Annotated in this window: 53 protein-coding genes, 1 tRNA gene and 5 pseudogenes (2 of these 59 cut by a window edge); 26 read left to right on the top strand and 33 right to left on the bottom strand. The window is 65.1% G+C overall.

What is annotated here, in order from left to right; all coding sequences use genetic code 11:
• The 4 genes and pseudogenes from thrC to ACETMP_RS19855 form a co-directional block, all read left to right on the top strand.
• Positions 1-1,269: pseudogene (gene thrC, locus ACETMP_RS19870) on the top strand (threonine synthase) (it extends 151 nt beyond the left edge of the window).
• Positions 1,266-2,555: a pitrilysin family protein gene (locus tag ACETMP_RS19865; RefSeq protein WP_028134054.1), complete on the top strand. Its 1,290-nt coding sequence runs from the start codon at positions 1,266-1,268 to the stop codon at positions 2,553-2,555. The pseudogene thrC and the gene ACETMP_RS19865 overlap by 4 nt, the downstream one beginning before the upstream one ends.
• 37 nt (positions 2,556-2,592) lie before the next feature.
• Entirely contained in the window at positions 2,593-3,180 is a 588-nt protein-coding gene (locus ACETMP_RS19860) for a GNAT family N-acetyltransferase (RefSeq protein WP_375157508.1), read from the top strand.
• Between the two features lie 122 nt (positions 3,181-3,302).
• Positions 3,303-3,952, top strand: a pseudogene (locus tag ACETMP_RS19855) (hypothetical protein).
• 202 nt (positions 3,953-4,154) lie between these two features.
• Here the strand turns inward: ACETMP_RS19855 and ACETMP_RS19850 are convergent.
• From ACETMP_RS19850 to ACETMP_RS19825, 6 genes are all read right to left on the bottom strand, one after another.
• Positions 4,155-4,640: an ATP F0F1 synthase subunit B gene (locus ACETMP_RS19850; protein ID WP_375157507.1), complete on the bottom strand. Its 486-nt coding sequence runs from the start codon at positions 4,638-4,640 to the stop codon at positions 4,155-4,157.
• A 5-nt stretch (positions 4,641-4,645) separates the two neighbouring features.
• The gene (locus ACETMP_RS19845; RefSeq protein WP_028134057.1) at positions 4,646-5,209 is read right to left on the bottom strand and encodes a F0F1 ATP synthase subunit B; all 564 of its coding nucleotides are present in this window, start codon (positions 5,207-5,209) and stop codon (positions 4,646-4,648) included.
• 65 nt (positions 5,210-5,274) lie between these two features.
• Positions 5,275-5,505, bottom strand: a complete 231-nt coding sequence (locus ACETMP_RS19840; protein WP_007599451.1) for a F0F1 ATP synthase subunit C — start codon at positions 5,503-5,505, stop codon at positions 5,275-5,277.
• Between the two features lie 53 nt (positions 5,506-5,558).
• Complete coding sequence (locus ACETMP_RS19835) at positions 5,559-6,308, bottom strand: F0F1 ATP synthase subunit A (protein WP_028134058.1); 750 nt, start codon at positions 6,306-6,308, stop codon at positions 5,559-5,561.
• Between the two features lie 109 nt (positions 6,309-6,417).
• Complete coding sequence (locus tag ACETMP_RS19830) at positions 6,418-6,792, bottom strand: AtpZ/AtpI family protein (protein ID WP_028134059.1); 375 nt, start codon at positions 6,790-6,792, stop codon at positions 6,418-6,420.
• 135 nt (positions 6,793-6,927) lie between these two features.
• Positions 6,928-7,077, bottom strand: coding sequence for a hypothetical protein (locus ACETMP_RS19825; RefSeq protein WP_375157506.1), 150 nt, complete (start codon positions 7,075-7,077; stop codon positions 6,928-6,930).
• Positions 7,078-7,151: 74 nt separating this feature from the next.
• Here ACETMP_RS19825 and ACETMP_RS19820 point away from each other — a divergent pair, with 74 nt between their 5' ends.
• Both ACETMP_RS19820 and ACETMP_RS19815 read left to right on the top strand, forming a co-directional pair.
• Positions 7,152-7,715 carry a hypothetical protein gene (locus ACETMP_RS19820; RefSeq protein WP_375157505.1) on the top strand — a complete coding sequence of 188 codons (564 nt, stop codon included), beginning with the start codon at positions 7,152-7,154 and terminating at the stop codon, positions 7,713-7,715.
• Between the two features lie 160 nt (positions 7,716-7,875).
• Positions 7,876-8,349, top strand: a complete 474-nt coding sequence (locus ACETMP_RS19815; protein WP_375157504.1) for a secondary thiamine-phosphate synthase enzyme YjbQ — start codon at positions 7,876-7,878, stop codon at positions 8,347-8,349.
• A 117-nt stretch (positions 8,350-8,466) separates the two neighbouring features.
• Here the strand turns inward: ACETMP_RS19815 and ACETMP_RS19810 are convergent, their stop codons facing one another.
• Positions 8,467-10,092: an MFS transporter gene (locus ACETMP_RS19810; protein WP_375157503.1), complete on the bottom strand. Its 1,626-nt coding sequence runs from the start codon at positions 10,090-10,092 to the stop codon at positions 8,467-8,469.
• 341 nt (positions 10,093-10,433) lie between these two features.
• Here ACETMP_RS19810 and ACETMP_RS19805 point away from each other — a divergent pair, with 341 nt between their 5' ends.
• The 5 genes from ACETMP_RS19805 to ACETMP_RS19785 all read left to right on the top strand — a co-directional run bounded on the left by ACETMP_RS19805 (position 10,434) and on the right by ACETMP_RS19785 (position 14,450).
• Entirely contained in the window at positions 10,434-11,105 is a 672-nt protein-coding gene (locus ACETMP_RS19805) for a response regulator transcription factor (protein ID WP_257179477.1), read from the top strand.
• A gap of 192 nt (positions 11,106-11,297) precedes the next feature.
• Entirely contained in the window at positions 11,298-11,507 is a 210-nt protein-coding gene (locus ACETMP_RS19800; RefSeq protein ID WP_375157502.1) for a hypothetical protein, read from the top strand.
• A gap of 18 nt (positions 11,508-11,525) precedes the next feature.
• On the top strand, positions 11,526-11,762 hold the full coding sequence (locus ACETMP_RS19795; RefSeq protein ID WP_375157501.1) for a hypothetical protein: 237 nt from the start codon (positions 11,526-11,528) through the stop codon (positions 11,760-11,762).
• 544 nt (positions 11,763-12,306) lie between these two features.
• Entirely contained in the window at positions 12,307-12,846 is a 540-nt protein-coding gene (locus ACETMP_RS19790) for a TRAP transporter small permease subunit (RefSeq protein ID WP_375157500.1), read from the top strand.
• Positions 12,843-14,450 carry a TRAP transporter large permease subunit gene (locus ACETMP_RS19785; protein WP_375157499.1) on the top strand — a complete coding sequence of 536 codons (1,608 nt, stop codon included), beginning with the start codon at positions 12,843-12,845 and terminating at the stop codon, positions 14,448-14,450. Before ACETMP_RS19790 ends, ACETMP_RS19785 begins: the two co-directional genes overlap by 4 nt.
• Positions 14,451-15,378: 928 nt before the next feature.
• Here ACETMP_RS19785 and ACETMP_RS19780 read toward each other — a convergent pair.
• Both ACETMP_RS19780 and hemA read right to left on the bottom strand, forming a co-directional pair.
• Positions 15,379-18,887: pseudogene (locus ACETMP_RS19780) on the bottom strand (NahK/ErcS family hybrid sensor histidine kinase/response regulator).
• Positions 18,888-19,230: 343 nt separating this feature from the next.
• Positions 19,231-20,460 (bottom strand): 5-aminolevulinate synthase, encoded by a 1,230-nt coding sequence (gene hemA, locus ACETMP_RS19775; protein WP_375157498.1) that lies wholly within the window; start codon positions 20,458-20,460, stop codon positions 19,231-19,233.
• Positions 20,461-20,800: 340 nt separating this feature from the next.
• On the opposite strand from hemA, the gene aroQ reads away from it, so the two are divergent.
• Positions 20,801-21,232, top strand: a complete 432-nt coding sequence (aroQ, locus tag ACETMP_RS19770) for a type II 3-dehydroquinate dehydratase (RefSeq protein ID WP_375157497.1) — start codon at positions 20,801-20,803, stop codon at positions 21,230-21,232.
• Positions 21,233-21,293: 61 nt separating this feature from the next.
• Here the strand turns inward: aroQ and ACETMP_RS19765 are convergent, their stop codons facing one another.
• From ACETMP_RS19765 to ACETMP_RS19750, 4 genes are all read right to left on the bottom strand, one after another.
• Positions 21,294-22,355: an MBL fold metallo-hydrolase gene (locus ACETMP_RS19765; protein ID WP_375157496.1), complete on the bottom strand. Its 1,062-nt coding sequence runs from the start codon at positions 22,353-22,355 to the stop codon at positions 21,294-21,296.
• A 217-nt stretch (positions 22,356-22,572) separates the two neighbouring features.
• Positions 22,573-24,726: a methyl-accepting chemotaxis protein gene (locus ACETMP_RS19760; RefSeq protein ID WP_375157495.1), complete on the bottom strand. Its 2,154-nt coding sequence runs from the start codon at positions 24,724-24,726 to the stop codon at positions 22,573-22,575.
• Positions 24,727-24,890: 164 nt separating this feature from the next.
• Positions 24,891-25,616, bottom strand: coding sequence for an outer membrane protein (locus ACETMP_RS19755; protein ID WP_375157494.1), 726 nt, complete (start codon positions 25,614-25,616; stop codon positions 24,891-24,893).
• Between the two features lie 225 nt (positions 25,617-25,841).
• Positions 25,842-26,162, bottom strand: a complete 321-nt coding sequence (locus tag ACETMP_RS19750; protein WP_375157493.1) for a hypothetical protein — start codon at positions 26,160-26,162, stop codon at positions 25,842-25,844.
• Between the two features lie 183 nt (positions 26,163-26,345).
• Between ACETMP_RS19750 and ACETMP_RS19745 the strand changes: the two genes are divergently transcribed.
• Positions 26,346-26,627: a hypothetical protein gene (locus ACETMP_RS19745; RefSeq protein WP_375157492.1), complete on the top strand. Its 282-nt coding sequence runs from the start codon at positions 26,346-26,348 to the stop codon at positions 26,625-26,627.
• Between the two features lie 35 nt (positions 26,628-26,662).
• On the opposite strand, the gene ACETMP_RS19740 is transcribed toward ACETMP_RS19745, so the two are convergent.
• From ACETMP_RS19740 to ACETMP_RS19710, 7 genes and pseudogenes are all read right to left on the bottom strand, one after another.
• Complete coding sequence (locus tag ACETMP_RS19740) at positions 26,663-26,872, bottom strand: hypothetical protein (RefSeq protein ID WP_375157491.1); 210 nt, start codon at positions 26,870-26,872, stop codon at positions 26,663-26,665.
• Positions 26,869-27,042 carry a hypothetical protein gene (locus ACETMP_RS19735; RefSeq protein WP_375157490.1) on the bottom strand — a complete coding sequence of 58 codons (174 nt, stop codon included), beginning with the start codon at positions 27,040-27,042 and terminating at the stop codon, positions 26,869-26,871. Before ACETMP_RS19735 ends, ACETMP_RS19740 begins: the two co-directional genes overlap by 4 nt.
• A gap of 367 nt (positions 27,043-27,409) precedes the next feature.
• Positions 27,410-29,032: an ABC transporter ATP-binding protein gene (locus ACETMP_RS19730; RefSeq protein ID WP_375157489.1), complete on the bottom strand. Its 1,623-nt coding sequence runs from the start codon at positions 29,030-29,032 to the stop codon at positions 27,410-27,412.
• A complete protein-coding gene (locus tag ACETMP_RS19725; RefSeq protein WP_375157488.1) occupies positions 29,032-29,871 on the bottom strand; it encodes an ABC transporter permease in 840 nt (279 codons plus the stop codon). The genes ACETMP_RS19730 and ACETMP_RS19725 overlap by 1 nt, the downstream gene beginning before the upstream one ends.
• Entirely contained in the window at positions 29,868-30,839 is a 972-nt protein-coding gene (locus ACETMP_RS19720; protein WP_375157487.1) for an ABC transporter permease, read from the bottom strand. The genes ACETMP_RS19725 and ACETMP_RS19720 overlap by 4 nt, the downstream gene beginning before the upstream one ends.
• A 241-nt stretch (positions 30,840-31,080) precedes the next feature.
• Positions 31,081-32,630, bottom strand: a pseudogene (locus tag ACETMP_RS19715) (ABC transporter substrate-binding protein).
• A 282-nt stretch (positions 32,631-32,912) separates the two neighbouring features.
• Positions 32,913-33,224, bottom strand: a complete 312-nt coding sequence (locus ACETMP_RS19710; RefSeq protein ID WP_375157486.1) for a hypothetical protein — start codon at positions 33,222-33,224, stop codon at positions 32,913-32,915.
• A gap of 175 nt (positions 33,225-33,399) precedes the next feature.
• On the opposite strand from ACETMP_RS19710, the gene irr reads away from it, so the two are divergent.
• A complete protein-coding gene (irr, locus tag ACETMP_RS19705) occupies positions 33,400-33,885 on the top strand; it encodes a Fur family transcriptional regulator Irr (RefSeq protein WP_375157485.1) in 486 nt (161 codons plus the stop codon).
• 136 nt (positions 33,886-34,021) lie between these two features.
• Here irr and ACETMP_RS19700 read toward each other — a convergent pair whose 3' ends face one another.
• Positions 34,022-35,566, bottom strand: a complete 1,545-nt coding sequence (locus ACETMP_RS19700) for a winged helix-turn-helix domain-containing protein (RefSeq protein ID WP_375157484.1) — start codon at positions 35,564-35,566, stop codon at positions 34,022-34,024.
• A gap of 133 nt (positions 35,567-35,699) precedes the next feature.
• Here ACETMP_RS19700 and mddA point away from each other — a divergent pair, with 133 nt between their 5' ends.
• Both mddA and ACETMP_RS19690 read left to right on the top strand, forming a co-directional pair.
• Positions 35,700-36,488 carry a methanethiol S-methyltransferase gene (gene mddA / locus ACETMP_RS19695; protein WP_375157483.1) on the top strand — a complete coding sequence of 263 codons (789 nt, stop codon included), beginning with the start codon at positions 35,700-35,702 and terminating at the stop codon, positions 36,486-36,488.
• Positions 36,489-36,694: 206 nt separating this feature from the next.
• Positions 36,695-37,117 (top strand): GFA family protein, encoded by a 423-nt coding sequence (locus ACETMP_RS19690; RefSeq protein WP_375157482.1) that lies wholly within the window; start codon positions 36,695-36,697, stop codon positions 37,115-37,117.
• A gap of 69 nt (positions 37,118-37,186) precedes the next feature.
• Here the strand turns inward: ACETMP_RS19690 and ACETMP_RS19685 are convergent, their stop codons facing one another.
• Positions 37,187-37,411: a hypothetical protein gene (locus tag ACETMP_RS19685; RefSeq protein WP_257197718.1), complete on the bottom strand. Its 225-nt coding sequence runs from the start codon at positions 37,409-37,411 to the stop codon at positions 37,187-37,189.
• 235 nt (positions 37,412-37,646) lie between these two features.
• Here ACETMP_RS19685 and ACETMP_RS19680 point away from each other — a divergent pair, with 235 nt between their 5' ends.
• A complete protein-coding gene (locus ACETMP_RS19680; protein WP_375157481.1) occupies positions 37,647-37,937 on the top strand; it encodes a hypothetical protein in 291 nt (96 codons plus the stop codon).
• Between the two features lie 131 nt (positions 37,938-38,068).
• Here ACETMP_RS19680 and ACETMP_RS19675 read toward each other — a convergent pair whose 3' ends face one another.
• The 4 genes from ACETMP_RS19675 to ACETMP_RS19660 all read right to left on the bottom strand — a co-directional run bounded on the left by ACETMP_RS19675 (position 38,069) and on the right by ACETMP_RS19660 (position 42,229).
• Entirely contained in the window at positions 38,069-40,018 is a 1,950-nt protein-coding gene (locus ACETMP_RS19675) for a sensor histidine kinase (protein ID WP_375157480.1), read from the bottom strand.
• Complete coding sequence (locus ACETMP_RS19670) at positions 40,015-40,698, bottom strand: response regulator (protein ID WP_375157479.1); 684 nt, start codon at positions 40,696-40,698, stop codon at positions 40,015-40,017. The genes ACETMP_RS19675 and ACETMP_RS19670 overlap by 4 nt, the downstream gene beginning before the upstream one ends.
• A gap of 189 nt (positions 40,699-40,887) precedes the next feature.
• On the bottom strand, positions 40,888-41,121 hold the full coding sequence (locus ACETMP_RS19665; RefSeq protein WP_375157478.1) for a hypothetical protein: 234 nt from the start codon (positions 41,119-41,121) through the stop codon (positions 40,888-40,890).
• A gap of 241 nt (positions 41,122-41,362) precedes the next feature.
• Positions 41,363-42,229 carry an alpha/beta fold hydrolase gene (locus ACETMP_RS19660; protein WP_375157477.1) on the bottom strand — a complete coding sequence of 289 codons (867 nt, stop codon included), beginning with the start codon at positions 42,227-42,229 and terminating at the stop codon, positions 41,363-41,365.
• 124 nt (positions 42,230-42,353) lie between these two features.
• Here ACETMP_RS19660 and ACETMP_RS19655 point away from each other — a divergent pair, with 124 nt between their 5' ends.
• Positions 42,354-42,737, top strand: a complete 384-nt coding sequence (locus ACETMP_RS19655; protein WP_375157476.1) for a VOC family protein — start codon at positions 42,354-42,356, stop codon at positions 42,735-42,737.
• Between the two features lie 10 nt (positions 42,738-42,747).
• A complete protein-coding gene (locus ACETMP_RS19650) occupies positions 42,748-43,641 on the top strand; it encodes an arginase family protein (RefSeq protein WP_375157475.1) in 894 nt (297 codons plus the stop codon).
• A gap of 398 nt (positions 43,642-44,039) precedes the next feature.
• On the opposite strand, the gene ACETMP_RS19645 is transcribed toward ACETMP_RS19650, so the two are convergent.
• Positions 44,040-44,124 (bottom strand) — tRNA-Leu (locus tag ACETMP_RS19645).
• 156 nt (positions 44,125-44,280) lie between these two features.
• Here ACETMP_RS19645 and ACETMP_RS19640 point away from each other — a divergent pair.
• Positions 44,281-44,823, top strand: coding sequence for a disulfide bond formation protein B (locus ACETMP_RS19640; protein ID WP_375157474.1), 543 nt, complete (start codon positions 44,281-44,283; stop codon positions 44,821-44,823).
• A 118-nt stretch (positions 44,824-44,941) separates the two neighbouring features.
• Here ACETMP_RS19640 and ACETMP_RS19635 read toward each other — a convergent pair.
• Together ACETMP_RS19635 and ACETMP_RS19630 are read right to left on the bottom strand one after the other, a co-directional pair.
• A pseudogene (locus ACETMP_RS19635) lies at positions 44,942-46,028 on the bottom strand (AbrB family transcriptional regulator).
• A gap of 95 nt (positions 46,029-46,123) precedes the next feature.
• Positions 46,124-46,453, bottom strand: coding sequence for a PsiF family protein (locus ACETMP_RS19630; RefSeq protein ID WP_375157473.1), 330 nt, complete (start codon positions 46,451-46,453; stop codon positions 46,124-46,126).
• A gap of 202 nt (positions 46,454-46,655) precedes the next feature.
• Here ACETMP_RS19630 and ACETMP_RS19625 point away from each other — a divergent pair, with 202 nt between their 5' ends.
• The gene (locus tag ACETMP_RS19625; protein ID WP_375157472.1) at positions 46,656-47,138 is read left to right on the top strand and encodes a hypothetical protein; all 483 of its coding nucleotides are present in this window, start codon (positions 46,656-46,658) and stop codon (positions 47,136-47,138) included.
• Between the two features lie 63 nt (positions 47,139-47,201).
• Here ACETMP_RS19625 and ACETMP_RS19620 read toward each other — a convergent pair whose 3' ends face one another.
• The gene (locus ACETMP_RS19620) at positions 47,202-47,750 is read right to left on the bottom strand and encodes a TetR/AcrR family transcriptional regulator (protein WP_375157471.1); all 549 of its coding nucleotides are present in this window, start codon (positions 47,748-47,750) and stop codon (positions 47,202-47,204) included.
• Between the two features lie 190 nt (positions 47,751-47,940).
• Here ACETMP_RS19620 and ACETMP_RS19615 point away from each other — a divergent pair, with 190 nt between their 5' ends.
• Positions 47,941-48,414 carry a PaaI family thioesterase gene (locus tag ACETMP_RS19615; RefSeq protein ID WP_375157470.1) on the top strand — a complete coding sequence of 158 codons (474 nt, stop codon included), beginning with the start codon at positions 47,941-47,943 and terminating at the stop codon, positions 48,412-48,414.
• A 73-nt stretch (positions 48,415-48,487) separates the two neighbouring features.
• On the top strand, positions 48,488-49,147 hold the full coding sequence (locus tag ACETMP_RS19610) for a DsbA family protein (protein WP_028134097.1): 660 nt from the start codon (positions 48,488-48,490) through the stop codon (positions 49,145-49,147).
• Between the two features lie 74 nt (positions 49,148-49,221).
• Here ACETMP_RS19610 and ACETMP_RS19605 read toward each other — a convergent pair whose 3' ends face one another.
• The 3 genes from ACETMP_RS19605 to ACETMP_RS19595 form a co-directional block, all read right to left on the bottom strand.
• Complete coding sequence (locus ACETMP_RS19605) at positions 49,222-49,410, bottom strand: hypothetical protein (RefSeq protein ID WP_375157469.1); 189 nt, start codon at positions 49,408-49,410, stop codon at positions 49,222-49,224.
• 100 nt (positions 49,411-49,510) lie between these two features.
• On the bottom strand, positions 49,511-50,581 hold the full coding sequence (locus tag ACETMP_RS19600) for a phospholipase (protein WP_375157468.1): 1,071 nt from the start codon (positions 50,579-50,581) through the stop codon (positions 49,511-49,513).
• A 22-nt stretch (positions 50,582-50,603) separates the two neighbouring features.
• Positions 50,604-51,575, bottom strand: a complete 972-nt coding sequence (locus ACETMP_RS19595) for a S1C family serine protease (protein WP_375157467.1) — start codon at positions 51,573-51,575, stop codon at positions 50,604-50,606.
• Positions 51,576-51,861: 286 nt separating this feature from the next.
• Here ACETMP_RS19595 and ACETMP_RS19590 point away from each other — a divergent pair, with 286 nt between their 5' ends.
• The 3 genes from ACETMP_RS19590 to ACETMP_RS19580 form a co-directional block, all read left to right on the top strand.
• Positions 51,862-53,280: a M20 family metallopeptidase gene (locus ACETMP_RS19590; protein ID WP_375157466.1), complete on the top strand. Its 1,419-nt coding sequence runs from the start codon at positions 51,862-51,864 to the stop codon at positions 53,278-53,280.
• 261 nt (positions 53,281-53,541) lie between these two features.
• Positions 53,542-55,332 carry a peptide ABC transporter substrate-binding protein gene (locus ACETMP_RS19585; RefSeq protein WP_375157465.1) on the top strand — a complete coding sequence of 597 codons (1,791 nt, stop codon included), beginning with the start codon at positions 53,542-53,544 and terminating at the stop codon, positions 55,330-55,332.
• A 29-nt stretch (positions 55,333-55,361) separates the two neighbouring features.
• A protein-coding gene (locus ACETMP_RS19580; protein ID WP_028134105.1) for an ABC transporter permease crosses the window boundary here: on the top strand, positions 55,362-55,687 show its 5' portion. Its footprint extends 634 nt past the window's final position; 326 of the gene's 960 nt are visible here — the first part of the coding sequence; the start codon lies at positions 55,362-55,364; its stop codon lies beyond the right edge, outside the window.

Here is a 55,687-nt window from a genome sequence, read left to right as displayed (position 1 = left end):
CCTATTGGGAGGTCGCGGTCGATGTGATTCGTCCCTTCTGCCGGTGGCGAGATCACCGACGCCGAGCTCGGCCGCATGGCGAACGAGGCCTATGCGACCTTCCGCCACCCGGCGGTCGTGCCGCTGCGCCAGATGTCGCCGCACCAGTTCGTGCTGGAGCTGTTCCACGGTCCGACGCTCGCCTTCAAGGACGTCGCGATGCAGCTCATCTCGCGGCTGATGGACCATGTGCTGGCCAAGCGCGGCCAGCGCACCACCATCGTGGTCGCGACGTCAGGCGATACCGGCGGCGCCGCTGTGGAGGCTTTCGCCGGCCTCGAGAACGTGGACCTGATCGTGCTGTTTCCGCACGGCCGCATCTCCGAGGTGCAGCGGCGGATGATGACGACGACGGGCGCGGCCAACGTCCATGCGCTCGCCATCGAGGGCAATTTCGACGATTGCCAGGCGCTCGTGAAGGGGATGTTCAACAACCATCGCTTCCGCGATGCGACCTCGCTCTCGGGCGTCAATTCCATCAACTGGGCGCGCATCGTCGCCCAGGTGGTCTATTATTTCACCTCGGCCGTTGCCGTCGGTGCGCCAGCGCGCGCGGTGGATTTCGTGGTGCCGACGGGCAATTTCGGCGACATCTTTGCCGGCTACGTCGCCAAGCGCATGGGATTGCCGGTGCGGACCCTGCGCATTGCCGCCAACGTCAACGACATCCTGGCGCGCACGCTGAAGACGGGGATCTACGAAGTGCGCGAGGTGCACGCGACGGCGTCGCCGTCGATGGATATCCAGATCTCGTCGAATTTCGAGCGGCTGCTGTTCGAGGCCGGGCGGCGCGATGCGGCGGGCGTGCGTCGCCTGATGGATTCGCTGAAGCAGTCCGGGCGTTTCGTGCTGCCCGATGCGACGCTGGCCGCCATCCGCGAGGAGTTCGACGCCGGGCGCGCCGACGAGACCGAGACCGCGGCTGCGATCCGCGCCGGTTGGCGCGAGGCAGGCGAGCTGGTCGATCCCCACACGGCGGTGGCGCTCGCTGTCGCCGACCGCGACACCACGGATACGCGGGTGCCGAGCATCGTGCTCTCCACCGCCCATCCGGCCAAATTCCCCGACGCCGTCGAAGCGGCCTGCGGCCAGCGGCCGCAACTGCCGGCCTGGCTCGACGGTTTGATGACCAAATCCGAACACATGAAGGTGATGAAGAACGATCAGGCCGAGGTCGAGCAGTTCGTGCTGTCGGTCAGCCGCGCTGCAAAGCAGGGAGTTGCCGGATGAGCGTCGAGATTTCCAAGCTTGCCTCCGGCCTGACCGTCGTCACCGACAAGATGCCCCAGCTCGAGACCGCCGCGCTCGGCGTCTGGGCCGGCGTCGGCGGCCGTGACGAGAAGCCGAACGAGCATGGCATTTCCCATCTGCTCGAACACATGGCGTTCAAGGGCACCACGAAGCGTTCCTCGCGCGAGATCGTCGAGGAGATCGAGGCGGTCGGCGGCGACCTCAACGCCGGCACCTCGACCGAGACCACGTCCTATTACGCGCGGGTGCTGAAGGCCGACGTGCCGCTCGCGCTCGACGTGCTCGCCGACATCCTCGCCAATCCGGCCTTCGAGCCCGACGAGCTGGAGCGCGAGAAGAACGTCATCGTGCAGGAAATCGGCGCCGCGCAGGATACGCCCGACGACGTCGTGTTCGAGCATCTGAACGAGCTCTGCTATCCCGACCAGCCGATGGGCCGCTCGCTGCTCGGCACGGCCAAGACGCTGCGCAGCTTCAACCGCGACATGCTGCGCGGTTACCTCTCGACGCACTATCGCGGGCCCGACATGGTGGTGGCGGCGGCCGGCGCGGTCGATCACGATCAGGTGGTCGCCGAGGCCGAGAAGCGCTTTGCCAGTTTCGAGGCGGCGCCGGGCCCGAAGCCGCAAACCGCTCAGTTCGGCAAGGGCGGCGCCAAGGTGGTGCATCGCGAGCTGGAGCAGGCGCATCTGACGCTGGCGCTGGAAGGCGTGCCGCAGAACGATCCGGCGCTGTTCTCGCTCCAGGTCTTCACCAACGTCCTCGGCGGCGGAATGTCCTCGCGCCTGTTCCAGGAGGTGCGCGAGAAGCGCGGCCTCTGCTACTCCATCTATTCGTTCCACGCGCCCTATACCGATACCGGGTTCTTCGGCCTCTACACCGGCACCGATCCGGCCGATGCGCCGGAGATGATGGAGGTCGTGGTCGACATCATGAATGATTCGGTGGAGACGCTGACCGAGGCCGAGATCGCGCGGGCCAAGGCGCAGATGAAGGCGGGTCTGCTGATGGCGCTGGAGAGCTGCTCCTCCCGCGCCGAGCAGCTCGCCCGGCACGTCCTCGCCTATGGCCGGCCGCAGACGGTCGAGGAACTGGTCGGGCGAATCGACGCCGTCAGCGTCGAATCGACCCGGGACGCGGCGCGTGCGCTGTTGTCACGGAGCCGGCCTGCCGTTGTCGCATTGGGCAGTGGCAGGGGTCTGGACACGGCGGTGGCTTTTGCGGAAGGATTGACCCGGGCGCGCGCCAAGGCTCGGCTGCACTAGGAGCCGCCCAAGGGCGCCCGCCCACGGAAGCATCACCATGGCCCTCTTTCGCCTGCCGTCCAGTGGACCCGCCGCCCTCGCACCGCGCGGTAACGGGCTGTTGTTGCGTGCGCCGCAGATGTCGGACTTCCTGCAATGGGCTCATCTGCGCGAGTCCAGCCGCGACTACCTGACGCCGTGGGAGCCGATCTGGCCCTCGGACGATCTCACCCGCTCGGGCTTCCGCCGCCGTCTGCGCCGCTATGCGGAGGACATCGCCGCGGACCGTTCCTATCCCTTTCTGATCTTCCGCGAGCTCGACGGCGCCATGGTCGGCGGCATCACGCTGGCCAATGTCCGCCGCGGCATCGTGCAGGCCGGCACCATCGGCTATTGGGTCGGGCAGCCTCATGCCCATCGCGGCTACATGACGGCCGCGCTGCGGGTGCTGCTGCCGACATTGTTCGGCGAGCTCAATCTGCACCGGGTCGAGGCCGCCTGCATCCCCACCAATGCACCGTCGATCCGGGTGCTGGAGAAGTGCGGCTTCTCCCGTGAGGGCTTGGCGCGCCGCTATCTCTGCATCAACGGGGTCTGGCAGGATCATTTGCTGTTCGGCCTCCTGCACGAGGATTTCCGCGGCTGAACTGCCCGATTCATGCGGCCAAGTCCCCCTTTTTGCTGCCTTGGGTTCGCCGATTTTGGCGATATAACCGCATGCCCCGGACGGCGATCGGCCGGACAATTGTCATTGGAGTATAGGCGTTGATGGTGCAGCAGCTTCGGTCATCGCGGAATGCGTTGCGGCTGGGAGGGGAATCGCGCTGGCGTTGTCGGTTGTGCTCGCCTCTGTCCCGCCGGTGAAGGCCCAGTCTCTGACCGACCGCTTCAAGAGCCTGTTCGGGGGCAAGTCCGACGAGCCGGCCGAGCCCAAGCCGCCGCCTGCGCCCGGCCAGCCGGCCGAAGACGAGCTCGATTGCCCGCAGGTCACGGTGCGTGCGGGAGCCTCGACCTATGCGGTCGGCACCGCCGGCAAGCCGGCCGTCGGCAACGATATTCGCTTCCAGGCCTCGATCACCAAGATGGCGCGCGAATGTGCCCGCAGCAGCGCCGGCATCACGGCCCGGATTGGCATCCAAGGCCGCGTGATCGCCGGTCCCGCCGGTGCGCCTGCCTCCGTCGAGGTGCCCCTGCGCTTCGCCGTCGTGCAGGGCGGCGTCGGCGAGAAGGTGATCGCCTCGAAGGCCTACCGGACCACGGTCGACATGACTCCAGGGGGCAGTGTGCCCTTTACCTTCGTTATCGAGGACATGACCTATCCGGTGCCAGCACCCGCGGTCGCCGATAACTACATTTTCTATGTCGGCTTCGACCCGCAGGCGCTCGCGCCCGAGCCGAAGGGGCGGAAGAAGAAATAGGGCGCAATCTCGTGCTCCGGACGCAGCGCAGCGCTTCTTCAGCGGTGCGCTGCAGAGCCGGGGCCCATGCCGCGGCATACTGGGTCCCGGCTCAGCGTCGCGTCATTTCATGCCGCGCCGCGTCCGGGACACGAGAGTCTTTCGACAAACAAAAAAGCCGGCGCTCATCGCGCCGGCTTTCTGATTGGTGAAGGCAAGACCCTCAGTTCAGCTTCTGCCTGACTTCGCTGATGCCCTTGGCCAGCAGATCGTCGGCGACCTGGCCCTTGACCGACTGCGACAGGATCGTCGAGGCGGCCTGGACGGCGGCTTCGGCGGCTGCGGCGCGGACATCGGCCAGCGCCTGGGCCTCGGCGAGCGCGATCTTGCTCTCCGCAGTCTTGGTCCGGCGGGCGACGAAGTCTTCCACCTTCGCCTTGGCATCAGTCGCGATGCGCTCGGCTTCGCTTCTGGCGTTGGCGATGATCTCGGCGGCCTCGCGCTCGGCCGAGGCGGTGCGCGCCTTGTAGTCGGCAAGCACCTTGGCGGCTTCCTGCTTGAGGCGCTGGGCGTCGTCGAGCTCGGCCTTGATGCGGGCGGCACGATGATCGAGCGCGGTCATCGCCGTCTTGAAGACCCCGAGATAGCCGAACACGACCATCAGGATCACGAAGGCGACGGCGACCCAAAATTCAGGTTCGAAGACCATCTCGACTAACCTTTCAGGGACGCATCGACCGCGGCATTGACCGAGGCGGCGTCGGGAACGACGCCGGTCAGCTGCTGCACGATCTGGCCGGCCGCATCGGCCGCGATGCCGCGGACGTTGCTCATGGCGGTGGCGCGGGTCGAGGCGATGGTCTTCTCCGCCTCGGCGAGCTTGGCCGCCAATTGCTGTTCCAGCGCCTTGCGCTCGGCCTCGGCCTGCGCATTCGCCTTGTCGCGGGATTCGTTGCCGATCGCCTGCGCCCGCGCGCGCGCCGCAGCGAGCTCGCTTTCGTAGGCCTTCAGCGCCGCCTCGGACTGATCCTTCAGCTTCTGCGCCTCGGCGAGGTCACCCTCGATCTTGTTCTGACGCGCCTCGATCGCACCGCCGATGCGCGGCAGAGCGAGCTTGGACACGATCACGTAAAGCAGGACGAAGAAGATCGCGAGCGACACCAGCTGTGAAGCGAAGCTGCTGCTCTCGAACGGCGGAAAGCCGCCACCGTGGTGACCACCGTCAGCCTCGGTATGAGCGCCCGCCGGACCTTTTGCGCCGCCATGACTCTCAGCCATGGAGTTCTCCTGTTGCTGTCACACGCGCCGTCCCAGGGACTGGAACGGCGCGAAAAACGTCGTCCTCAGAGCGGAACGAACAGCAGCAACAGCGCGATCAGCAGCGAGAAGATGCCGAGCGCTTCGGTCACGGCGAAGCCGAAGATCAGGTTGCCGAACTGGCCCTGAGCGGCCGACGGGTTGCGGACGGCTGCGGCGAGGTAGTTGCCGAAGATCACGCCCACGCCGACGCCCGCACCGCCCATGCCGATGCACGCGATGCCCGCGCCGATAAGTTTTGCTGCTGCCGGATCCATTTTAGACTCCTTGGAAGAAAGATTGGGTGGTGGGTGGAAATTCCCCGGACCGTTCAGTGTCCCGGATGAATGGCGTCGTTGAGGTAGATGCAGGTCAGGATCGCGAACACGTAGGCCTGCAGGAACGCGACCAGCAGCTCCAGCGACGTCAGCGCGACCGTGAGCGCGAGCGGCAGCACGCCGCCGACCCAGCCGAGCGCGCCCAGCGAGAAGCCGAGCATGGCGACGAAGCCCGCGAAGACCTTCAGCGCGATGTGGCCGGCCAGCATGTTGGCGAAGAGACGGACGCTGTGGGAGACCGGCCGCAGGAAGAACGACAGGATCTCGATGAACATGACCAGCGGCAGGATGTAGATGGGGACGCCGTGGGGAACGAAAATCTTGAAGAACTTCAGGCCGTTCTTGTAGAGGCCGTAGATCAGGACGGTGAAGAAGACCAGCAGCGCGAGCGCCGCGGTGACGATCAGATGGCTCGACACCGTGAAGGTGTAGGGGATGATGCCGACCAGGTTCGAGACGCAGATGAACATGAACAGCGAGAAGATCAGCGGGAAGAACTTCATGCCTTCCGCGCCGGCCGTCGAGCGGATGGTCGAGGCGACGAATTCGTAGGAGATCTCGGCGATCGACTGCAGGCGCCCGGGAACCAGCTGGGTTCCGCTGGCGAGCATCAGGATCGAGATGATGGCCACCGCCACCAGCATATAGAGCGACGAATTGGTGAAGGCGATCGTGTGATTGCCGATATGGCCCAGCGTGAAGAGAGGCTCGATGTTGAACTGGTGGATCGGATCGATTTTCATCAGCGCGGCATCTCTTGGTCTGCCGGGCTATGCCGGCGGGTCTCGGTCTGCCGGCCGGGCCGGCCCGTGCCGGCAAGACCGGCACGATCACTCTGCTGGTGCGGATCGGCTAAGATCCACCGCGCCTGTTCTGACCCGCGCCTGCCGTTCTCACCACATTCACCACGCCGGCGACGAAGCCCAGCAACAGGAACACGATAAACCCGAAAGGCGAGGTCGACAGCAAGCGGTCGAAGCCCCAGCCAATCCCCCCTCCGACAGCGACACCGGCGATCAACTCCGAGGATAGTCGGAAACCAAGCGCCATCGCCGAGGCTCTGGCCGCTCCGTCTCCACCGTCACCTGCGGGTTGCTCGGTCTTGATCCGGCGGTCGCGAAATTCGGACAACCTGTGATCAAGACTTCCGAGCCGTTCGGAAAGCGCAGCTTCCTCGGACGATCTATCGCGATCTCCATTCCCGCCGTGTCCCGTGCCCTGTGTCATGCAACAAAGACCCGAAACGCTGCGGCTGAATGGAAATTACGCCCGCCACCCTCAAAAGCCGCGCGGACCATACTGATGGCCTATAATCAAGTCAAGCCAAGTCACGATTGCGTCGCTTTCGGTTATGTGACTGATTTATTTGGCAATATTGGCACGAACGGCAGCGCTGCACACAGCGTGACGCCGCACCGCAGCAGCGCGCCGCATGATCGGCGGCTGCGGCCGCCCTTTCGCCGCGCTGTCGGGATCGAAGACGCTGCCGCGATCGTTGATGTCGGTGTGCATTTTGGGCGGCGGATCGCTTTGCCGGGGTGTAGAATCTATTGGATTGCCACGTGCGCGTCGTGGCGGAGAGCGCGATGAGACCCGTGACGTCATCCACAACATCCTTCCCAGCATCCTGGCTTGCGGCGGCGGCGTTCGCCGCGGCGATGGCGATCGGCGGCGGCCTGATGGCTGCGCCATCCGCACCCGACGGCGAAAACGGTCGCTACAGCATGACGCCCATCCCCGAGGGCGTGCTGCGGCTCGACACCCGCACCGGCACGGTCTCGACCTGCACCAAGAACGACGCCGGCTGGGCCTGCTATGCGGTGCCCGACGAACGGACCGCGCTCGACGCCGAGATCGGCAGGCTCCAGGCCGAGGTCGAGAAGCTGAAGGGGCAGCTCGCGGCGGGGCCGACGGTGTCGGGCAAGGTCGACGAGGCGCTGCCGAAATCCGACCCGCTGAAGAAAGCCGAGCCCAGGAGCGCCGAGCCCAAGAACGTCGAGCCTCGGAGCGCCGAGGGCGAGCGCAAGATCGAGATCCCGCTGCCGAGCGACCAGGACATCGATCGCGTGATGTCGTTCCTTGAAAAGGCCTGGCGGCGGCTGATCGACATCGCCAACCGCGTGCAGAGGGACGTGTCGGGAAAGATCTGAAGCGCGACGAGCTGCGGTAGGGTGGGCAAAGCGAAGCGTGCCCACCATTTTTGACGATCGGGAAAGATCGTGGGCACGGCGCAACTGCGCCTTTGCCCAACCCTACGGGGGCTTTCCGGGTTGAGAGACCCACAGTGCTTTGCGAGTTGAGAGGCGCTTCATGACATCGGCCAGATCAATCACCCGCTCGGCGCCATCGTCGGTGCAGGCTACCACGGTCGCGTCGTCGCTGCTGACGGTGCAGACATCGGGCCACGGCTTCACCGATCTCACCAGCGAAACTGCAAGATTCATCGACGAGGTTCGCGCCCGCGACGGTGCCTTGACGCTGTTCATCCGCCATACCTCGGCCTCACTGACGATCCAGGAGAACGCTGACCCTTCCGTGCTCGTTGACCTCGCCACGGCGCTGTCCCGGCTCGCGCCGGAGAATGCCGGCTGGACCCACGACACCGAAGGACCGGACGACATGCCGGCCCACGTCAAGACGATGTTGACCGGGACCTCGCTTCAGGTCCCGGTTCTGGACGGCAGGCTCGCACTCGGGACCTGGCAGGCGATCTATCTGATCGAGCATCGCAAGCGCCCGCACCGGCGCGAGGTGGTGCTGCAATTCGTCGGCAGCAATCAGTAGAGCGTTTCCGAGCCAGGCGGGCGCCGGCGCGCGTCCAGAAACGAAGCAAAAGCTGACATAAAACAAAACCGGCCGCGGGAGACCGCGGCCGGTTGGTGCTGGTTGGGATCGGTTCGATCAGGTGCCCTTGATGTCGACGTCCTTGGTCTCGGGCAGGAAGAAGAAGCCGATCACGACGGTAATCGAGGCGAAGATGATCGGGTACCAGAGGCCGGCATAGATGTCGCCGGTCGAGGCCACGATGGCAAAGGCGGTCGCCGGCAACAGGCCGCCGAACCAGCCGTTACCAATATGGTAGGGCAGCGACATCGAGGTGTAGCGGATGCGGGTCGGGAACAGTTCGACCAGCATCGCCGCGATCGGGCCGTACACCATGGTGACGAACAGCACCAGGATGAAGAGCAGGCCGACGATCGCGGCCACCTGCGGACGGAAGATGTCGAACGGATGTGCCATCTTCACGATACCGGCGTCACCGGCCTTCGGATAGCCGGCAGCCTGCACGGCGGCCAGGACAGCCGGGTTGCTATCCTTGGCGTTCGTGTAGGCAATGTCCTTGCCGTTGACCACCACCTTCACGCCCGAGCCGGCCGCGCCCGGCGTGTTCGTGTACTTGACCGACGACTGCGACAGGAACGCACGTGCGGTGTCGCAAGGTGCGGTGAAGACGCGGGTGCCGACCGGGTTGAACAGGTCGCCGCAGAGTGCGGGATCGGCCACCACCTCGACCTTGGTCTGCTCGATGGCCTTTTCCAGCGCCGGGTTGGCGTTGGTGGTGATCATCTTGAAGATCGGGAAGAAGGTCAGTGCCGCGATCAGGCAGCCGCCGAGGATGATCGGCTTGCGGCCGATCTTGTCGGAGAGCGCGCCGAACACGATGAAGAAGCCGGTGCCCAGCAGCAGCGACCAGGCGATCAGCAGGTTGGCGGTGTAGCCGTCGACCTTCAGGATCGATTGCAGGAAGAACAGCGCGTAGAACTGACCGGTGTACCAGACCACGCCCTGGCCCATCACGCCGCCGAGCAGCGCGAGCAGCACGAGCTTGCCGTTCTGCCAGTTGCCGAAGGCTTCGGTCAGCGGCGCCTTCGAGCCCTTGCCCTCTTCCTTCATCTTCTGGAAGATCGGGGATTCGTTGAGGCGGAGCCGGATCCAGACCGAGATGCCGAGCAGCAGCACCGAGACCAGGAAGGGAATGCGCCAGCCCCAGGCGGCGAATTCAGGTTCGCCGAGGGCGCTGCGGGTGAACAGAATCACCAGCAGCGACAGGAACAGGCCGAGCGTCGCTGTGGTCTGAATGAAGGAGGTGTAGTAGCCGCGCTTGCCGTTCGGAGCATGCTCCGCGACATAGGTCGCCGCGCCGCCATACTCACCGCCGAGCGCCAGGCCCTGGGCGAGGCGCAGCACGATCAGGATGATCGGAGCCGCGATGCCGATGGTGGCAGCGTTGGGCAGCAGGCCGACGATGAAGGTCGACAGGCCCATGATCAGGATGGTGACGAGGAAGGTGTATTTGCGGCCGACGATGTCGCCGACGCGGCCGAACACGATCGCGCCGAACGGACGGACCAGGAAGCCGGCTGCGAACGCAAGCAGTGCGAAGATGTCGCGGGTTGCCGGCGGATAGGCCGAGAAGAACTGCGCGCCGATGATGCCGGCCAGCGAACCGTAGAGGTAAAAATCATACCATTCGAAAACGGTACCGAGCGAGGAAGCGAGAATGACGAAGCGTTCGTCCTTCGTCATCCCTCCTGCGCCTGTTTGAGATACAGCCATTGTCGACATGTTGAGTCGCTCCCCGAAACGTGTTTCCTCGCGCCCCCGGATGTCCGGACATGCCGGATCAATCCAGGACTTGCCCATAAGGTAACATCGGCGTGAAACCCGCCCCAATACGACTTTCGGCCTTGCGCACTGACGCGCAGCTGATGCGCGGTATCGGGCGCCGGTGCGCGATCTTCGGGAGGCTCCGGGATTAACCCCTTTGCGGCAAAGGGATAATGCGCACTTGCATGCCACGGCCGCTCAGGGAAGAATTGCCGCACCCGGGATCGGTCCGCCGGCCTGCGAACGACAGCAAGAGAACGATGAACGCTCCATCGACCCATCTCGTCATCGCCGATGACCATCCCCTGTTCCGCGATGCGCTGCGACAGGCGGTGGCCGGCGTCCTGACCTCGGCCCAAATCGACGAGGCCGGGTCGTTCGAGGATCTGACCAAGCTCCTGGAACAGTCCTCGGACGTCGATCTGATCCTGCTCGACCTCTCGATGCCCGGGATCTCCGGCTTTTCCGGTCTGATCTATCTGCGCGCGCAATATCCTGCGATCCCGGTCGTGATCGTCTCGGCCTCCGACGACAGCGCCACGATCCGCCGCTCGCTCGATTTCGGTGCGTCCGGGTTCATTCCAAAGCGCTTCGGCGTCGAGACGTTGCGCGACGCCATCCTCAAGGTGATGGAAGGCGACGTCTGGGTTCCCGCCGACACCGACCTGTCCGCGGCTGGCGACCCAGACATGACGCGCCTGCGCGACCGCCTGGTGACGCTGACGCCGCAGCAGGTCCGGGTCCTCATGATGCTGTCGGAGGGTCTCCTCAACAAGCAGATCGCCTACGAGCTCGGGGTCTCCGAGGCCACCATCAAGGCGCATGTCTCGGCCATCCTGCAAAAGCTCGGCGTCGAGAGCCGCACCCAGGCCGTGATCGCGGCCGCCAAGATCGCCGGCGGCCAGTGGAGGCAGGGCACGCCGACGGGCTAGCGCTTACGAGCTAACTGGCGGATGTCCGGGCTTGAGGCAGAGCGGAGTCATTCTGTGCGATGAGAGCTTCGGCGGTTTGACCCGTTGCGGACATTTCGATCGACGGATTAGCTGGACCGCTGAGCCGCCGTTTGGAAATAGACGGCCGGGGACTGATTTGGCTAAGTTGGCGTCAAGCTCCGGAGGATGAAGATGCCGTATTTCACATCCAACCAAACTCAATCCGATCGCACTTCTAAGGTGCTTGCAGATGCCTTCTGTGCGCTTCTACTGGGGACCTTTTCCGTCGTGTTTTTTGGTGTGGTTGGCGGCCTTGTCGCTTTCGTTCTGCTGGAAGCTTGCTTGCTCGCCCTCGATTGGGTGATGCCCAACGACGACGATGCGGCCGGCGTTGTTCGCTAGGGGACCAAGGGCCAACGAATGAGCAAGCCCGTAAAATCTGAAAGCGAGCTGATTGCTATGGCGAAGGCCGAATTGAAGGTTCACGCCGACTGTCCCGATGGAATGACGATTTCCATCCTCCGCGACGGGAAATCCTGGGAGTTTCGAGCCAGCGCTGATCAGGCGACCTCTGATCGGCCGGGCTACCCGGAATGCGTCGCCATGCTCGTCCAGATCGGCGATCACCTCTGCAAGCAGTACGACGTCGAGGGTTAGGCGCGCCTCGACAGCCGACACCGGTCAGAAGATGCGGTCGATCACCATCGTCAGACCAGCTGAGAAGGCCATGTGATCACCAGGGGGACTCCTGTCTCAAAGAATGGCAGCTCCATCCAACGATGTGACTGCCCGTTGCGAGGCAGGAAAACCCAGAGGAGAGCGATCGACAAGACGACTAGGAATGCGCCGATCACGAAATCCTCCTCCGGAGCAGTGATATCTCGCTGGAGGTTGTCCTCCGCCGGTTGCGTCGCCGGTAAGTCCCGAAGGTCAACCCAATTAAGCCCAGTGATGCCAACTTAGACATTGCTGCGGCAAATTGTCCATTTTCCTGTTGACCGGGAATTGGCCGACGGTAAAGGTGGCCCTGCTTCACGCGGCGGGTGAGACCTGAACATGTCTTGCCGAAAACCGACAACAAGAACGGGCGGAAGCATCAGGAGGGGTGGACTAGCTCCCGCGCAGGACCCGAAGGCTGCTGATCCAGCGGCCTGTCCTACTCGTTTGGGCTGAGCACCCAGCGAGCGGGGACGAGACATCGATGCGCCCATTGTTGGCGGTGAGTACGGCTATCGACTGGCTGAACGAAAAGGTCGGCAACGTCTGCAACATTCTGGTGCTCGCGGCCTGCGTCGTGAGTGCTGTCAATGCGATGATCCGGTATGCGTTCAGCTACAGCTCGAACAGCTGGCTCGAAACGCAGTGGTACATGTTCGCCGTCATCGTGATGTTCGGCTCCTCCTATACTTTCAAGCGCAATGAGCATGTCCGCGTCGAGATCCTTTATCTCATGCTCTCCGAACGCGGCCAGCTGTGGCTAGACCTGATCGGGACGTTGGTCTTCCTCGTCCCGGCCTGCCTGCTCCTCAGCTACCTGTCGTGGGCCATGTTCTACAACTCGTTCATCATCGGCGAAATGTCGAACAATGCTGGTGGTCTTCTCCGCTGGCCGATCAAGTTTGTCCTGACGGCCGGCTTCTTCATGGTGGCTCTGCAAGGCGTCTCGGAGGTGATCAAACGCATTGCTGCCTTGCGCGGTGAAGTCACCATCGATGCGAAATACGAGCGGCCGACCCAATGATCACGATCAAGATGATGCCGCCGCTGATGTTCGGCGGACTTGTGTTGGCGATGCTGATCGGCTTTCCGGTCGCCTTCACGCTGGCCGCCCTCGGGCTTTCGTTCGGATTTCTCGCGATCCATTTGGGGTTTTTCGGGTTCAGCTTCCTCCAAGCGATCCCGGAGCGCATCTACGGCAGCGTTCTGGCCAACGAGCTGCTCCTGGCGATCCCATTCTTCACGTTCATGGGAGCGATCCTCGAACGATGCGGCCTCGCAGAGGACATGCTGGATTCGATGGGGCAGCTGTTCGGGCCCGTTCGCGGCGGTCTCGGCTATTCCGTGATCATTGTCGGCTTCATCCTTGGGGCCATCACAGGCACCGTGGCGGCGCAGGTGATCGCGATGGCGCTGATCTCGATGCCGGTCATGATCCGCTACGGCTACAACGTGCGCTACATCACCGGCGTGCTCGCAGCCTCCGGCACCATAACCCAGCTGGTGCCCCCTTCGCTGGTTCTGATCGTGCTCGCGGACCAGCTCGGCAAGTCGGTGGGCGACATGTATCTCGGCGCTTGGGGGCCATCGATCCTCCAGATCGCGCTGTTCGCGGGCTATACCTTCGTTCTGAGCATCGTTAAGCCGAGCCATGTCCCGGCGGTGCCCAAGGAAGCGAGGACGCTCAAGGGCTGGGCGCTCTGGCGCAAATGCCTTCTGGGCATCATTCCGTCCGCCGTTCTGATCTTCGTGGTGCTCGGCACGATGATGCTGGGTCTCGCGACGCCGACCGAAGCGGGCGCGATGGGCGCCGTCGGCGCGATCGTCCTGGCCGTGATCCATCACAAGGATTTTAGTTCGGCCGGACACAAGATTTTGCTCATCGGCGTTGCCGCGGCGGGAGTCGGCACCATCATCGGCATCTACTTCACGCCGAACCTGGCGTTCAAGATCGCCTTCGCGATCTCCTACCTAGCGGTCGCCTGGGTCTGCCTCGAAGCGGTCAGGATTCCGGACCTGCGCGACCTGGTCAAGCAGGGCTACGAGACCACCATGCGCATCACCTGCATGGTCACATTCATCTTGATCGGATCGACGTGCTTCTCGATCGTCTTTCTCGGCTGCAATGGTGGCGTCTGGCTGGAGCACATGCTGACGTCGCTCCCGGGAGGCGTCTGGGGCTTCCTGATCTTCATGAACCTGTTCATCTTCTTCATTGCCTTCTTCCTCGACTTCTTCGAGATCGCTTTCATCATCATCCCGATGATCGCGCCAATCGCACAGAAGCTGCTCATGCCCGTCGTCGGGGCTGACGCCGCCTTGATCTGGTTCGGCGTCATGCTCTGCGTCAACATGCAGACCTCGTTCCTGCACCCTCCGTTCGGCTTCGCTCTGTTCTATCTACGTGGCGTGGCACCGAAGGAGGTCAAGAGCTCGGACATCTATTGGGGCGCAATGCCCTGGATCGGCCTGCAGGCGATCATGGTTGCGGTCGTCATCGCATTCCCGATCACTGTCACCGGGCTGCTGGACGCTCCGACCAAGGCGGATCTGGATAAGATCAAGATCGAGATTCCGGACATCGAGCTGCCGCCGCCGGTGTTCGATCTCGGGCAGCCCAAGAACTAAGGGACGTCCGCCGAGGCACTTCCGCTTTTCGCGCGGCTGCTGGAGATGACACCATGTGCCGCGTTCCTCGAGACATGATTCGCGGGGACATGCCCGAGGCACCCAAGGGATGGGGCCGTCGTCGCGCAAAACAGCAACGTCTGGGTCAATCGACCAGTGGCCAAGATTCTGCTTTACAGAATTTCTGATTTGTCGTAGATGTGACCCATCCTGGTCCGGCGAAAGGGGCGGTCGTACGTCGTCACGAGCCGCGGATCGGGCTGCGGTGGACGCATTGGCGCCGTCGCGGATGTGAGACGCAGGGCGGGGTGATGGATTGAGCCGAGCCCCGTGAGCGCTTCGCAAGCCGCGTTGTACGAACGGCGCTGTGTGCGTACGGCAAAACCGTGTGGTCCTGGCCGTCGTTGCTACGGTCAAGCCTTGTGGAGGCGACATGGCGCCAACCGGCGGCGATGCCGGCGACTTCCGCAAGGCGAGGGAGGCCAGAAGGAAAGTTCGGCTCCCGGGAGAGCGCGGCATAAGCCGTCCGACCATCGCGCAGGGAAGGCCGTGTGTTCGGCACCACCTGTATGCTGCTGTGCGGTTCTTCCTGCGTGCGCATTTCGCGCAGCGGACCGCGGGTGCCAGCCGGCACCCGGCCTTCCCTGCACCCTTTTCTCCGGAAGGGCGTGACGAGAAGCGCAAGACTCGGGCGAAACGCGCCGCGAGAAGGCGAGCGCGTGTCCTAACATATGAACCAAGTATTGCAGCGATCGCTACTCTCCGACCGTCACCCTGAGGCACTCTTCATGGGCGCAGCGCGCCCATGAAGAGCCTCGCAGGGCGACGGCCCCGTCGCATCCAGGCCTTACATCCTTCGAGGCTTTTCCCGCGCTTGCAGCGCAGAAAAAGCACCTCAGGATGACGGAGTTAACGGCGTGTTGCGCCTCTACTCCGCCGCCACCATCTGCTGCGTGCGCCACTGGCCGAGCAGGGCGCGGAGCGAGGCCGGCTTGACCGGCTTGTTGAGCACCGCGACCTTCTCGTCGCGCGCGGCGGCCTGCACCGCGGGGCTGCGGTCGGCCGTGATCAGGATCGCGGGAATGCCGTCGCCGAAACGGCGGCGGATCTCGCGGATCGCGGCGATGCCGTTGCCGCGGTCGAGGTGATAGTCGACCAAAAGGCCGGTGACGCGGCGGCCGGCCGCTTCGATCGCCGCGATCGCGCCTTCGGGATCGGCGACCGCGATCACCTCGGCGTCCCACGCTTTCAGCAGCGTCCGCATGCCGTCAAGGATCGCCGCGTCGTTCTCGATGCAGACAATCAGCGCGCCCGAGATCGGCGTGCGCGCCAGCGGCGTCGCACTGGTCACGGCGGCGGTGTGGGTGATCGCCTTCGCCGTCGGCACCGTCACGGAGAACACCGAGCCGCCGCTTGCAGTCCCGTCGATGGCGATGCCATGCTTGAGCACCCGCGCCAGCCGTTCGACGATCGAGAGCCCAAGGCCGAGGCCGCGCGCGATCCGCGCGCCCTGCTCCAGGCGATGGAATTCCTTGAAGATCTCGCCGCGCTTGACCGGGGGATGCCGACGCCGGTGTCGTAGACGCAGATCTTGAGCGAGGGGCCCTGGCGGCGACAGCCGACCAGCACGCGTCCGCGCGGAGTGTATTTGATGGCGTTCGAGATCAGGTTCTGCAGCAGGCGCCGCAGCAGGAGCCGATCCGATTCGACCGGCAGCGAGCAGGGCACGAAGACGAGCTCGAGGCCCTTGGCGCGCGCGACCGGCGCGAACTCGATCTCCAGCGAGCGCATCAGATCGGCCATCTTGAAGCTCGAGATCGAGGTCGTCATCGCGCCGGCGTCCAGCCGGGAGATGTCGAGCAGCGCGCCGAGGATCTCCTCGATCGCCTGCAGCGATTCGTCGATGTTCTCGACCAGCCGCGTCTCCTCGCCGTTGTGCTGGCGCTCGACCAGGCTGGTGACATAGAGCCGGGCTGCGTTCAGCGGCTGGAGAATGTCGTGGCTGGCGGCGGCGAGGAAGCGGGTCTTGGAGATGCTGGCGTCTTCCGCCGCGCTCTTGGCCAGGGCGAGCTCGGAATTCAGCCGCGTCAGCTCCTCGGTGCGGTCGCGCACGCGCTTTTCCAGCGTGGCGTTGGCGCGCTCAAGCGCTTCGGCCGCCTCGAAGCTGGGCGTGACGTCGGTGAAGGTGATGACGAAGCCGCCGCCTGGCATGCGGTTGGTGAGCACCTCGATCACCATGTGGCGTTCCGGCAGGCGTTCGAGATATGGCTCGCTGTCGGTGGTGTAGGCCGCGAGCCGCTGTTCGATCATCGCCTCGCTGTTGGCCTGACGGTCCGGATCGCTCGCGTCCATGAATTCCAGGATCTCGCGCAGGGGCGTGCCGAACTGGACGATGTGCGGGGGAACATTGAGGAGATCGCCGAACTGCCGGTTGGAACAGATCAGCTGCAGGTCGGCGTCGAACACCGCGATGCCCTGGCGCACGTGGTTCAGCGCGGTCTGCAGGATCTCGCGGTTGAAATGCAGCGCCGCGTGCGAATCGTCGAGCAGCTTGAGCGCGGCTTTGGCCGAGACCGTGCGCTTGCGCAGCAGCAGCGACATCACGAGGCGGGAGGAGGCAGCTCCGATCGAGGAGGCGATCAGGTGCTCGGCGTGCTGCAACAGCTCGAAATCGGCGGGAGCTCCCGGTTCGAGCCGCAGATTGCGCCGCGCGGAGAACGCCTCGAAGGAGTGCCGCGCACGGTCGGGTCCGAGATATTGCGCCACGGTGGTCTGGATGTCCTGCACGGTGACCGTGGTGCGCCAGCGGCGGAAACTGGGGGAGATCGGCGCCAGCGTATCGGGCACGAACAGGTCGGCCTGCAACAGCTCGATGGACGAGGGCCTTCGCGCCAGCGACAGCAGCACATAGGTCAGGATATTGAGCGACAGCGACCAGATGACGCCGTGCATTAGCGGCGGCAGGTCGGCGCCGAACAGCGCCTGCGGCCGCAGCGCCTCGATGCCGAACGGGCCGTGCTGGAGCAGCAGGATTCCCGTGGTCGAGGAATCCATGAAGCTCGGCATGAACAGCGTGTAGAGCCACACCGCGAAGCCGACCAGCATGCCGCCGATCGCGCCGCGCGCGGTGGCGCGCCGCCATAAAAGCCCGCCGAAGAAGCTCGGTGCAAGCTGGGCGATGGCGGCAAAGGAGAGCAGGCCGATAGCGGCGAGCTGGGTACTGCCGAGCGCGCGATAGTAGAAATAGGCCATCACCATGATGGCGAAGATCGCGAGCCGCCGCGAGCGCAGCAGGAAGTTGCTGAAATCGGCGCCGCCGGTGCGCCCCTCAGGCCGCCGCTGCAGCACCAGGGGCACCACGAGGTCGTTCGAGACCATGATGGAGAGCGCGACGCACTCCACGATCACCATCGCGGTGGCCGCGGACAGGCCGCCGACGAACACGACGACGCTGAGCAGATCCGCGCCGGCCTCCATCGGCAACGCCAGCACGTACATGTCGGGTTCGGCCGCCCCGAACGGGAAGGTGATGAGGCCGGCAAGCGCGATCGGGATCACGAACAGATTGATGGCCACGAGGTAGAGCGGGAACAGCCAGCGCGCGCGGCCGACCTCGGCGTCGGAGGAGTTCTCGACCACGCTGACGTGGAACTGGCGCGGCAGCAGCATGATCGCGCAGAGCGACAGCAGCGTCATGGTGAGGAAGTTGCCGATCGAGGGCGAATAATTGATGGCGCGCACCGCCTCCGGCGTCTTCATGGCGCGCTCGATCAGCTCCTGCGGCGAGAACATCCAGAAGGTGACGAAGATGCCGGCGGCGAGAAAGGCGACCAGCTTGATGATGGATTCGGTCGCGACCGCCAGCATCAGGCCGTGCTGGTGCTCGGTGGCGTCGGTCTGCCGGGTGCCGAACAGCACGGCGAAGGCCGCCATCGCCAGCGTCACCATCAGCGCGACGTCGCCAATCAGCGGGATGTGGGAGAAGGCCTGGTCCTCGCTCAGGATCGTCTCCAGCGAGGAGGCGACCGCCTTGAGTTGAAGCGCGATGTAGGGCACCGAGCCGATGATCGCGATTCCGGCGACGGTCGCCGCCACCGCCTGGCTCTTGCCGTAGCGGGCCCCGATGAAGTCGGCGATCGAGGTGATGTTGTGGGCCTTCGCCAGCTGGATCACGCGGCGCAGGACACCGGCGCCGAGCCCGATCATCAGGATCGGGCCGACATAGATGGCGAGGAAGTCGGTCGAGGTGCGAGTGGCGAAGCCGACCGAGCCGAAGAAGGTCCAGGACGTGCAATAGATCGCCAGCGACAGCGGATAGATCAGCCCGGGGGCACGACCGCGCCCGGCCGGCGAGCGGCGATCGCCATGGCTCGCCACCAGGAACAGGAAGCCGATATAGCCGAAGGCGGCGGCGATCACGCCCCAATCGTGCAGCATGCGAGCACGCGTCTCCCTGGGCACCGGCGGCGCCCGAGCTCATTTTCCCCATGAACCTAGCGCGTTGAGCGGACGCAAGCGACAGCGAAATGCCGTGCGGGGGGAGCAACTGCGGCTGTCGTTAAGGTGCAAGCGTGCGCCGCGGGCGCCTACCCTCCCCTGGAGGGGTTCGGGACGAGCGTAGCTCGCCCGTGGTCGATCGCGCGCAGCGCGAGCGGGGTGGGGTGATCTTTCCACACCGGCACTGTTGGAGGTGGAAGGACCGTCACCCCACCCCGTCTCACATTTCGCTGCGCTCCATATGAGCCGACCCTGCCCCTCCAGGGGAGGGTAAGAGAAAGGCCTACTCCGCCGCGAGCGACTTGGCGCGCAGCGGCAGGTCGAGGCGGTCCCACACCTGCAGCAGAGCTTCGGCGAGCTGATCGATCAGGCCGTCGTCGTGATAGGGCGAGGGCGTGATGCGCAGCCGCTCGCTGCCCTTGGCGACAGTCGGATAGTTGATCGGCTGGATGTAGATGCCGTGCTCCTGGAGCAGGAGGTCGGACGCCTGCTTGCACTTCTCGGGATCGCCGACGAACAGCGGCACGATGTGGGTGTCGCTCGACATCACGGGCAGGCCGGCGGCGTTGAGGATCGCCTTGACGCGGGCGGCGCGGTCCTGGTGGCGCTCGCGCTCCCAGTTCGAGGTCTTCAGATGCTTGATCGCGGCGGTCGCAGCCGAGCAGATCGCCGGCGGCAGCGCGGTGGTGAAGATGAAGCCCGGCGCATAGGAGCGCACGGCATCGATGATCTGGCCGTTGGCGGCGATGTAGCCGCCGAGGCAGCCGAACGCCTTGGCGAGGGTGCCTTCGAGAACGTCGATGCGGTGCATGACGCCGTCACGTTCGGCGATGCCGCCGCCGCGCGGGCCGTACATGCCGACGGCGTGGACCTCGTCGACATAGGTCATCGCGCCGTATTTCTCGGCGAGATCGCAGATCTTGGCGAGCGGGGCGACGTCGCCGTCCATGGAATAGAGGCTTTCGCAGACGATCAGCTTCGGGCGGTTCGGGTCGGCCGCTTTCAGCAGCTCCTCGAGATGCGCCACATCGTTGTGACGGAACACGACCCGCTCGCAGCCGGACTGGCGGATGCCCTCGATCATCGAATTGTGGTTGAGCTCGTCCGACAGAATGAGACAGTTCGGAATGAGCTTTGCGATGGTCGGAATGCCGGTCTGGTTCGAGACATAGCCCGAGGTGAACAGCAGCGCGGCTTCCTTGCCGTGGAGATCGGCGAGCTCGGCCTCAAGCTGGACCAGCGGATGATGGGTGCCGGCGATGTTGCGGGTGCCGCCGGCCCCGGTGCCGACGCGCGTCGCGGTTTCGACCATGGCGCCGACCACCTTCGGGTGCTGGCCCATGCCGAGATAATCGTTGGAGCACCAGATCACGACGTCGCGCTTGCCCTTGGGCGAGTGCCAGACCGCGTGCGGGAACCGGCCGGCCGTGCGCTCGAGGTCGGCGAACACGCGGTAGCGCCGCTCCGCGTGGAGACGATCGAGGGCGGAATCGAAGAACTGGTTGTAATCCATCGGCAAAACCTGCAACGGAACCCGGCCAAGGCGGCCACCCATTTTTAGAGCTTTTCCAGCTCCAATGTCTATGCGCCAGCACACATTTGGTGCGCGGCGCGCGGGTATATTGATAGCGTCGTCTCGCAGGCGATAGTTGATGTGGATCAAACGCCTAACGCGTCCCGCCGCCGCGGATGGCGGCTCCCGCGAAAGCCGCAGACCGCTGCAGCCGGCTTGGACATTTTGTCCATGGGGCGCCCTGCGTCCATGATGGCCGAGCTGGTCGCGCCGATCTCGTCGTCTTGTTCTCGTCCGGGCGCGGATCGGTGCCCGCCAAGCTCATGCGAAAGGACGCCCGATGAAACGTGTCATGATCCTCAACGGCCCCAACCTCAATATGCTCGGCATCCGCGAGCCGCATATCTATGGCACGACGACGCTCGCGGAGATCAACGCGAGCTGCGAGGCTGCCGCCGCCAAGCTCGGCCTCGAGCTGGCCTTCCACCAGTCCAACCATGAAGGCGTGCTCGTCGACCTGATCCAGTCGGCGCGGCAGGATGCCGACGCCATCGTCATCAATCCGGCCGGCTTCTCCTTCACCTCGGTTGCCATCATGGACGCGATCAAGACGTTCGAGGGCCCGGTGCTGGAAGTCCATATCTCCAACATCCACGCCCGCGATGAGTATCACCGCCACTCCAAGATCTCGTTCGTGGCGACCGGCGTGATCTGTGGCCTGGGCCCGTTCGGCTACATCGCGGCGCTGCACGCGATCGCGAACATGACGTGAGTTTTGCTGCCGTGACGGTGTGCTCCCTCGCCCCGCTTGCGGGGCGAGGTGAAGCAATGTCTCACGTCGTCCGAAACTGCAGCACGCCGTCCTTCGTCTCCGCGGTCAGCCGGCCCTCGACGATCATGTAATTGACGTGGGCGACCAGCTCGCCGGCGGCAAATCCCATCTGGTGCTCGTCGAGCACATGCTTGTTGAACACCACGGGCACCAGGGCGCGCGAGGTCTGCGGCACCTCGCGGCAGGCTTCCGCGATCAGCCGGCAGCGCTCCTCGTGATGGTCGGCGAGCTGCTTGATGCGGGTCTTCAGTCCATAGAACGGCACGCCGTGGCCGGGCAGCACCAGCACGTCATAGGGCAGCGTCGTGGTGAGGCTGGCGAGCGAGGCCAGATATTCGCCGAGCGAGTTCTGGTCGGGCTCGACCGCCCAGACGCTGACATTGGGTGATATCCTGCTCAGCACCTGATCGGCGGAGAGGAACAGCTTGTCGTCGGCGCAATACAGCATGACCTGGTCGAGCGCATGGCCGCCGCCGGTGATCACCTTGAAGCGGCGCGTGCCGATCACGACGTCGTCGCCATGGGAGATGCGGCGGTAGGAGGGCGGCAGCACCGAGACGCGCTTGAGATAATCCTGGCCGCGGCCCAGCAGCTTCTCGGTCAGCGACTCGTCCATGCCGTGGCGGCGGAAGAACAGCCGCTGCGCTTCCTGCCGCTCCGCGGTGCCGCGATTTTGGTGATAGACCGATTGCAGATACTCGACCTGCGACATCACCAGCGGGCAGTTGAACCGCTCGACCACCCAGCCGGCGAGGCCGACGTGGTCGGGATGGGAGTGGGTGACGATCAGGCGCGTGACGGTGACGCCCTTGAGCGGCCCGTCGAACAGCTTGGTCCAGGCCTTGATCGTCTCCTCGTTGCCGAATCCGGTATCCACCATCGCATAGCCGTCGCCGTCGGCGAGCAGGTAGATGTTCACGTGGTTGAGGCGGAACGGCAGCTTCAGCCGGGCCCACAACACGCCGGGCCTGACTTCGACGATCTCGTCGTGGCCGGGATGCTGGTCCCAGGGATAGCGCAGCGCCTCGGCCGAGGACGGCGCGGTGTCGGTTTTTGAGCTCATCCTATCCGCTTAAACCCAGCGCGGGCGGGGCGCCAGCCGAAAAAGGCTGGCTGGCGGGCCCCGCATGGCCGTCATACCGGGCGGCGTTTTTCCGTGTCCCGGTCGTGGCGGCAAAGAAAAAGTCGTCATTCCGGGGCGCGCGGAGCGCGAACCCGGAATCTGGAGATTGTTGCGCGAGATTCCGGGTTCGCCTCTACGAGGCGCCCCGGAATGACGATCAGGCCGCCCGCATGTTGTTGAGGAACGCGTCGATCTCTCCGCGCAGCATGTCGGCTTCGCGGCGGAGCGCGTCGGAGGCGTCCAGCACCTCATTCGCTGCCGCGCCGGCTTCGGCGGAGGCGGTGGAGACGCCGACGATGTTGCTGGAGACCTCGCTGGTGCCGCCGGCCGCATGCTGGATGTTGCGGGCGATCTCGCGCGTCGCCGCGCCCTGCTCTTCGACCGCGGCCGCGATCGTCGTGGTCACGTTGTCGATCTCGCCGATGATCCGGCCGATGCCCTGGATGGCGCCGACCGCCGAGGTCGTGATGTCCTGCATGCTGGCGATCTGGGTGCGGATCTCCTCCGTCGCCTTGGCGGTCTGGCTCGCGAGGCTCTTCACCTCGGAGGCGACCACGGCGAAGCCGCGGCCGGCCTCGCCGGCACGCGCCGCCTCGATGGTGGCGTTGAGCGCCAGCAGATTGGTCTGCGAGGCGATGGTCTGGATCAGATCGACCACGACGCTGATGCGGCTCGCGCTGTCGGCGAGGCTCTGCACCGTGGCGTCGGTCGCGCCGGCTTCGTCGACGGCCTTCTTGGCGATCGCGGCCGAGGTCACGACCTGCTTGCTGATTTCCTCGATCGAGGACGACAGCTGCTCGGTGCCCGACGAGACGGTCTGCACGTTGACGGAGGTCTCCTCGGCGGCGGAGGCGACCGCGTTGACCAGGGCGTTGGACTGGTCGGCGGTGGTCGACATGCTTTGCGCGGTCGACTGCATCGAATTGGCCGATTGCGCCAAATTGTCGAGCGCGGTGCGCACCGTGTTCTCGAATTCGGCGATCTTCGCCTCCATGCGCGCGGCCCGCTCGGCCTTGGCGATGCGGTCCTTGTCCTGCTCGGCGGCGAGCGCCCGGGCTTCGATCATGCTGTCGCGGAACACGGTCAACGTGTCGTTCATCGCGCCGATCTCGTCCTTGTGCTTGGCGCGCGCGATCTCGGTGTCGAGATCGCCGGCCGAGAGCAGCTGCATGGCGCGCTGAAGCTCGCGGATGCGGCGCAGGATGTTGCGGCCGACATAGAGCCAGACGAACAGCGCCGAGCCGACCAGCATCGAGGCGCCGAGCGCCAGCATCACGGACGTCGCGAGCGAGGTCTCCTGCTGCGCCTGGGAGGTCGAGGCGTTGGTCTCCTTCTGCACGCCGTCGACGAGCTGCTGCACGCTGATGCCGAGGCCGACATTGAGCTTGCGGGTCTCGTCCAGGATGGTCTGGCCGTAGTCGATGGAGTCGAGCTCCTTCTCACGCAGATTGAACACGCCGGTCTTGCCGGTGCCGAGCGCGAGCAGCTTCTCGGCCGTCTCGCGCAGCATCTTGTTGCCCTGGTTGTCCGGCAGCAGGTCGAGGTTGGATCGCAGGCGGCCCTGCGCCGTCTTGAATTCCTTCTGGATATCGTCGAGCTTGTCGCTGCTGTTGGCCGACAGCGCCGCGCTCATGTTGGCGGCGGCGAGATTGCCGCTGGCGACGACGTTGCCGAGCTGGCCGACGGTCTGCGCGGCGTCGGAAGCATCTGCGGCGGACAGGTCGGCCGAGCCGAGAATGGCGTTGACCCGGGTCTGCGCGTCGAGCATCGCCGGGCTGGCCGCGCCGACGAAGGCGCCCTGCGCGGTGCGCAGCGCGTCATATTGCTTGTCATGAAGGGCGGCGATATCCAGCCGCTCGCGGGCGGCCTTGGCGAGGCTCTGCGCCGCCTCGTTGATGCTCTTCATCGTCTCGCTCAGTCCGGCGACGACGGACTTGTCGCCGCCGAGCTGGATGATCTCGGTGAGCTTCTGCTGCGTCTGCTCCTGCAATTCCTTGAGCTTCTTGGTGCGCTCGTTGAGGGCCTCCTCGCTTTGCGCCGCGAGCAGGGCCGGTCCCTGCGCCGCAAGGCTTGCGCTCAGCGCCGACAATTGCAGGCTGGCGGTCAGGCGCGGAATGTCCCGTCCGCTCAGTTCGGTCATGCGTCCGCCGAGATTCTGCAGCGCCAGGCCGGCGCCGGCCGCGATCACGAGGCCCATGCCCGCGATCACCGCGAATGCCGCGAACAGGCTGCCGCGCACGCCCCATGTCGGCATCTTGAATCGAGGCTTGAATCGACCAAGCAAAGGGCCAAGGCCCAGACGGATCGCCATCGAAAATTCCCCCAGCGTTCTTGCTTCTCTTTGTGGCCGGCAGTATCGGCACGGCCGGGTTAAAAAATCGCAATACCCGCAAACGGTTGCATCTGTTCCGCAGCGCGAAAAGAAGGGCCGGCGACAGCGCCGGCCCTTCCTCTTGGTAAAGTTGCGGTAACCGATCAGTAGCGTGCGACCGCCGGGCCTGCCCAGTTGAAGCGGTAGTTGACGCCCGCCTTGATGGTGTGGTCGTCGGTGGTGAAGCTGCCGGTGCCCACGAGCGGGCCCGCGGTGAAGCTCGCGTCGCCGAAATTGTAATACTGGTACTCGGCCTTGGCCGACCAGTTCGGGGCGAACATGTATTCGAGACCGGCACCGACGGTGTAGCCGTTGCGGTGATCGCCCGTGATGACGAAGGCGGCCGGCACGCCGCCGACGGTCACCTTCTCGTTGTTGTCCGAATAGGCGTAGCCGCCCTTCACGTAGACGAGGCCGGGACCCCAGGTGTAGCCGATGCGGCCGGTGATCGAGCCGAGACCGCGCTGGTCGTTGGTGTAGGCGATGCCGCCCGGAAACACGGCGCCGACGCTGCCGGAGAGCCAGGAATACTGGCCCTCGACGCCGACCACGACGTTCGGGTGGAACTGCCAGTCCGCACCGACCTGCACGCCGCCGAGGAAACGGCCGTTGCCGTTGTTGCCGGTGGAGAGGCCGCTGAAATTGTTGTCGCTGGAGAACGCGCCGCCGACATGGCCGCCGATATAGAAACCGGTCCAGTTGTAGATCGGCGCGGCATAGGCCGGCGCGGGCGACTTGTAATAGTTGCGGTTGCCGAGATCGGCACCGACGGCCGGCGCAGCCGCGCCCATCGCGAGCAGCGCAACGGTCGCAAACAGAATCTTCTTCATCGTCTTGAACTCCAGCACTCAATGTCCCCGGCAGGCGCGCTGTCCGCGCCGGCGTTGGTTCTGCAGATAGCTCGCTTTTGATGAAAATGCTGTCACATGCATGGCACAGCGGGACCCAACCCAACCTATTGGGCTGCAAATGATTTTCGTGCTTAATGCGGGCTTAAGAAATGCTGAAGGAAGGTTTAACGCCGCAGCGTTTCGGTAACCTCCGGGGGCACTTCGTTAACCTAGCCGCCGGAGCGCCTCGTCCCGCATCTGCTGCCGGAACGCCGCGCGCTTTGCCGGTCGGTCCTCCTCGCGCACGTCGTGGCGATCGAAGATGTCGAACTTCTCCAGGATCGGATAGCGCTCGCTCGCCATGGCGAGCACGTGCAGCACCTTGGTCGCCGAGGGCGTCGGGCCGCTCACCTCCCAACGCCGGATGGTGTCGGCGCCGCCTTTTTCCGGCAATCCGCAGAGCTTTGCCATGTCGAGCGCGGTGAGCTTCCGCCCGAGGGCGTCGGACAGGTCGGCGCGGAGTTGTTTCAGTTCAGGGCCGGTCATGTCGCCTCAATCCGCGAACTCGGTGAGGCCAATGCACTAACGCTGATTCGGGTCCATCCGAAGGCGGACCGTCCGCTCCCGGCACCTTACCCCCGCGCACGGAGTTATGAACGGGGCGCCCCTGGACATTGTCCGCCGAATGGACACATGGCGACGAGGGCGCCAGCTTCGGAAAGATCAGCCATGATGGGTTTCAAATTCGCCATTGCCGCCGTCATCGGGGCCGGACTTCTGCTCGCGCCGGTCGGGGCAGAGGCGAAAAAGGAGCGCGCGAGCAGACATTACAGCGCTGGCGTGGTGGCCCCGAACTACGGCGGTGCATCGCCGGCGGCACAGCCAAAAGCCTCCTACGGCTCGTCCGGACCGTCGGTCGGCACGGTCACGGCGCCGTCGATCGGATCCTACAATTGGCCGTCGGTCGGCGTGACCAATTCCGTTCCGACCTGGAGCAACACCACCCGATAGAGCGATGCCGATCAGCTTGCCGGCGAGGCGAATAGCTAGATTCCGCGGCGGGCCTGTTGCCCGATCACGCAGCGCCATGCTGCCAGTCGCTCGGTCGGATGCTGGTTCATCCAGTCGGCGAGCTGCGGTGCGCCCATCAGGCAGGACTGCACCGAGACCTCGGCAAAATCCGAGGTGGTGACGGTCTGCTCGTGACAATTGTTCGGAGAAGCGAGACTGCAAAGCACCGCGATGATCTTGATCACGATCGGGTGCTCCCGTCGCCGACGAACGCCCGGCCAGGCGGCACCTTATCCTGACCTTCGCCGGCCGGATCAGCCGAAGGGAAGATGCTGTCGTAGATGGCGCGTGCCTCCTGGATGAGACGCATGCGCTCGCGCTCGGACTTCGAGACAAATCGAATAACTTCACCCATGTTGGCTCCGTATCAATTGGCATCCGTCATCAGATGACGAAAATCATTCCATCATGATCTGTGGTGCCGGCTTCGCCTTTGAAGCGGCGCGGCCGATCACGACGGAATAAAATACGTGTGAGCGCACCCGGGCATCTCGACACCTCCAGCGCCGTTCATGCGCTGCTCGAGAAGTCGCTCACCACCTTGGATTCGCTTGCAAGGCTCTCCGGCCAGCGTGCAAATGCCGGTGTCAGCTTTGCTCCTTGCCTGCATCAGCAAGGATCATTCCGGAAAGCAAATGCCGTTAGCTCGAATATGTTTCTCGTTCAGGGCACGCAAGTTTTTGGAACTAACGCGCGGTTTGGTGATCCGATGCAGTCACGGTTCACGCCGCCGGCGCACGCTCCTTCCATCCCGGCACCGCCGCCAACAGCTCCCGTGTATAGGCATGCTCCGGCGCGGCGAACAGCTGCGCGGTCGGCTTCAGCTCGACGATGGCGCCACGCTGCATCACCGCGATGCGGTCGCAGATTTGGGCGGCGACGCGCAGATCGTGGGTGATGAACAGCATGGAGAGACCGAGGCGCGCCTTGAGGTCTTCGAGCAGCTTCAAGACCTGCGCCTGCACGGAGACGTCGAGCGCGGAGACGGCTTCATCGGCGACGATGATCTCGGGCTCGAGCGCCAGCGCGCGCGCAATGCCGATACGCTGGCGCTGGCCGCCGGAGAATTCGTGCGGATAGCGTTCGAGCGCCCCGGCATCGAGACCGACCATCTTGAGCAGGTCGCGGGCACGATCGAAGGCGATCTTCGCATCGATGCCGGCCGCGATCGGGCCGGCGGCGATGATGTGGCCGATCTTGCGGCGCGGATTGAGCGAGGCGAACGGATCCTGGAAGATCATCTGGATGCGATGGCGCTCGGCGCGCAGCGCCTTGCCGGAGAGTGAGGTGAGATCGGTCTCGCCGATCCGCACCGTGCCGCGGTCGGCCTCGATCAGCCTCATCACGAGACGCGCCACCGATGATTTCCCGGAGCCGGATTCGCCGACGAGGCCGAGCGTCTCGCCCTTGAGGATGCTGAAATTGACCGCACGCGCGGCATCGACGCGGCGGTCCTCGCGAAACCAGCCGCCTGATGTCACATAGGTCTTGTCCAGACCGATCACCTCGACCGCCCTGGCCCGACCGTCGAGAGGCTTGCGCGCCGGCGGATCCATCGAGGGGACGGCGGCGAGCAGCGCCTTGGTGTAGTCGTGCTGCGGCTCGTTGAAGACGGCAGAGGCCGGGCCTTCCTCCACGACCTTGCCATGGCGGAGCACCACGACCTGGTCGGCGATGTCGGCGACCACGCCGAAATCGTGCGTGATGAACATCACGGCCATGTTGCGGCTGCGCTGGAGGTTGCGGATCAGCTTGAGAATCTGCGCCTGCGTGGTGACGTCGAGCGCTGTCGTCGGCTCGTCCGCAACCAGCACTGCGGGCTCGAGCGCCAGCGCCATCGCAATCATGGCGCGCTGGCGCTGGCCGCCGGAGAGCTGGTGCGGATAGGCGCGCACGATGCGCTCAGGATCGGGCAGGCCGACCTCGCGCGCCAGCGACAGCGCCTTGGCGCGCCGCTCCCTTGGCGTCAGCAGGCCGTGCGCCTCGAACATCTCCGCCATCTGCTCGCCGATCCGCATCAAGGGATTGAGCGCGGTCATCGGCTCCTGAAAGATCATCGCCAGCCGGCGGCCGCGCAGGTCGCGCCAGCTGGCGTCATCGAGCTTGAGCAGGTCGCGGCCTTCGAACTGGATCTCGCCGGCGGCGATGGATACCGTATCAGGCAGCAGGCCCATCAGTGCATGCGCGCACATCGACTTGCCGGAGCCGGACTCGCCGACGACGCAGACGATCTTGCCGGGGTGCAAGTCCAGCGAGACGCCGTCGACCGCGAAGGGCCGCTCGGCGTCCTTCGGCAGCGCGATCCTGAGATTCCTGATGGAGACGGCAGGCGGGGCGATCGTCATCAGCGTCCCTCCCGCGACAGGCGCGGATTGAGCGCGTCGTTGAGGCCTTCGCCGATCAGGTTCAGCCCGAGCACGGAGATCAGGATAGCGATGCCGGGAAACACCGTGATCCACCAGGCCTGGCGGATCACGGTGCGGCCGGCGCCGACCATGTAGCCCCAGGAGATCAGATTGGGATCGCCGAGGCCGAGGAAGGACAGCGAGGATTCCAGCAGGATCGCCGTCGCCACCATCAGCGAGGCCAGCACGATCACCGGCGACAGCGCGTTGGGCAGGATCTCGCGCAGGATGATCCAGCTGTTGCTTTGTCCGGTGACGATTGCCGCCTGGACATATTCGCGCGTGCGCAGCGACAGCACCTCGCCGCGCACGAGACGTGCGACCGGCGGCCAGCTCACCAGCGCGATCGAGGTTACGATCGAATAGATCGAAGGCTGCAGGATCGCGACCAGCACGATCGCGAGCGCGAAGCTCGGGATGGTCTGGAAGAACTCGGTGAAACGCATCAGGGCGTCGTCGGCCCTGCCGCCGAAATAGCCGGCCATCGCGCCGATGGGGATGCCGACGATCAGCGCGACCAGTGTCGAGACGAGACCGACCAATAGCGAGACCCGCGCGCCGAAGATCATGCCGGCAAAGACGTCGCGGCCGAGCGCGTCGGTGCCGAGCGGCACGGCGCCGAGCGTGAAGGGCGGCAGGAACGGCCGCTGCACCATGCGCCAGGGCGAGTTCGGAAACAGCATCGGTCCGAACAATGCGACCGAGATCGCGAGCAGGAGGATGATGAGCCCGATGACGCCGCTCGGGCTCCTGAGCATCGATTTCCAGAACTGTCTCATGAGGCGAATTCAATGCGCGGATCGACCAGGCGATAGACGAGGTCGGTGATGAGGTTGAAGATCAGCACCATGGCGGAGCAGATCACGAAGACGCCGAGCAGCAGATTGTAGTCGCGCTGGAGCAGGGCGTCGTACATCAGCCGCCCGATGCCGGGCCAGGCGAACACGGTCTCGGTGATGACGGCGCCGCCGATCAGCGTGCCGGAATGCACGCCGGCGAGCGTCACGACCGGCAGCAGCGCATTGCGCAGCACGTGGCGGCGCTGGATCACGGCATCCGAAAGGCCCTTGGCGCGCGCCGTCTTGACGAAATCGAGCCGCTTCACCTCCAGCATCGAAGCGCGCGTCATGCGGGTGTAGGTCGCCATGAAGAACAGACCGAGCGTCATCGCCGGCATGATCAGGTGCTTTGCGACGTCGACCGCGTGGGAAAAGCCGGTGAGGTTGGCGCCGACCGTCTCGTAACCGAAGCTCGGCAGCCAATCCATGGTGACCGAGAACAGCAGAATGCCCATCAGCGCCACCCAGAAGATCGGCATGGCGTAGAAGACCAGCGCAAAGACCGTGATGGCGGTGTCGAGGAAGGTTCCGGCGAAGCGCGCGGCGAAGGTGCCGAAGAGGATGCCGAGCATCAGCGAAATAGCAAACGCGGTCAGCGTCAGCAGCAGCGTCGCGGGCAGCCGCTCGCCGATCAGCTTTGCCACCGGCGCCTGCTGGCGGAAGGAGAAGCCGAGGTCGAGGCTGACCACGCCCTTGACGTAGATGAAGAGCTGCTCGGGCAGCGGCTTGTCGAGGCCGAACTTTTCCCGGAGCTGCTTGACGAAGACCTGGTCGCTGGCGCCGGCCTCGCCCGCCATCACGATCGCGGGGTCGCCGGGCGCGAGCCGGATCAGGAAAAAATTGAGGACGACGATCGCGAGCAGGACGATCACGCCCTTGAGGACACGCTGGGAGATGAAGGAGAGCATTCAGATGGCGATCGGATCAGGTTGAACGCAGCCAAAATCGCGGTGCGCTCCCTCTCCCGCTTGCGGGAGAGGGCAGGGGAGAGGGTGTTTCCGCAGAGAGGACGCCAAGAGGAGAAAGCCCTCTCCCGCCGCGCTCTGCGAGCGCGTCGACCTCCCCGCAAGCGGGGGAGGTGCAGCGAGTTTGCGGCTCGATCGGAGCTCATGGGGCGGGAGCCGTGGCAGAGACAGGCGCGCACTGAAACTACTTGTCGAGCCATGCGTCCTTGAAGCCGTCATTGACCCCGATCCCCGTCGTGATCAGGTTCTTGACCTTGCAGCGCGTGATGGTCGGGAATTGCAGCTCGAGCATCCAGGCCACCGGCACGTCCTCGACCAGGATCTTCTGCGCCTTCTCGTAGATTTCCTTGCGCTTCGAATCCGGCGTCGCGACCGCGCCGTCGGCGAACAGCTTGTCGATCTCCGGGTTGGAATAGCCCTCGACGTTGTTGAAGACCTGGCCCTTGGCGATGTTGCTGGAGATGTAGTTGCGGCCGACCCCGAGCGCGGGATCGCCGTACTGATAGAGATAGGTGAAGGCGATGTCGTAGTCCCAGTCGCCGATCTTCTGGTTGCCGCCGGCAACGTCGGTGGCGATGGTCTCGATATTGATGCCGACGTCCATGAGGTTCTGCTTCACGGCTTCACCCCAGCGCTGCCAGGTCTCGCCATAGGCGAGCGGCAGCAGGCGGATCTTCTCGCCCTTGTAGCCGGCTTCCTTCAGCAGCGCCTTGGCCTTGGCCGGATCGTACGGATATTTCTTCACGTCGTCGGTGTAATATTTGATGGTCGAAGCGGAAGGGCCGGTCGCGACCTTGCCGAGCCCGTTCCAGATCACGTCCTTGGCGAAATCGCGGTCGATCGCATACATGATCGCCTGGCGGACCCGCTTGTCGGCGAGCGGACCCTGGCGGTTGTTGAGCCACAGCCAGGCCAGCGGTGAGAAGAACTCCCAGCCGGCGCCGGTGACGCAGGTGTCCTTCAGCTTGGACAGCCGCGGCACGTCGAAATTCTCGACCGAGCCTCCGGGCAGCACGTCGACCTTGCCGGTCTCATATGCCACCGAGCGCGCCGCGGCGTCGGGAATGATCTGCCAGTAGATCTCGTCGAGATAGGGCTTGCCCTTCTCGTAATAGTTCGGGTTCTTGACCAAGCGGATGAACGATCCCTTCTGCCACTCCTTGAACATGAAAGGGCCGGTGCCGATGGGCGCGTTGTTGTAGGGATTGGTCTTGAAGTCAGTGCCGTCATAGAGATGCTTCGGCACCATCGGCATCGAGCCGACCTCGAAGATGCCGAGGAACGGGCCGAACGGCTGCTTCAGCGTGAACACCACCGTATGGGCGTCGGGTGCCTCGACCTTGTCGACCTGCGCCAGATTGGTGCGGGCACGCGCATGCGTTTGCTTCAGCATCTCGATCGAGAATAAGACGTCCGCGGCGGTGAAGGGCTTGCCGTCGTGCCAGGTCACGCCCTTCCTCAGCTTGAAAGTGTAGGTCTTGGCGTCCTCGCTGACGCTCCAGCTCTCGGCGAGCTCCGGCTGCGGTTCGAGCTTGGGGCTGTAGCGCAGCAACCCCTCGAAGATGTTGCCCGACACCATCTGGGTCGGGCCGTTCTGCACCAGTGCCAGCATCAGGCCGGGCGGCTCGGGCTGGATCACGGCATTGATCACACCCCCGTTTTCGGCTCTTGCGCCAATGCAGGGGCCGCAAAGCCGCAAGCCAGGAGAATACCAAGCAACACTCGTTTCGGCATGTCGTAACTTTCTCAAGCGAGGCCAGCCGAAAACGCTTCGCAACGTTCTCGCGCGCAAAGCTACGACCAGTCCGTCCCAGTCCCCATCCGATATCGAGGCTCACACAGTCTCGTTCGGCGCCGCAAGATGAAAGTCTCGACAGTATCAGCACAAAAAATGTACAGCGCGTCCTGTTTTCCCCGCAGGCCTTCGCGCGCGGAGCAATCAGGAGGCTTCAGCCGTGGCGAGAGTTAGCGGAGGCGGTGCACAAGCTTGCGCCTGCGACCAAAGGCATCAGGCCGTCATGATGCGCTCAGCGCCCGTCGCAATTCGTCGAGCGCCTCTGCGAGCTGCTCGCGGTGCGCGATATCGTCCTTGGGGATGCCCGCGACGCTGCCGGCGAGCTCGCGCAGGATGCTGGCGAGCAGGCCGAAATTGATGTGCAGGTGGACCGATTTACGCTCGTCGGCGGCGCCCGGATGCTGCAGCGTCAGCGCAACGCCGCTGCCGTCGAGCCGCGCCTCGAACCGCGACGAATGCTCGAAAGTGCCGACATAGAACTTGTCGGGATATTCGAGCGCGACCTCTGCCTTGTCTGGAACCGGTCTGGACATGCAAACCTCGTTGATACCGGCCGATCCTGGCCGGGAATAGACCGGGCCGCCTTGCGATAGGTCAGAGGCGTCTGCGGATTTGACCTGGATCAAAGTCGGGCCGCCGCCTTTGCGATCCAATAGCAACTGGCGGCGGCACTGCCTGTCCTGCTTCCTTGAGCCCGTGAGACGATCGATGGACATCCAGGCCACCCATATCCCGACGCTTGACGATGACGGGCCTGATGTCGCCGGCATCGAGCCACCGCCGGATCCGGGCGTGCAGCACTGCCTGCAGCTGCTCGGCAATGCCGGCCTCCGCCCGACGCGCCAGCGTCTCGCGCTTGGCCAGTTGCTGTTCCTGAACGGCCACCGTCACGTCACCGCCGAGAGCCTCTATGAAGAGGCGATGGCGGCGAACGCCTATCTGTCGCTCGCGACCGTCTACAACACGCTGAACCAGTTCACCGAGGCCGGCCTGCTGCGCCGGATCGCGGCCGACGGCATCAAGTCGTTCTTCGACACCGACACCTCGGTGCATCCGCACTTCTACCTCGAAGGCGAGGACGTGCTGGTCGACGTTGCCGACGGCCTCTCCTTCACCAAGATCCCCGAGGCGCTCCCCGGCCACGAGATCGCGCGGCTCGACGTCATCGTCCATTTGCGCCGCAAGCGAACATAGAGCGGTTGCGCGCTGACCCTCCGTTCTTACCCTCCCCTGGAGGGGGAGGGTCGATGAGACCGTCACCCCACCCCGTCTCACATTTCGCTTCGCTCCAACGTGAGCCGACCCCCCCCTCCAGGAGAGGGTAAGAGTCTCACTGCAACCCCGCCCGGCGGAACCCTTCCAGATAGTGCGCGCGATCGGCGTCGTTGGCCCACGGCAGCTGCGTCGCGATCCAGTGCAGCGAGATGCCCGGCTGGGCGCGGCGGAGCTCGCCCAGCGCCGTCTCCGCCAGCATGTCGTCGCCGGTCATGCCGGCCGAGACCGCGAGCACGCGGTAAGCGCCGGTGAGATCGCCGCGATGGCGGATCGCCTCGCGCGCGAGCGCGATGGCCTCGTCATATCGGCGTTCGGTGAAGCGCGCATAGGCAGCGATGCCGTGATAGAGCGCCAGCGAGGGATCGCGGGGCGACAGCCGGATTGCACGCTGTGCGGCCTCGAACGAATCCTTCGGCCGTCCGGCATAGGACAGCGCCAGCGCGTAATAGCCCTGCGCCAGGGAGAAGTTCGGGTTGAGCGCGAGCGCCTGCTCGAACTCGGACAGCGCGTCCGCGAGCCTGCGTGTCGAGAAGCAGACGCTGCCGAGCGCGACATGCGCCCAGGCATCCTCATGATCGCAGCGCACCGCGGCCAGCGCGGCGGCTTCCGCTTCCGGCGCCACCATGGCGAGCTCGCTCCAGCCGAGATGCACGCCGAACATGTGGTTGGCCGCCAGCAGCGACAGCGCCCGGCCGTAGGTCGGATCTATCCCGATCGCGCGTTCGAGCAGCGTTCGTGCGGTCTCGTGATCGCGCGGGGTCACGCGCCAATAATGCGACAGCGCCCGCATCAGGAGATCCCATGCGTCCAGGCTCGGCGGTGTCTTGCTGTGCGCGCGAAAATTCTCCGCTGCGTGAATCTGCGGCTCGATCGCCGCCGCGATTGCGTTGGTGATCTCGTCCTGGACGGCGAAGACGTCGCCCAGCTCGCGGTCATAGCGCTCGGCCCACAGATGACCGCCCGAAATGGCGTCGTTGAGTTGCGCGGTGATGCGAACCCGGTTGTTCGACTTGCGCACGCTGCCTTCGACGACGTAGCGGACGCCGAGTTCCTCCGCGATCTGCCCGATATGGACGGCACGTCCCTTGTAGGTGAAGGATGAGTTGCGGGCGATCACCATGAACCAGCGCTGCTTCGACAGCGCGGTGAGGATGTCCTCGCTGATGCCGTCGCCGAAATAGTCCTGTGCGGGATCGCCGCTCATGTTCTCGAAGGCAAGCACCGCGACCGCCGGGCGATCCGCCACGCGCGCGAGAGCGGGCGCGGCTTCGGCCGGCACGATCGCTGCGGCTTCTTCCCGGACCTCGCCGACGAAGCGAAAGCCCTTGCGCGGAATGGTCTTGATCAGCCGCTGGGTCGCGCCATCGTCCCTGATCGCCTTGCGCGCGGCGTTGATCCGGCTGTTCAGCGCGGAATCCGAGATGATCCGATCGGCCCAGATCTGGCTGATCAGGTCATCCTTGCTGACCACACGCGCGCGTTGCGCGACGAGATAGAGCAAGAGATCGAACACTTGCGGCTGCAACGGCACGGGCGCCCCGCCGCGGGTGAGTTCCCGCAGGGTGCCGTCGAGCACGTTGTTTTCAAAGCAGAATCGCACGGTTTTGTCGTCTCAAGCAAAAATCAAAGTCGTCTCAGGCGAAAATCAACCGCCCGCGAAAGTCTTGGGGCGTCCGATCCGACATGGTGCCAAGACCAAACAGTGTCGATGTCTCGGCACAACGGAGCGTTTCATGACCCAACTTGATCACCAAGCCCATTCCATAGGCCCGGAGGTTACGGGCACACGCATTTTCAAGCTCGTCGCCTTTTTGTACGGAATTACGGCCTATCTCGTGTTCTTCGTCACCATTCTTTACGCCATCGGCTTCGTCATGGGGGTGATGGTCCCCAAGACCATTGACACCGGAACCGACACGCCGCCAGTCGAGGCGGTTATCATCAATCTGCTCTTGATGTCGCTGTTCGCCGTTCAGCACAGCGTGATGGCGCGCAAGCAGTTCAAGGCGTGGTGGACGCAGTTCGTCCCGAAGCCGGTCGAGCGCTCGACCTATGTGCTGTTCGCGAGCCTGTCATTGCTCCTCCTGTTCTGGCAGTGGCGACCGTTGCCTGCGGTCGTATGGAACGTCGAGAACCAGGATCTCGCCGTGACACTGGTCACGCTGTCCTTCGCGGGCTGGATCCTGGTGTTCACCAGCACGTACCTGATCAATCATTTCGAATTGTTCGGACTGCATCAGGTGACCAACCATCTGATCGGGAAGGAGATGGCGCCGCCGCGCTTCAAGACGCCGCTGCTCTACAATTTCGTCCGCCATCCGATCTATCTCGGTTTCATCGTCGCGTTCTGGGCGGCGCCGACCATGACCGCGGGCCATCTGCTGTTCGCGGCCGTCACCACGCTCTACATTTTCGTCGGCATCGCGCTGGAGGAGCACGACCTCGTCGCTCTCTTTGGTGACGAGTACCGGGACTACAAGCAGCGGGTCTCGATGCTTATTCCCTGGCGCCGGTCGCTTTAGCCTCGGTGCGGCACCGCGCGCCCGCCGAGCGGAGGACGCGTGGCCTCGGCCGGTGGGGTCCGCGAGCATCTCACGCGTCTGCCCCTCCACGTCGCCGGGGTGATGTCCCTTCACCGCGACAGCTCTCCCCGCATCCCATCTGTCCCGACATATCGTGGACGAGGAGCGGGGAGAGGATCTTTCCCTTCATCAACGGAGACGATGCAATGAAACATGTCGGAAACTGCTTCTGTGGCGCGGTGACGATCGAGGTCACGGGCGCACCGGAGGCGATGGGCTATTGCCATTGCCGCTCCTGCCGGTCGTGGTCGGGCGGTCCGGTCAACGCCTTCAGCCTGTGGAAGCCCGAGGCCGTGCGTGTCACCGAAGGCGCCGGCAATGTCGAGACCTTCGTCAAGACGCCGCTCAGCCAGCGCAAATATTGCAGGAAGTGCGGCGGTCATCTCATGACCAATCACCCGCCGCTCGGTCTGGTCGACGTCTTCAGCGCCACCATCCCGACGCTCGCCTTCGCGCCCGGCGTTCACGTCAATTATGCCGAGACCGTGCTGCCGATGCGCGACGGCCTGCCCAAGCTGAAGGATTTTCCGGCCGAGTTCGGCGGCAGCGGCGAGATGATGGAGGAGTAGCGGCGCTGGCATCGTGAGGGCGGCGGTGCGCCGCCCTCGTTGTCGTCTTTCAGGAAGAACGACGACGGACTAGCCGCCGCGCGATTCAACGACCTTGCGGCAGGAATCCGAGAGCTTCGACTTGTTGTCGCGCAGGCAGGCGTTCATCTGCGGCGGCTTGCCGATATGCTCGGCGCAGAATTTGCTGGCGTCGCCGCGGCAGGCCATCTGCTCCTGGACCGACGGACCGGATTGCGCGGCAGCGGGCAGAGCGGCGGCAGCGAGCAGCAGCGCGGCAAGAACCGAAATCTTCATAAGGCACCTCTTTGGAATCCTCGTTGGTCCCGACCGGGATCAATCGGGCCGGACCATCCCGCAAAGGCCGGCCGCCGGTCCATGCCATGTTCATGGCACCGGCAAATCCTCCCGGCTGCGGTACCCCCATCTTCATGGCATGTATTCGTGCGCCGTCTTTTGCCATTCAGGCTATACCTAGGCTGCGAAACCCGGTGATTGCATCGGGACGCCACCGGGAAGCAGGAGAGCAGGAATGTCGAAGAGAGCTGGAGCGCTGAGCGCGGCGCTGACGGTCATGGCACTCGCGGGCGCGGCGATGGTGTCGCTGGGCACGAGCCCGGCGCAGGCGGTGGTCTATTGCAAGACGGTCGGCGTGCCCAAGGGCTGCGTGGTGCGACCGACGGCGGCGGTGGTGGTGGCGCCGGGAGCGCCGGTCGCCGCCGCGGCGGTCGCAACGCCCGGCGTCGGCGCGCCCGGTGTCGGCGTGCGCGCGGGAACGCCGATGAATCGCGGCGGCCCGGTCAACCGCGTCGGCCGGCGCTGATATTTCCCATTGAATTGATTGCATTGCTTCGGGCCAACGGAGCCTGCGGACGAACACCCCCGTCCTCCGCAGGCAGCTTCCCGGCCCGTCCCCTCTCTCCGTGCGCCCCACACGTTCGGGGAGGGGGCCTTTCAGCCCGTAGCCATGTCGCTGTCGGGAAAGCGCTGCGGCAATTGCAGCCGCACACGCGTGCCGGACGAGTCCGAGCTCAGATCGAGCACGGCACCGCAGCGCGTAGCGCGGCTTTTCATGTTGCGCAGGCCGCGCGCGGTCTGGCCGTTGCGAGCGGCCTCGCTATTGCCGGCCGGCGCGAAGCCGCGGCCGTCGTCGATCACGCTGATCACGCCATAAGGCCCCTGGCCGGCGTCGAACGTGTCGATGGTGACCGCGATGCGGCGGGCCTGGGCGTGCTTGACCGCATTGGTCACGGCCTCGTCGAGGATGCGCACGATCTGGATGACGTGCCATGGCCGCAGTTCCGGGTGCAGCGGCACGCCTTGCGGTGTCGCCACGCGCCAGTCGAGCGTGATGTCGTGCGGCCGCAATTGCGCCGTCGTGCGCTCGCGCCAGGAGCCGAGGGCGAGCATCAGGTCGCCGCCGATGTCGTCCATGGAATCGATGACGAGACGCAGATCCTTCAAGGCGGCACGGGCCGCATCGGTGATCATCGCGCCCTCATGGCCACGCTCGGAGAGCGCAACGATGCTGACGAGCTGGCCGCCGAGGCCGTCATGCAGGTCGCGCATCAGGCGCGTGCGCTCGTTGGCGAGCGCGGCGGCGCGGGCGCGCTCCTCCTCGCGGGCAAAGCTCGCCTTCAGCCGTTCCTCGGCCTCCCGCACCCGCGTCACGAGTTGGCCGGCAAAGCTGTCGACCTGGTTCAAGGCGCGGGCGAAGCGCCAGGTCAGTCCGGCACCGATCGCGACCAGCATTGCCGAATAGGACAGGCGCGAGACGAAGATGCGATCGTTGGTCGCGATCTCGAGCACCGTGAGCATGTCCTGGATCCAGCAGGTCAGCACGATGGTCACGGCGCATCCGATCGTGAAGCTCGCCGCGTCCTGCCGCCGCACCACCGCCGTGGCCGTGATGCAAGCCATCAGGACCAGGCAAAGCCCGACGGTCGGAATGCCGAGCACCAGGAAAAGGATGCGCGGCAGCGGCGGGCCCCCGATCAGCCCGACCACGAACACGACGATTCCGGGAACGAACAGCAGCGTGCCGTAGCGCGGCCAGCGCCACCCGAAGAACAGCACGGCGAACACGACGATCAGCGCGCTCTCGATCGGCGCGGAGGCCAGCAGCACGGCGGCAAGCCGCGAGGTGGCGGCCGGCGGCACCGGCGGCGGCGCGAACGCCTGCACCACGCCGAGCACCATCGCCGCGGCCAGCACGCCGTAGACCGGCTCATGACGCCGCATCAGCCACATGATCGCGAGGATGACGGCCAGGATCGCCTGCCAGGCCGAGAACACCACCGGCAGCGTGACGAACAGCAGCGTGCGCGTCTCATAGGCCGGGCGCAGGGCGACGTCCGGGCCGACATAGACGGTGTCGAGAAACCCCTTGAGCGGTCCCCATACGTACAGCCGTACCGTGATCTCGTTGCCGCCCTCGCGCAGCAGCGAAGCGGGAATGGCCGCGATCTGCGGCGTGTTGCGGTCGGGCCTGTTGGCATTGGCGTCGCGCCGGGAGTCGAGCACGACGACGCCGTTGACGGCGACCTCCACCGCGTTGCTGAAGCGCGGCAGGTATACCGACCAGCCCGCTGCCGCTTCGCCGCTGGGGAACGTGAAGGCGCCGGCATAGAACGGCGGATCAGCCAGGGAGTAGCGCGACGACGTGAAATGCGGCAGCGTCACGGGGCGGATCTGGCCGTCTTCCCGCGCCGAAAAATCGATCAACGCGAAGTCTTCGGGATCGCTCGGCTGTAATTGCCGAAGCCCGAGGATGGTGACGATCACGATCAGGGCCTGGAGCAGCAGATAGGGCACGAGGCGCGAGGCCAGCAGCCGGCGCTGCGCGGCTTTGCCGGCTGCCTTCGTAGGTGCCTTCGCAGGTGCTTTGGCCGCAATCTCGCTCACAGCTTGATCAGGCCCTGCTGCACCGCCTCGAACACCGCTTCGCTGCGCGTGTGCACCTCGAGCTTGCGATAGATGTTCTTGATGTGGCCGGGCACGGTCTGCTTGGACAGGCCGAGATGGCTCGCGATCTCGGCATAGCTGAAGCCCTTGGCGATGCCCCAGAGGATGTCGATCTCGCGCGGCGTCAGCCTGGCGGTGTTGAGCACGGGGCCGGGCGGCGGCTCTGCCGAGCTTTGCGCCGCGCCTTGCGTCCTGCGCACGATGAAGCGGGCGATCGAGGCCGAGATCGGCGAATGGCCGGCGACCAGGTCGCGCACCGTGGTGGCGATGTCGGTGGGGAAGGCGTCCTTGAGCAGGTAGCCGGTGGCGCCGACCGTGATCGCGGAGATCACGCTTTCCTCGTCGCCGAGCGCCGAGATCACCATGATCTCGGTGTCGGGGAAGCGCTGCCTCATCTCGCGGATCAGCTCGATGCCGTGGCCGTCGGGCAGCCGCAGATCGGTCAGCAGCACACGCGGCGCGCCGCCGGCAAGCGCAGACCGGGCTTCGCCGAGCGCGGCGGCGCTGCGCACCTCGTAGCCCGCCTTGACCAGCGCATCCTGAAGCCGCCAGCAGGTCGGTGCGTCGTCCTCGACGAGGAGGATGGTGATGATGTCACCCGTCTCGCCCTGTTCGGTCATGATCTAAGGTCCCGCACCCGCGTGTCCCCCGCGGCGCAAGGGCAAGTTTAGCCGCAGCGGGGATGCCGTGACACCCATAATCATGGGGGCGGGGAAGTCATTGGACTGCCAAGTTGTGGGACTGCCAAGTTATGGGACTGCCAAGTGCGGCGCTGCGGATGATGGACGGTCGCCGAGCCGCCGCTGCTTTCAAGGAAGATCGACCCGCGGCGGCGGGTAGCGCCGGGCCAGCATCGACAGCGACAGACGCCGTTCGTCCGCCGGCAACTCCAAATACGCCAGCACCAGCGGTCGCTTCCAGTCGCCGACACCGAAATCCATCGCCATCCATTTCTGCGGCTCAGGGCCCTCGAGGCCCCGAACCCAGACCAGATAGCGCGGCAGATCGTCGGCGTCCGTATCCGTCGTGCGTCTCCTGGCCATCGAAGCTATCCGCTGCATCACCAATCATGCCCCACGATATAGGGAATAACTTGGCATAGGGAATAACTTGACGAAGCCCGGGCGACTTGGGGGAGCTAGCCCGCGCCGGGGACGCAATCGCCGGCATTGCCGGAGCGGCTCTCCACCACGCGACTACGGATAGGGACGAGGAATTCCTTGGATGCGGGTTGGAAGCGGGTAGGCAGCCTTGGCGACAGGAGCAGATTGCTCCCGTTGCTCGTCAGGATTTCAACCGCTCGAGAAATGGGCGCATGAGCGAGACAACCTCATCGAGGTTGGTTTCGAGCAGCCAATGGCCGCCATCCAGGAGATGCAGCTCGGCATCGGGCAGGTCGCGGAGATAGGCTCGCGCTGACTCCTCTGGCATGTAATGGTCTTGCGGCCCCCACAGGATCAATGTCGGCGGCCTATGCTGCTGAAGATATCGGCGGTGCTCGGGAAACCATTGACGGTTCGCCTTGAGGCCAAACAGAACGTCTGCGGCGGCGTCCTTCCGCCGCTCGGTCATAAGCGACCAGTGCAATTGCCAAAGGTCCGGCGTGATCAGGCGAGCCAGATCCGCGCGCACATCATTCAGGAACTCGTCGCGGAAATTCTCTTCGGTGACAGCCTGCCTCATCGCCGCACGCATCTCCTGGTCGGGCAGCGACCAGGACTTTTCGATGTCGGTGTATTTCGGGCCAAGCGCATCTTCGTAAGGTATGTCACCGTTCTGAATGACCTGAGCCACCACCCGCTCAGGCCGCATGATTGCCAGCCTGGCCCCGATCGGCGAGCCGAAATCATGCAGGTAGATCACGAAGCGCTCGATCTTCAGATGGGTCACGAACCGGGCGAGCCACGCGGCATAGCCGTCGAAGCTGTAATCGAAGTCATCGGGTGTCCCGCTATAGCCAAACCCGGGATAGTCCGGAGCAATCAGCCGCCATTTGTCGGCCAGCCGCGGCATCAGATTGCGGAATTCGTAGGATGAACAGGGATAGCCGTGCGGCAGGAGGACGACGGGTGCGCCTTCCGGTCCTGCTTCCCGGTAGAATGTGTCCACGGGTCCGATCTGAACCCTGCAATGCCTGACGCGTGTGTCCATGTCCTGCTTCCTTCGTAGATAAAGCGACCTGTGGAGCGGGGTTCCCGGGCGTATGGATCGCTCGGCGACGGAACAACCGCAGGACGCTCGCCGTTACGAGGCAACACCGGAACGGGAGGTCGTTGTGATCCACCATGTCTCGGTCGGGACGAATGATGTTCAACGTTCGAAGCGCTTCTACGATGCCGTCTTGCCCATCGTCGGCATCATGCCGATGGCTGAGGACGAGGGCGGACTGGGCTACGGAAGCGGCACGTTTCACTTCAGCGTTCAGGTTCCGATCGACGGACGACCTGCGACCGTGGGCAACGGCAGTCATATCGCCTTTGCCGCCGAAGACCGCGCGATGGTCGATCGTTTCTACGCCGCGGCATTGAAACACGGTGGCCGCGACGATGGGCCTCCGGGGCTGCGGCCGAATTACGATCTCAATTACTACGGCGCGTTCGTCCGTGATCCAGACGGTCACAAGATCGAGGCCGTGACCTATTCGGCAAGATTGGCATGACGGGACGCTCATGCGGACCATGCCCTATGCAATGATCGAAGCGCCTTCGACGCTGGGCCTGGCGACCGACGGAGTGGAGCGGTTGCCCGAGCAACTGCTGAACCTTGGACTTGCGGAGCGCATCGGCGCGCGCCGTGCCGGGCGGCTGGCGGTGCCTCCGAAAGACCCTGTGCCCGATCCCGAGACCGGCACCTTGAATGCCGGGGCGATTGCGGCGTGGTCGCCCAAGCTCGCCGACGCGGTGGAGGCGGTGCTCGACGCCGGCGAGTTTCCGGTGGTGCTGGGCGGCGATTGCACGATCGTGCTGGGTTCGATGCTCGCGTTTCGACGGCGCGGCCGCTACGGGCTGTTCTTCATCGACGGCCATGCCGATTTCTTCCAGCCCGAGGCGGAGCCCAATGGTGAGGGCGCCTCGATGGATCTTGCTTTCGTGTCCGGCTGCGGCCCGCCGCTCCTGGCCGACATCGAAGGTCGCGGTCCTCTGGTCCGCCCTGAAGACGCTGTCGCCTTCGCGTTTCGCGATCACCGGGATCAGGAGGAGTACGGAAGCCAGCCGCTTCCCGAACGGCTCAAGGTGCTTGACCTCCCGGCTGTGCGGGCGATGGGCATCGAGGCCGCGGCACGCGAAGCGGTCGATCACCTGACGCGAGCGGAGCTGGACGGCTTCTTCATCCATCTCGACGCCGATTGTCTCGACGACGCCATCATGCCGGCCGTCGATTTTCGCGTGCCGGGCGGATTGTCGTGGGACGAGTTGGCCACCGCGCTCCGGGCGGCCTTGGCGAGCGGCAAGGCGGTCGGCCTCGAGATCACCATCTACAATCCGCGCCTGGACGAAGACGGCCGCGCCGGACGCGGCTTGGCCGATCTGCTCGCAGCAACGCTCGGAACGGCAGTGCCTTGAATACGGCGAACAACGTCCGCGCGGCCGGGCGGACTTCGAACGAAAGACTGGAGACGTTTGATCGCCGCCGCAATCGGAGGTGCGCTCCCTCTCCTGCAAGCGGCAGAGTTGAATAACCCGGGGCTATCGTGGGTGCCAGCCGGCGCCCGGCCTTCCCTGCGCCCTTTCCAAGCAAGGGGCGTCGAGAGAAGCCCAAAGCTCGGGCGTCAGGCGCCGCGAGAGCGTGGAGGCATGTCTTGTTGATAAAGTGGGGAGGCGGGGATGGGATGGGAAGGGTAGAGAGCATCTTCGTTGAGCCAGTCCGCCTTCGCCAAGGCTTCGGCGCGACAGCCCTCGCCGCTTCGCATGGATAGAGTTGCGATTGGCTTGCCTAGCCGTAGCTGCGAAGCAGCGAAGGCTGGTGCCCCTGGCCGGAATCGAACCAGCACTCCTTGCGGAACTCGATTTTGAGTCGAGCGCGTCTACCAGTTCCGCCACAGGGGCCTTCGGTCGGCTCTTGAAGGGAGCGTCGCGAAGCCGGCGGACTATAGCCATGGACAAAGCGGGGTCAACCCGCGCCAAAGTGATGTCCGCCGTTCTCGACAGCTGCCTGGACCGGGGCTAGAGGCTAAGGCCACGCCCCATCCGGAAGAGGCCGCCGTGACGACCCAGAGTGCCGCAATACCTGCATTCAGGCCGAGGGCCGCGAGCCCCGCGCTGACGGCCTCGCTGCTCGTCACGCTGATCGCGGCCGCGGCCATCGCAGGCGCCTGGTTCTTCCAGCTGGTGCTGGAGATCCTGCCCTGCCCGCTCTGCCTCGAGCAGCGCTACGCCTATTACCTCGCGATTCCGCTTGGCGCGCTCACGGCTTTTGCGGCGAAGAATCGCGCGCCGCGGCCGCTGCTGCTGGCGGGGCTCGCGATCCTCGCGCTGGCGACGCTCGCCAATGCCGGCCTCGGCGCCTACCATTCCGGGGTCGAGTGGGGGTTTTGGAAGGGGCCGACCGATTGCAGCGGTGCCGTCGTCAATCTGGGCAATGCCGGCGATCTGTTTTCACGGCTCGACACCGTAAAGGTGGTGCGCTGCGACGAAGTGCAGTGGCGCTTCCTCGGCCTCTCGCTCGCCGGCTACAACGTGCTGATCTCGCTGCTGATGGCCGCGATCGCCGCGTGGGGATTTGCGAAGACGGCGAAACGTTCGTAGGTGCCGTCGGGTGGGCAAAGGCGCGCTCTTCGCGCGCTGTGCCCACCACCATTGACGATTGAGAGAGCGTGGGCACGGCGCTGCGCGCCTTTGCCCACCCTACGAGAGCGGCGCTCTGCTAATCGTCCACGTCGTCCTGGGTGCGCCCGAACAGATGCACGATGCCCGGCGTTGCGATCGTCACGAACACGAAACGCGACAAATGATGGGCGCCGACGAAGATCGGGTCGATGTGCAACGTCAGCGCCAGCGCCAGCATGGCGTCCATCGCGCCCGGCGCGAAGGCGACCACGATGTCGGAGAACTTGACCTGCGTGGTGAGCGCAACGATGCCGACGAAGATGGCGGAGACGGCGATGGCCACGGCAAACGAACCCAGTGCCGCGTTGATGTGGCCGGCGAGCGTCTTGATCCGCATCCGCGCGAAGCGGCTGCCGATCAGCGCGCCGATGCCGACCAGCGCGACGCCGCGCACCCAGTCCGGCAGGCCGCCCTCGACCCAGCCGGCGCCATGCAGCAGGCTGGAGGCGATCATGGCGCCGAACATCCAACTCGCGGGAAATCTGATCAGCCGCAGCACCAGCGCCATGGCCAGCGAGGCCGCGACCAGCTCCACGAGGTCGAGCGGCGAGGCAATCGTCGTCGTCATCGGCGGCGCGGCGGAGGGGACCACGCCCGCAATCGCGAGCACCATCGGCAGCGCCGCGGTGAGGATGATGACGCGCATGGTCTGCACCACGGCGATGCCCGGCAGGTCGGCGCCGCGCTCGACCGCGAGAATCGTGATCTGCGACAGCGCGCCGGGGCTGCCGGCCAGGAAGGCCGAGGTGCGGTCCCAGCCATGGACGCGCTGGAGGTAATAGCCTCGAGCCGAACGTCGAGCAGAAGGTGGCGAGCGCGAGCAGGCCGATGGTGAGAGGATAGTCGCTGACCTGCTGAAGCAAATGGCGCGAGACCACCGAGCCCAGCGAGATGCCGAGCAGCACCAGCACGGCCTGGGTCAGGAGCGGCGGCAGCGCCAATTGGCGGCCGGCGATGGCGGCGATGGCGACCGCGATCATCGAGCCCGAGATCAGCCCGCCAGGAAGCCCGGCGAGGAGAAACACCAGGCCTCCGGCGGTGCCGATGACGAGCGTCTCCGCCGTGCTCAAGAGCTTGGCACGGCTCGGCCATTCGAACGGCAGGGAGGTGGTGATGTGCTTCACGCCGCCTTATCGCAAATCGGCGGCAGGCGCACAATTGCAGGCTCCTCATGCCGCAATGCGTGCGCCTCGCCGTCGCGCGCGGAGGGGCGCGAGGGTTATTTCTTGTCGGCGGCGGGCGCGGCAGGGGTGGCAGGGGCAGCGGTCGCGGCAGGCGCGGCGGTGCCAGCCCTCGCTTCCTTCTTGCACTCGCGACGGAATTTCTTGCGCTCCTTGCCCTTCAGCCCCTTGGCGTCCGCCTGCTTCGAGCATTCGATCGACTCGGCCGTGCGCTCTTTCGCTGCCTTCGCGGCCTCGGTCGTCACGTCGGTCTTCACATCGGTCTTCACGTCGGTCTTGGCGGCCGGCGCGGCGGTCTGCGCGAAGCAGGTCGCGGTTGCGAGCAGGGAGGCGAGAGCGACGGCGGCGAGGCGAGAGGCGAGGGTCATGGTGTTGCACTCATCTTGCAAGCATTGCGAGGGGCGCGAACCTCGGCTCGCTTTGCTGAACGCGACATGAATAATCCGAGCAAGGCGCTCACTATATTTTGGCAGCAAGCGCCGTCGCGTTCTTGTCGCAAGCGGCCGGCACGCTAGGATAGCAATTGTTATTTCACTCCCCATCGGGGGAAGATCAACGAGGAGACCAGGGATGACCATCCGATCGAGATTGCTGTGCGCGATTGCCTTGTCGGGATTCGCTGCGCTCGCGCTGTCGGCGCCGGCGCAGGCGCTGACCGCGCAGGAGTGCAGCGCGAAATACCAGGCGGCCAAGAAGGACGGCTCGCTCGGCACCATGAAGTGGAATGACTTCCGCAAGGCCCAATGCGGCGCGGATGCGACGCCGGCCGCTGCGCCGACCGCGGCTGCGCCCGCGACTCCGGCCGAGCCGAAGCAAGCGAAGAAGGAGGCGGCCCCTGCCGCCGCGCCGACCCTGCCGGCCGGTCCCGCCGTCTATCCAAACGCGGTCGATCCGAAATACGCCAAGGAGACCCCCGGCAAGGCGCGCCTGCACACCTGCGTCGACCAGTACAATGCCAACAAGACCACCAACGGCAATGGCGGCTTGAAGTGGATCCAGAAGGGCGGCGGCTATTACAGCGAATGCACCAAGAAGCTGAAGGGCGCCGCCTGAGCCTGGACGTGATGCGGAGGCCGGGGCAACGCTCCGGCCTTTTCATCTGGTCCAGCAGCTCGTCTAATCCAGCAGCTTCTCGGCCGATTTCGCCACCAGCTGCGACCGCTTGCGCGGGCCGCGCTCGACGAACAAGAGGCTCTGGCCGAAGATGAAGCAGTAGAACAGGAAGGCCTGCGCCTCGGCCTCCTCGGCCGCAAGCCCGGTGGCGCGATAGAGCTCGGCGACGTGCTTGAGCCGCGCGGCGTCGACGCCTGCCACCGCCGCCGCGGCGTTCTCGTCCGAGCGGGCCCATTGCCGGATCGCGAGCTCGATCGCCATGGCTTCCGGATTGAGCCGCTCCGAATAGAGCTGGATCACCGCCTTCAGCCGTTCGCGGGGCGTCTGACCGTCGAGGCGCGTCTGCTGCGCGACCGATGCAGCGCGTCCCTCGCGCCAACGTTGCAGCATCGCACCGAGCAGTGCGCCGCGGTCGGCGAAGCGTCGGTAGAAGCCGCCCTTGGTGACGCCGAGATTCTTGGCGAGCACCTCGACCCTGACACCCTCGACCCCCGAGCGGGCGAGCTCGGCAAAACCCGCCTCGACCCAGACATCGCCCTTGCCGTCGCTCATGAAGGAAGTCTCTCGGATTCTGATACGGTGCCGTATTGCTAACCCCTCGCGCGCTTGATACGCTACCGTATCAGCAAAGCCAGGGAGAGGCGTGCACATGGACCGAGGCCGGCGCGAAGCCGCATCTTTCGCTCATGCCGTCCGCGAGATCGCTCGCCGGCATCCCGCTGGGTCGGCCGAGGCCTGAGCCATGGCTGCGTTCGAGCCCAAGAACCCGGGCTATCGGGCGGCGGCCATCGCCATGTTCGATCGCCAGCCGGCGATGCACACGCTCGGAATCGTGATCGTCCGCCTCGCACCGGGCGAGGTCGAGCTGGCGATGCTGCATTCGGCGGCCTTCACCCAGCAGAACGGCTTTGTCCATGCCGGCATCGTCACCGCCGGGCTGGACAACGCCTGCGGCGTTGCCGCCTTCACCCTGATGCCGCGCGAGGCGGATATCCTTACCGTCGAGTTCAAGACCACGCTGCCCGCGCCGGCCAGGGGCGAGCGCTTCGTCTTCAAGGCCGAGGTGGTCAAGCCCGGCCGCACGCTGACCTTCTGCGAGGCCAGAGCGTTTGCCGAACATGAGGGCAAGACCACGCTGATTGCCACGATGACCGGGACGTTGATGGCGATGCTTCCGCGCATTCACGCTGCGGGTGCCATGACATCGCCGCCGTGACGCTCTATATGACCAGTAACAATTCCCGACCCCGAACCGTATTCGGGAAGATGGGACCGAAACGGGACGAGATATGGCTGGATCTGGGAATAAGGGCCTGGTGCCGACGCGACGCGCGGCGCTGACGCTGATCGGAGCGGGCGCCCTCGCGGCAGGCCGCATCACCCCGGCACTGGCAGCCGCCGGTGACGACGAGGTGTTGACCGAAGCCAAGGTGCTGCGCGATCCCGACACGCCCGTCGCCGGCAATCCCAATGGCAACGTCACCATCGTCGAATGGTCCGATTACAATTGTCCTTATTGCCGCAAGCTCGAGCCCGAGCTGCGGCAGGTCGTCCAGGACGACGGCAAGGTGCGGCTGGTGATGAAGGACTGGCCGATCCTCGGGCCGGTCTCGGTCACGGCGGCGCGGTCCGCACTCGCGGCGAAATTCCAGGACAAGTATCACCAGGCGCATGACGCCCTGATGGCCGTCAGCTCGCGCCTGACCGAGCCGCGCATCAACGAGCTGCTGGCGGCGGCCGGCGTCGACATGGACCGGCTGAAACGCGATCTTGCCGGCCGTGGCAGCGACATCGATGCCCTGCTCAAGCGCAACAATGATCAGGCCGAAGCCTTCGGCTTCCGCGGCACCCCGTCCTTCATCGTCGGCAAGTACCGCGTGCCGGGCGTGCTCAGCATGGCCGAGTTCGAGCAGGTCATCGCCGATGCCCGCAAGGCCAAGATGAACTGACGCAGCCTTGATCGCAGCCAACACAAAGGCGCCGCCGCGGGTCCGCGACGGCGCCTGTTCATGATAGAGCGTCGTTACTTCGACGAGATCCGGACCCAGTCCTTGTGTGCGCGATCGCGCAACGCATCCCAATCCGCCTTGGCGACGTCCCAGTTCACGATGGTGCGATTGGTGACCGCGACCTCGCCATTGGCGACGGATGAGGTCTGCATCGAGTCATAGACGTAGACGCCGCCGGCAAGAAGCAGCGCGCCCAAAATCATTCCAAAAACGTCCTCATAGCGAACCTCCGGTGACGCGCCGATAACGTCGGGCGCGGCACGATGGTTCCGCGGCGATGCGGCGCATCTAAGGACGGGTTGTTCATTTTCCATTCAGCCACTGCACCAGCTCCGCATTGATCTCGCGCGGATAGGTGTGGCTGAGGTCGTCGATCTCGCGATAGGTGACGTCGGCACCGGCGGCCGCGAGCGCCGCCTGCGTCTGGCGCGCGGTCTGCACGGGAAACATCCAGTCGAGCTTGCCGTGAGTGATGAAGATCGGCAGCCCCTGCAGGCGCGTGGCGTCGGCCGTCTCCGCCATCAGCGGGTGGAAGGTCGCGGACACCGGCGCCAGATGGGTGAAGGGCGAGGCGCCGTCGAGCCCGCTCACATAACAAAAAGTGCCGCCGTCGCTCATGCCGGTCAGCAGCATGCGCGAGGCATCGACGGCCCAGCGGCTGCGCACGGTCTCAAGGATACGCACGAGATTGGGCGTATCGGCATCGTCGCCCATCAGCGCCCAGGTCGGGCCGGTCGCGGTCGGCGCCACCAGGATGGCGCCGAGGCTGCGCGCGTCGCGCAGCCAGCTCCACAGGAAGCCGCGTCCGTTGCCGCTACCGCCATGCAGCGCCATCACCAGCGGCATGGCGCGGTCGGGCCGGTAATATTCGGGCACGTAGACCGAAAAGCCGCCGCGGCTGCCGGGTTCGTTGTGATCGTGGAAGATGCCGGTATCTTCGCCTGCGCCGGCTTCGAGCCGAGACAGCACGTCCGCATTGTCGCGATTGGCGGCGTCGAGGAAGAAGCTGCTCACCGGCGGAAATTGCATTGCCAGCGGATAAAGCGCCTCCTGCGCGCGCGGCAGGTGGCGCAGCGCGCGGAACACCGCGACGAGATCGCCGTTGCCGCGCTCGACCTCACGGAGGCCGGCAAAGGCCGCGAGCGTCTCGTCGCAGGCCGTATCGAGCCGCTCACGCAGGCCGGCGAACTGGTCCGGCCAATCTCCGGTCGAAGCCCGTGCCTTCCGCAGCACCTCGTCGGGGGCACCGACCGCGTTCATCACGGACGCAAAGGCCGGCGGGTGCAGATGCCGGGCGAAGAATCCGAGCGCCTCCAGCGCATTGAGCAGCGGTGGCAGCACGGCCACGATGTCGTCGATCACGGCCTCGCTCATCGCGGCTTCCTTCAGGGGAGAGTCAATGCAGCTTCGGCGCCTTCAGCAGCTTGAAGCGGTCGGTCGAGGCTACCGTGACGTCGAAGGTGACGCCTTCGTGGTGCACGGTGAGCGGCACGTCGACGCCGGCGGCGCCGAGCGCCCACATCTTCCTGTAGAACGCGGTCTGGCTGGTGACCTTGTCGCCGTCAACGGCGAGGATGACGTCGCCGGCCTTGAGCTCGGCGCGCGCGGCCGGACCGTTGGCGGAGATTCCGATCACCACCACGCGATTGTCGATCTCGGTCGAGTAGAGCCCGAGCCAGGGCCGCGCCGGCTTGTTGACGCGGCCGAACTTGCGCAAGTCCTCCAGGATTGGCTTCAACAGGTCGATCGGGACGATCATGTTGACGTGCTCGGCCTTGCCGCCGCGTTCGCGCTCCAGCTGAAGCGAGCCGATGCCGATCAGCTCGCCGCCCTCGTTGAGCAGCGCGGTGCCGCCCCAGTTTGGATGCGCGGGATAGGTGAAGATGGCTTCGTCCAGCAGGTATTCCCAATAGCCGGCGAATTCCTGCTTGGCCACGATCTGGCTCGCGACCGAGCGGGTGCGGCCGCCAGCACCGCCGACAACGACGCGGTCGCCGAGCCGGGTGTCGGCCGAGTTGCCGAGCGACAGGGGCTCGATATCAAGATCACCGAGCGCCTGCACCAGGCCGAAGCCGGTCTCGGAATCGAAGCCGAGCGCATGACCCTCCACCACGCGCCCGTCGGCGCGGTGCAGCCACACCGATTCCGCCTCGGTGATGAGGTAACCTATCGTGAGCACCAGCCCGTCGTCGATTACGACGCCGTTGCCGGCGCGTTCGGTGCCCAGCGTCTCGGCGCTGAAGGCGTCGGGCGGGATGATGGCGTGCAGGCCGACGATCGATCCGAGCGCCCGGTCGAGGTCGAAACCGTAATCGCTCGCACGCGGCTGATTGGCCGGCGGCACTCTCCATTCGGTCAGGGTGGACATGGAGTTTCTCCTGGCTGAGAACATCGCTGCCGTGCTGGCGGAACGACGCGCGATGCATGGACAATTTAGGCCGTGAGAGGCCGTCTTGAAAGCCTCGTTCCCAACTATTCGCAAGAGCGCCGCGTGAAATCTTCGAAATGCGCAGGAACGCCCAGCATACGAGCGGCGGGCCCCCTCAATCCGGCATGCGTCGCATGGCTGATGCCCCCGTCGCTGCTAGGCGGGGTGCGGTGGAGCTGCTAACCATTGCCGCTTGGTTTGACCAAGAGATCACGGACAACAGACAATGGACAACCGCAGCGACATCTGGCGTGGCGTCGACACGATCAAAGCGCGTTTCATCGACCTCAGCGACAGGGTCTGGGGCATGCCCGAGGTGTGCTACACCGAGGCGCGGTCCGCCGCCGAGCATCTCGCCGAGCTGCGTCATCAGGGTTTTCGCGTCACCGAGAAGGTCGCCGGCATTCCGACCGCGGTGATGGGCGAGTGGGGCGAGGGCGGTCCGGTCATCGCCTTCATGGGAGAATATGACGCGCTGCCCGGTCTCAGCCAGGAAGCGGGTGTCGCCGAACATCGTCCGGTCGAGGCCGGCGGGCACGGCCATGGCTGTGGTCACAATCTGCTCGGCTCCGCCGCGCTGCTCGCCGCGACCGCGGTGAAGGACTGGCTTGCCGAGAACAAGGTGCCCGGCCGCGTGCGCTATTATGGCTGCCCGGCCGAGGAAGGCGGCGCGGCCAAGGCGTTCATGGTGCGCTCCGGCGCGTTCGAGGACGCCGACATCGCCATCACCTGGCATCCGCACAGCTTCTGGGAGGTCGCGGTGACGCCCTCGCTCGCCAACACGCGCGCGGATTTCATCTTCACGGGCCGAACCTCGCACGCCGCGGCCTCGCCGCATCTCGGCCGTTCCGCGCTCGATGCGGTGGAATTGATGAATGTCGGCGTGAACTACATGCGCGAGCACATGCCGAGCGACGCGCGCGTGCATTACGCGCTGCTCGATACCGGCGGCATCGCCCCCAACGTGGTCCAGGCCCATGCGCGGGTGCGCTATTCGATCCGCGCGCGTGATCTGCCCGGCATGAACGAGCTGGTCGAGCGCGTGTCCAAGATCGCGCAAGGCGCGGCGCTGATGACGGAAACCAAGATGGAGATGAAGATCATCTCCGCAGTCTCCAACATCCTGCCGAACGCGCCGCTGGAGCAGGCGCTGCACCGGGTCATGGAAGAGCTCGGGCCGCCGCATTTCGATGATGCCGACAAGAGCTTTGCCGGCCAGATCCGCGCGACGCTGAGCGACAAGGACATTGCGTCGGTCTATTACGCGATCGGCATGGAGCCGACCGATCGGCCGCTGGCCGACTTCCTGGTGCCGCTCGATGCCAAGCGCAACCCGCTGGTCGGGTCGACCGACGTCGGCGACGTCAGCTGGGTGGTGCCGACCGTGCAGGTCCACGCCCCGACGGTCGCGATCGGCACGCCCTTCCACACCTGGCAGGTGGTGGCGCAGGGCAAGAGCCCGCATGCCCACAAGGCCATGGTGCAGGCGGCCAAGGCGATGGCCGGTCTCGGCATCAAGGCGTTGATGTATCCGGAGCTGATCAAGGCGGCCAAGGCCGACCTGAAGAAGCGCACCGCGAGAACACCTTATGTCTGTCCGCTGCCAGATCACGTCGAGCCGCCGCTCGACATGTCCATCGCGTAGAATTTTGCCTCGATACTTCGTCTGATCGGGCGAACAAATTTTCCGCAGTGCAGCGTGCAATCCAGCGTGTTTTGATGCTGGATTGCCGAACGGATGGGCTGCGGAACGCAGTTTTGCCCAACAGACAGCCAGAAGACCGTTTGCATACACACGGTCCCAGTTGACGCGCCCCCCATTCGGTGTGCCATCTACTGCCAGCTATTTGGGCGGCCGCCTTTGCCGGCCGTCTTCATCACGATGGGAACCAGACGGGGGACAACCATGCTGGATAAAGAACTGCGTTCGATGATCGGGCAGGTGAAGGACGGGCGGATGGATCGCCGCGCCTTCATCACGCACATGGCCGCGGTCGGCCTCACCGCTCCCCTGGCCAACCAGATCCTCGCGCTCGGCGGCGTCGCGATGGCCCAGGGCGCCTCGACCTACAAGCCGACCAAGCGCGGCGGCGGCGGTGCGCTGAAGCTGTTGTGGTGGCAAGGACCGACCTTGCTCAATCCGCATTTCGCCACCGGCACCAAGGACCAGGACGGCTCGCGTCTGTTCTACGAACCGCTCGCCTGCTGGGATCCGGACGGCAACATGAAGCTGGTGCTGGCGGCGGAGATCCCCTCGATCCAGAACGGCCTGCTCGCCGCCGACGGCAAGTCGGTGACGTGGAAGCTGAAGCCCGGCGTGAAATGGCATGACGGCAAGCCGTTCACGGCCGATGATCTCGTATTCACATGGCAGTACATCAAGGATCCGGCCACTGCGGCTGTGACCATCGCAACCTATCGCGATCTCACGGTCGAGAAGATCGACGATCTCACCGTCAAGATCACTTTCCCGAAGCCGACGCCGTTCTGGGCCGACGCCTTCGTCGGTGCGACCGGCCAGATCCTGCCGAAGCACCTGTTCGCCGATTTCATCGGCTCCAAATCGCGCGAAGCCCCGACCAACCTCGCGCCGGTCGGCACCGGTCCCTACAAATTCGTCGAGTTCAAGCCGGGCGATCTCATCCGCGGCGTGATCAATCCCGACTATCACATGGCCAACCGGCCCTATTTCGACACGCTTGAGATGAAGGGAGGCGGCGACGCCGTCTCGGCCGCTCGTGCGGTGATCCAGACCGGCGAGTACGATTTCGGCTGGAACATTCAGGTCGAGGACGACGTGCTGCTGCGCCTGGAGAAGGGCGGCAAAGGCAAGACCGTCTACGCCGTGGGCGGTGACACGGAGTTCATCGCGCTCAACTTCACCGATCCGAACGTCGAGATCGACGGCGAGCGGTCTTCGATGAAGACCAAGCATCCGTTGTTCTCGGATCCCGTCGTGCGCAAGGCGCTGTCTCTGTTGGTGGACCGCGAGTCCGTCAAGAAGGCGATCTACGGCCGCGCCGGGCGCACGACCGCGAACTTCCTCAACGGTCCGGAGAAGTTCGTCTCCAAGAACACGAGCTGGGAGTTCAACATCGAGAAGGCGGCCAAGATGCTCGAGGACGCCGGCTGGAAGCCCGGCGCCGACGGCATCCGCGAGAAGGACGGCAAGAAGCTGAAAATCGTCTATCAGACCTCGATCAACGGTCCGCGCCAGAAGACCCAGGCGATCGTCAAGCAGGCCTGTCAGAAGGCCGGCATTGACGTCGAGTTGAAGTCGGTGGTGGCCTCGGTGTTCTTCTCGTCGGACGTCGCCAATCCCGACACTTATCCGAAATTCTATGCCGACATCGAGATGTTTCAGATCCCGCTGAGCCAGCCCGATCCGTCGCAGCACATGCGTCGCTACCTTTCCAGCAACGTCGCGACCAAGGAAAACAAGTGGCAGGGCACCAACTTTCCGCGCTGGGTCAATAAAGAGTACGACGCGGTGATCGAGGCCGCCGACAGCGAGATGGATCCGGTCAAGCGGGCCGCGCACTACATCAAGGCCAACGACCTGATGTGGCAGGACACGGTGTTCATCCCCGTGATGCATCGCCTCAAGGTCGAGGTGGCTGCGAACAATCTGCGCCCGGTGATCTCCGGCTGGGCCAACGAGACCGACAACTTGTTCGACTGGTATCGCGAGGAATGATCCCCCAAAACTAGACGGGGCTTTCCCTCATGAGCCAATACGTCCTGCGTCGCCTGCTGATCGCGATTCCAAGCCTGCTCGGAATCTCGGTCGTCCTGTTCGTCGTGCTCGCGCTCGCGCCCGGCGATCCGTTTTCCGAGTTGGCGACCAACCCGAACGTGCCGCCCGAAGTGCAGGCGGCGCTTCGGGCCAAGTTCGGCCTCGACGACCCGATCTACCTGCGCTATCTGCACTGGCTCAACGCCATGCTGCACGGCGATTGGGGTTTCTCCTTCGTCAGCCGGATGGACGTCGACCAATTGATCCTCCAGCGCCTGCCGGCCACACTCTATGTGATCGGCTCGGCGCAGATCCT

Source organism: Bradyrhizobium dasycarpum, assembly GCF_042019905.1.
Classification (GTDB): domain Bacteria; phylum Pseudomonadota; class Alphaproteobacteria; order Rhizobiales; family Xanthobacteraceae; genus Bradyrhizobium; species Bradyrhizobium japonicum_B.
Note: the sequence above shows the minus strand (reverse complement) of the source record. Positions and strands in the feature narration are given on the sequence as shown.

Coding starts and splice junctions, on each gene's coding strand:
- ACETMP_RS19865 (WP_028134054.1), top strand. CDS start 1,266: ATGAGCGTCGAGATTTCCAAGCTTGCCTCCGGCCTGACCGTCGTCACC.
- ACETMP_RS19860 (WP_375157508.1), top strand. CDS start 2,593: ATGGCCCTCTTTCGCCTGCCGTCCAGTGGACCCGCCGCCCTCGCACCG.
- ACETMP_RS19850 (WP_375157507.1), bottom strand. CDS start 4,640: ATGGTCTTCGAACCTGAATTTTGGGTCGCCGTCGCCTTCGTGATCCTG.
- ACETMP_RS19845 (WP_028134057.1), bottom strand. CDS start 5,209: ATGGCTGAGAGTCATGGCGGCGCAAAAGGTCCGGCGGGCGCTCATACC.
- ACETMP_RS19840 (WP_007599451.1), bottom strand. CDS start 5,505: ATGGATCCGGCAGCAGCAAAACTTATCGGCGCGGGCATCGCGTGCATC.
- ACETMP_RS19835 (WP_028134058.1), bottom strand. CDS start 6,308: ATGAAAATCGATCCGATCCACCAGTTCAACATCGAGCCTCTCTTCACG.
- ACETMP_RS19830 (WP_028134059.1), bottom strand. CDS start 6,792: ATGACACAGGGCACGGGACACGGCGGGAATGGAGATCGCGATAGATCG.
- ACETMP_RS19825 (WP_375157506.1), bottom strand. CDS start 7,077: ATGCACACCGACATCAACGATCGCGGCAGCGTCTTCGATCCCGACAGC.
- ACETMP_RS19820 (WP_375157505.1), top strand. CDS start 7,152: ATGAGACCCGTGACGTCATCCACAACATCCTTCCCAGCATCCTGGCTT.
- ACETMP_RS19815 (WP_375157504.1), top strand. CDS start 7,876: ATGACATCGGCCAGATCAATCACCCGCTCGGCGCCATCGTCGGTGCAG.
- ACETMP_RS19810 (WP_375157503.1), bottom strand. CDS start 10,092: ATGACGAAGGACGAACGCTTCGTCATTCTCGCTTCCTCGCTCGGTACC.
- ACETMP_RS19805 (WP_257179477.1), top strand. CDS start 10,434: ATGAACGCTCCATCGACCCATCTCGTCATCGCCGATGACCATCCCCTG.
- ACETMP_RS19800 (WP_375157502.1), top strand. CDS start 11,298: ATGCCGTATTTCACATCCAACCAAACTCAATCCGATCGCACTTCTAAG.
- ACETMP_RS19795 (WP_375157501.1), top strand. CDS start 11,526: ATGAGCAAGCCCGTAAAATCTGAAAGCGAGCTGATTGCTATGGCGAAG.
- ACETMP_RS19790 (WP_375157500.1), top strand. CDS start 12,307: ATGCGCCCATTGTTGGCGGTGAGTACGGCTATCGACTGGCTGAACGAA.
- ACETMP_RS19785 (WP_375157499.1), top strand. CDS start 12,843: ATGATCACGATCAAGATGATGCCGCCGCTGATGTTCGGCGGACTTGTG.
- hemA (WP_375157498.1), bottom strand. CDS start 20,460: ATGGATTACAACCAGTTCTTCGATTCCGCCCTCGATCGTCTCCACGCG.
- aroQ (WP_375157497.1), top strand. CDS start 20,801: ATGAAACGTGTCATGATCCTCAACGGCCCCAACCTCAATATGCTCGGC.
- ACETMP_RS19765 (WP_375157496.1), bottom strand. CDS start 22,355: ATGAGCTCAAAAACCGACACCGCGCCGTCCTCGGCCGAGGCGCTGCGC.
- ACETMP_RS19760 (WP_375157495.1), bottom strand. CDS start 24,726: ATGGCGATCCGTCTGGGCCTTGGCCCTTTGCTTGGTCGATTCAAGCCT.
- ACETMP_RS19755 (WP_375157494.1), bottom strand. CDS start 25,616: ATGAAGAAGATTCTGTTTGCGACCGTTGCGCTGCTCGCGATGGGCGCG.
- ACETMP_RS19750 (WP_375157493.1), bottom strand. CDS start 26,162: ATGACCGGCCCTGAACTGAAACAACTCCGCGCCGACCTGTCCGACGCC.
- ACETMP_RS19745 (WP_375157492.1), top strand. CDS start 26,346: ATGATGGGTTTCAAATTCGCCATTGCCGCCGTCATCGGGGCCGGACTT.
- ACETMP_RS19735 (WP_375157490.1), bottom strand. CDS start 27,042: ATGGGTGAAGTTATTCGATTTGTCTCGAAGTCCGAGCGCGAGCGCATG.
- ACETMP_RS19730 (WP_375157489.1), bottom strand. CDS start 29,032: ATGACGATCGCCCCGCCTGCCGTCTCCATCAGGAATCTCAGGATCGCG.
- ACETMP_RS19725 (WP_375157488.1), bottom strand. CDS start 29,871: ATGAGACAGTTCTGGAAATCGATGCTCAGGAGCCCGAGCGGCGTCATC.
- ACETMP_RS19720 (WP_375157487.1), bottom strand. CDS start 30,839: ATGCTCTCCTTCATCTCCCAGCGTGTCCTCAAGGGCGTGATCGTCCTG.
- ACETMP_RS19710 (WP_375157486.1), bottom strand. CDS start 33,224: ATGTCCAGACCGGTTCCAGACAAGGCAGAGGTCGCGCTCGAATATCCC.
- irr (WP_375157485.1), top strand. CDS start 33,400: ATGGACATCCAGGCCACCCATATCCCGACGCTTGACGATGACGGGCCT.
- mddA (WP_375157483.1), top strand. CDS start 35,700: ATGACCCAACTTGATCACCAAGCCCATTCCATAGGCCCGGAGGTTACG.
- ACETMP_RS19690 (WP_375157482.1), top strand. CDS start 36,695: ATGAAACATGTCGGAAACTGCTTCTGTGGCGCGGTGACGATCGAGGTC.
- ACETMP_RS19685 (WP_257197718.1), bottom strand. CDS start 37,411: ATGAAGATTTCGGTTCTTGCCGCGCTGCTGCTCGCTGCCGCCGCTCTG.
- ACETMP_RS19680 (WP_375157481.1), top strand. CDS start 37,647: ATGTCGAAGAGAGCTGGAGCGCTGAGCGCGGCGCTGACGGTCATGGCA.
- ACETMP_RS19670 (WP_375157479.1), bottom strand. CDS start 40,698: ATGACCGAACAGGGCGAGACGGGTGACATCATCACCATCCTCCTCGTC.
- ACETMP_RS19665 (WP_375157478.1), bottom strand. CDS start 41,121: ATGGCCAGGAGACGCACGACGGATACGGACGCCGACGATCTGCCGCGC.
- ACETMP_RS19660 (WP_375157477.1), bottom strand. CDS start 42,229: ATGGACACACGCGTCAGGCATTGCAGGGTTCAGATCGGACCCGTGGAC.
- ACETMP_RS19650 (WP_375157475.1), top strand. CDS start 42,748: ATGCGGACCATGCCCTATGCAATGATCGAAGCGCCTTCGACGCTGGGC.
- ACETMP_RS19630 (WP_375157473.1), bottom strand. CDS start 46,453: ATGACCCTCGCCTCTCGCCTCGCCGCCGTCGCTCTCGCCTCCCTGCTC.
- ACETMP_RS19625 (WP_375157472.1), top strand. CDS start 46,656: ATGACCATCCGATCGAGATTGCTGTGCGCGATTGCCTTGTCGGGATTC.
- ACETMP_RS19620 (WP_375157471.1), bottom strand. CDS start 47,750: ATGAGCGACGGCAAGGGCGATGTCTGGGTCGAGGCGGGTTTTGCCGAG.
- ACETMP_RS19615 (WP_375157470.1), top strand. CDS start 47,941: ATGGCTGCGTTCGAGCCCAAGAACCCGGGCTATCGGGCGGCGGCCATC.
- ACETMP_RS19610 (WP_028134097.1), top strand. CDS start 48,488: ATGGCTGGATCTGGGAATAAGGGCCTGGTGCCGACGCGACGCGCGGCG.
- ACETMP_RS19605 (WP_375157469.1), bottom strand. CDS start 49,410: ATGATTTTGGGCGCGCTGCTTCTTGCCGGCGGCGTCTACGTCTATGAC.
- ACETMP_RS19600 (WP_375157468.1), bottom strand. CDS start 50,581: ATGAGCGAGGCCGTGATCGACGACATCGTGGCCGTGCTGCCACCGCTG.
- ACETMP_RS19595 (WP_375157467.1), bottom strand. CDS start 51,575: ATGTCCACCCTGACCGAATGGAGAGTGCCGCCGGCCAATCAGCCGCGT.
- ACETMP_RS19590 (WP_375157466.1), top strand. CDS start 51,862: ATGGACAACCGCAGCGACATCTGGCGTGGCGTCGACACGATCAAAGCG.
- ACETMP_RS19585 (WP_375157465.1), top strand. CDS start 53,542: ATGCTGGATAAAGAACTGCGTTCGATGATCGGGCAGGTGAAGGACGGG.